This is a genomic window from Phytohabitans kaempferiae, assembly GCF_042433955.1.
GTDB classification, from domain to species: Bacteria; Actinomycetota; Actinomycetes; order Mycobacteriales; family Micromonosporaceae; genus Phytohabitans; species Phytohabitans kaempferiae.
Genome location: NZ_JBHLUH010000068.1, coordinates 1 through 57,515 on the forward strand (window position 1 = coordinate 1; position 57,515 = coordinate 57,515).

Annotated in this window: 49 protein-coding genes and 1 pseudogene; 22 read left to right on the top strand and 28 right to left on the bottom strand. The window is 70.3% G+C overall.

Annotation, left to right across the window (positions count from 1 at the left end):
* Positions 1–53 precede the first annotated feature (53 nt).
* Complete coding sequence (locus tag ACFFIA_RS31360; protein WP_377257751.1) at positions 54–713, bottom strand: ATP-binding cassette domain-containing protein; 660 nt, start codon at positions 711–713, stop codon at positions 54–56.
* A 45-nt stretch (positions 714–758) separates the two neighbouring features.
* Here ACFFIA_RS31360 and ACFFIA_RS31365 point away from each other — a divergent pair, with 45 nt between their 5' ends.
* Entirely contained in the window at positions 759–1,151 is a 393-nt protein-coding gene (locus tag ACFFIA_RS31365) for a DnaJ family domain-containing protein (protein WP_377257753.1), read from the top strand.
* Between the two features lie 152 nt (positions 1,152–1,303).
* Here the strand turns inward: ACFFIA_RS31365 and meaB are convergent, their stop codons facing one another.
* Both meaB and ACFFIA_RS31375 read right to left on the bottom strand, forming a co-directional pair.
* A complete protein-coding gene (gene meaB / locus ACFFIA_RS31370) occupies positions 1,304–2,260 on the bottom strand; it encodes a methylmalonyl Co-A mutase-associated GTPase MeaB (protein ID WP_377257755.1) in 957 nt (318 codons plus the stop codon).
* 37 nt (positions 2,261–2,297) lie between these two features.
* The gene (locus ACFFIA_RS31375; protein WP_377257757.1) at positions 2,298–3,479 is read right to left on the bottom strand and encodes an acetyl-CoA C-acetyltransferase; all 1,182 of its coding nucleotides are present in this window, start codon (positions 3,477–3,479) and stop codon (positions 2,298–2,300) included.
* Between the two features lie 50 nt (positions 3,480–3,529).
* Here ACFFIA_RS31375 and mce point away from each other — a divergent pair, with 50 nt between their 5' ends.
* Together mce and ACFFIA_RS31385 are read left to right on the top strand one after the other, a co-directional pair.
* The gene (gene mce / locus ACFFIA_RS31380; protein WP_377257759.1) at positions 3,530–4,003 is read left to right on the top strand and encodes a methylmalonyl-CoA epimerase; all 474 of its coding nucleotides are present in this window, start codon (positions 3,530–3,532) and stop codon (positions 4,001–4,003) included.
* A 13-nt stretch (positions 4,004–4,016) separates the two neighbouring features.
* Positions 4,017–4,263 (top strand): annotated as a pseudogene (locus ACFFIA_RS31385) (crotonyl-CoA carboxylase/reductase); the annotation flags it as partial.
* 75 nt (positions 4,264–4,338) lie between these two features.
* Here ACFFIA_RS31385 and ACFFIA_RS31390 read toward each other — a convergent pair.
* The gene (locus tag ACFFIA_RS31390) at positions 4,339–5,793 is read right to left on the bottom strand and encodes a right-handed parallel beta-helix repeat-containing protein (protein ID WP_377257761.1); all 1,455 of its coding nucleotides are present in this window, start codon (positions 5,791–5,793) and stop codon (positions 4,339–4,341) included.
* Positions 5,794–6,087: 294 nt separating this feature from the next.
* Between ACFFIA_RS31390 and ACFFIA_RS31395 the strand changes: the two genes are divergently transcribed.
* From ACFFIA_RS31395 to ACFFIA_RS31415, 5 genes are all read left to right on the top strand, one after another.
* A complete protein-coding gene (locus ACFFIA_RS31395; protein ID WP_377257763.1) occupies positions 6,088–7,338 on the top strand; it encodes a DivIVA domain-containing protein in 1,251 nt (416 codons plus the stop codon).
* Between the two features lie 338 nt (positions 7,339–7,676).
* On the top strand, positions 7,677–8,993 hold the full coding sequence (locus ACFFIA_RS31400; protein ID WP_377257765.1) for a coiled-coil domain-containing protein: 1,317 nt from the start codon (positions 7,677–7,679) through the stop codon (positions 8,991–8,993).
* 82 nt (positions 8,994–9,075) lie between these two features.
* On the top strand, positions 9,076–10,263 hold the full coding sequence (locus tag ACFFIA_RS31405) for an AI-2E family transporter (RefSeq protein WP_377257767.1): 1,188 nt from the start codon (positions 9,076–9,078) through the stop codon (positions 10,261–10,263).
* A gap of 403 nt (positions 10,264–10,666) precedes the next feature.
* Complete coding sequence (locus ACFFIA_RS31410) at positions 10,667–14,404, top strand: Ig-like domain-containing protein (protein WP_377257769.1); 3,738 nt, start codon at positions 10,667–10,669, stop codon at positions 14,402–14,404.
* Positions 14,405–14,533: 129 nt separating this feature from the next.
* A complete protein-coding gene (locus ACFFIA_RS31415) occupies positions 14,534–15,568 on the top strand; it encodes a hypothetical protein (RefSeq protein WP_377257771.1) in 1,035 nt (344 codons plus the stop codon).
* Between the two features lie 37 nt (positions 15,569–15,605).
* Here ACFFIA_RS31415 and ACFFIA_RS31420 read toward each other — a convergent pair whose 3' ends face one another.
* From ACFFIA_RS31420 to ACFFIA_RS31445, 6 genes are read right to left on the bottom strand one after another with little or no spacing between them, the layout of a single operon-like run.
* Positions 15,606–16,658 (bottom strand): hypothetical protein, encoded by a 1,053-nt coding sequence (locus ACFFIA_RS31420; RefSeq protein ID WP_377257773.1) that lies wholly within the window; start codon positions 16,656–16,658, stop codon positions 15,606–15,608.
* A 2-nt stretch (positions 16,659–16,660) separates the two neighbouring features.
* Positions 16,661–16,924 carry an acyl carrier protein gene (locus ACFFIA_RS31425; protein WP_377257775.1) on the bottom strand — a complete coding sequence of 88 codons (264 nt, stop codon included), beginning with the start codon at positions 16,922–16,924 and terminating at the stop codon, positions 16,661–16,663.
* Positions 16,925–16,937: 13 nt separating this feature from the next.
* The gene (locus tag ACFFIA_RS31430; RefSeq protein ID WP_377257777.1) at positions 16,938–18,164 is read right to left on the bottom strand and encodes a pyridoxal-dependent decarboxylase, exosortase A system-associated; all 1,227 of its coding nucleotides are present in this window, start codon (positions 18,162–18,164) and stop codon (positions 16,938–16,940) included.
* Complete coding sequence (locus ACFFIA_RS31435) at positions 18,161–19,720, bottom strand: acyl-CoA ligase (AMP-forming), exosortase A system-associated (RefSeq protein WP_377257779.1); 1,560 nt, start codon at positions 19,718–19,720, stop codon at positions 18,161–18,163. The genes ACFFIA_RS31430 and ACFFIA_RS31435 overlap by 4 nt, the downstream gene beginning before the upstream one ends.
* A gap of 25 nt (positions 19,721–19,745) precedes the next feature.
* A complete protein-coding gene (locus tag ACFFIA_RS31440) occupies positions 19,746–20,603 on the bottom strand; it encodes a hypothetical protein (protein WP_377257781.1) in 858 nt (285 codons plus the stop codon).
* A 5-nt stretch (positions 20,604–20,608) separates the two neighbouring features.
* On the bottom strand, positions 20,609–21,232 hold the full coding sequence (locus tag ACFFIA_RS31445) for an acyltransferase (RefSeq protein ID WP_377257783.1): 624 nt from the start codon (positions 21,230–21,232) through the stop codon (positions 20,609–20,611).
* 205 nt (positions 21,233–21,437) lie between these two features.
* On the opposite strand from ACFFIA_RS31445, the gene ACFFIA_RS31450 reads away from it, so the two are divergent.
* The 4 genes from ACFFIA_RS31450 to ACFFIA_RS31465 all read left to right on the top strand — a co-directional run bounded on the left by ACFFIA_RS31450 (position 21,438) and on the right by ACFFIA_RS31465 (position 25,813).
* Positions 21,438–22,508 (top strand): Gfo/Idh/MocA family protein, encoded by a 1,071-nt coding sequence (locus tag ACFFIA_RS31450; RefSeq protein ID WP_377257785.1) that lies wholly within the window; start codon positions 21,438–21,440, stop codon positions 22,506–22,508.
* 67 nt (positions 22,509–22,575) lie between these two features.
* Complete coding sequence (locus tag ACFFIA_RS31455; RefSeq protein WP_377257787.1) at positions 22,576–23,562, top strand: NAD-dependent epimerase/dehydratase family protein; 987 nt, start codon at positions 22,576–22,578, stop codon at positions 23,560–23,562.
* Complete coding sequence (locus tag ACFFIA_RS31460; protein WP_377257789.1) at positions 23,559–24,707, top strand: DegT/DnrJ/EryC1/StrS family aminotransferase; 1,149 nt, start codon at positions 23,559–23,561, stop codon at positions 24,705–24,707. Before ACFFIA_RS31455 ends, ACFFIA_RS31460 begins: the two co-directional genes overlap by 4 nt.
* Positions 24,704–25,813, top strand: coding sequence for a DegT/DnrJ/EryC1/StrS family aminotransferase (locus ACFFIA_RS31465; protein ID WP_377257791.1), 1,110 nt, complete (start codon positions 24,704–24,706; stop codon positions 25,811–25,813). Before ACFFIA_RS31460 ends, ACFFIA_RS31465 begins: the two co-directional genes overlap by 4 nt.
* Positions 25,814–25,869: 56 nt before the next feature.
* Here the strand turns inward: ACFFIA_RS31465 and ACFFIA_RS31470 are convergent, their stop codons facing one another.
* From ACFFIA_RS31470 to ACFFIA_RS31490, 5 genes are all read right to left on the bottom strand, one after another.
* The gene (locus ACFFIA_RS31470; RefSeq protein ID WP_377257793.1) at positions 25,870–27,066 is read right to left on the bottom strand and encodes a rhamnosyltransferase WsaF family glycosyltransferase; all 1,197 of its coding nucleotides are present in this window, start codon (positions 27,064–27,066) and stop codon (positions 25,870–25,872) included.
* Positions 27,063–28,559, bottom strand: coding sequence for an oligosaccharide flippase family protein (locus tag ACFFIA_RS31475; RefSeq protein ID WP_377257795.1), 1,497 nt, complete (start codon positions 28,557–28,559; stop codon positions 27,063–27,065). The genes ACFFIA_RS31470 and ACFFIA_RS31475 overlap by 4 nt, the downstream gene beginning before the upstream one ends.
* Before the next feature lie 24 nt (positions 28,560–28,583).
* Positions 28,584–29,630, bottom strand: coding sequence for a glycosyltransferase (locus tag ACFFIA_RS31480; RefSeq protein WP_377257797.1), 1,047 nt, complete (start codon positions 29,628–29,630; stop codon positions 28,584–28,586).
* A gap of 160 nt (positions 29,631–29,790) precedes the next feature.
* Entirely contained in the window at positions 29,791–31,170 is a 1,380-nt protein-coding gene (locus ACFFIA_RS31485) for an O-antigen ligase family protein (protein ID WP_377257799.1), read from the bottom strand.
* Between the two features lie 2 nt (positions 31,171–31,172).
* Positions 31,173–32,165 carry a YveK family protein gene (locus ACFFIA_RS31490; RefSeq protein WP_377257801.1) on the bottom strand — a complete coding sequence of 331 codons (993 nt, stop codon included), beginning with the start codon at positions 32,163–32,165 and terminating at the stop codon, positions 31,173–31,175.
* A 237-nt stretch (positions 32,166–32,402) separates the two neighbouring features.
* Between ACFFIA_RS31490 and ACFFIA_RS31495 the strand changes: the two genes are divergently transcribed.
* From ACFFIA_RS31495 to ACFFIA_RS31505, 3 genes are read left to right on the top strand one after another with little or no spacing between them, the layout of a single operon-like run.
* Complete coding sequence (locus tag ACFFIA_RS31495; protein WP_377257803.1) at positions 32,403–33,653, top strand: glycosyltransferase family 4 protein; 1,251 nt, start codon at positions 32,403–32,405, stop codon at positions 33,651–33,653.
* On the top strand, positions 33,650–34,534 hold the full coding sequence (locus tag ACFFIA_RS31500; RefSeq protein WP_377257805.1) for a glycosyltransferase: 885 nt from the start codon (positions 33,650–33,652) through the stop codon (positions 34,532–34,534). Before ACFFIA_RS31495 ends, ACFFIA_RS31500 begins: the two co-directional genes overlap by 4 nt.
* On the top strand, positions 34,527–35,195 hold the full coding sequence (locus ACFFIA_RS31505; protein WP_377257807.1) for a polysaccharide deacetylase family protein: 669 nt from the start codon (positions 34,527–34,529) through the stop codon (positions 35,193–35,195). The genes ACFFIA_RS31500 and ACFFIA_RS31505 overlap by 8 nt, the downstream gene beginning before the upstream one ends.
* On the opposite strand, the gene ACFFIA_RS31510 is transcribed toward ACFFIA_RS31505, so the two are convergent.
* The 7 genes from ACFFIA_RS31510 to ACFFIA_RS31540 form a co-directional block, all read right to left on the bottom strand.
* Positions 35,196–36,131: a glycosyltransferase gene (locus ACFFIA_RS31510; RefSeq protein ID WP_377257809.1), complete on the bottom strand. Its 936-nt coding sequence runs from the start codon at positions 36,129–36,131 to the stop codon at positions 35,196–35,198.
* Positions 36,132–36,184: 53 nt separating this feature from the next.
* Positions 36,185–37,003 carry an alpha/beta hydrolase gene (locus ACFFIA_RS31515; RefSeq protein ID WP_377257811.1) on the bottom strand — a complete coding sequence of 273 codons (819 nt, stop codon included), beginning with the start codon at positions 37,001–37,003 and terminating at the stop codon, positions 36,185–36,187.
* A gap of 62 nt (positions 37,004–37,065) precedes the next feature.
* Positions 37,066–37,347, bottom strand: coding sequence for an Rv1322 family protein (locus ACFFIA_RS31520; protein WP_377257813.1), 282 nt, complete (start codon positions 37,345–37,347; stop codon positions 37,066–37,068).
* 3 nt (positions 37,348–37,350) lie between these two features.
* On the bottom strand, positions 37,351–38,067 hold the full coding sequence (locus ACFFIA_RS31525) for an FkbM family methyltransferase (RefSeq protein ID WP_377258152.1): 717 nt from the start codon (positions 38,065–38,067) through the stop codon (positions 37,351–37,353).
* A 78-nt stretch (positions 38,068–38,145) separates the two neighbouring features.
* Positions 38,146–39,687, bottom strand: a complete 1,542-nt coding sequence (locus ACFFIA_RS31530; protein ID WP_377257815.1) for a glycosyltransferase family 39 protein — start codon at positions 39,685–39,687, stop codon at positions 38,146–38,148.
* A gap of 44 nt (positions 39,688–39,731) precedes the next feature.
* A complete protein-coding gene (locus ACFFIA_RS31535; RefSeq protein ID WP_377257817.1) occupies positions 39,732–40,751 on the bottom strand; it encodes a glycoside hydrolase family 26 protein in 1,020 nt (339 codons plus the stop codon).
* Entirely contained in the window at positions 40,748–42,286 is a 1,539-nt protein-coding gene (locus tag ACFFIA_RS31540; RefSeq protein WP_377257819.1) for a glycosyltransferase family 2 protein, read from the bottom strand. Before ACFFIA_RS31540 ends, ACFFIA_RS31535 begins: the two co-directional genes overlap by 4 nt.
* 443 nt (positions 42,287–42,729) lie before the next feature.
* On the opposite strand from ACFFIA_RS31540, the gene ACFFIA_RS31545 reads away from it, so the two are divergent.
* The gene (locus tag ACFFIA_RS31545) at positions 42,730–44,844 is read left to right on the top strand and encodes a galactose oxidase early set domain-containing protein (protein WP_377257821.1); all 2,115 of its coding nucleotides are present in this window, start codon (positions 42,730–42,732) and stop codon (positions 44,842–44,844) included.
* Positions 44,841–45,386: a type II secretion system protein M gene (locus tag ACFFIA_RS31550; RefSeq protein ID WP_377257823.1), complete on the top strand. Its 546-nt coding sequence runs from the start codon at positions 44,841–44,843 to the stop codon at positions 45,384–45,386. Before ACFFIA_RS31545 ends, ACFFIA_RS31550 begins: the two co-directional genes overlap by 4 nt.
* A gap of 37 nt (positions 45,387–45,423) precedes the next feature.
* Here ACFFIA_RS31550 and ACFFIA_RS31555 read toward each other — a convergent pair whose 3' ends face one another.
* Together ACFFIA_RS31555 and ACFFIA_RS31560 are read right to left on the bottom strand one after the other, a co-directional pair.
* Complete coding sequence (locus tag ACFFIA_RS31555) at positions 45,424–47,214, bottom strand: 3-hydroxyacyl-CoA dehydrogenase family protein (RefSeq protein ID WP_446686988.1); 1,791 nt, start codon at positions 47,212–47,214, stop codon at positions 45,424–45,426.
* Between the two features lie 113 nt (positions 47,215–47,327).
* The gene (locus tag ACFFIA_RS31560; protein ID WP_377257825.1) at positions 47,328–48,971 is read right to left on the bottom strand and encodes a protein kinase domain-containing protein; all 1,644 of its coding nucleotides are present in this window, start codon (positions 48,969–48,971) and stop codon (positions 47,328–47,330) included.
* A gap of 111 nt (positions 48,972–49,082) precedes the next feature.
* Here ACFFIA_RS31560 and ACFFIA_RS31565 point away from each other — a divergent pair, with 111 nt between their 5' ends.
* Positions 49,083–50,588 carry an aldehyde dehydrogenase family protein gene (locus ACFFIA_RS31565; RefSeq protein WP_377257827.1) on the top strand — a complete coding sequence of 502 codons (1,506 nt, stop codon included), beginning with the start codon at positions 49,083–49,085 and terminating at the stop codon, positions 50,586–50,588.
* A 111-nt stretch (positions 50,589–50,699) separates the two neighbouring features.
* On the opposite strand, the gene ACFFIA_RS31570 is transcribed toward ACFFIA_RS31565, so the two are convergent.
* From ACFFIA_RS31570 to ACFFIA_RS31580, 3 genes are read right to left on the bottom strand one after another with little or no spacing between them, the layout of a single operon-like run.
* On the bottom strand, positions 50,700–51,119 hold the full coding sequence (locus ACFFIA_RS31570) for a DUF5130 family protein (protein ID WP_377257829.1): 420 nt from the start codon (positions 51,117–51,119) through the stop codon (positions 50,700–50,702).
* Positions 51,106–51,435, bottom strand: a complete 330-nt coding sequence (gene ctaJ, locus ACFFIA_RS31575) for an aa3-type cytochrome oxidase subunit CtaJ (RefSeq protein WP_446686989.1) — start codon at positions 51,433–51,435, stop codon at positions 51,106–51,108. The genes ACFFIA_RS31570 and ctaJ overlap by 14 nt, the downstream gene beginning before the upstream one ends.
* 16 nt (positions 51,436–51,451) lie before the next feature.
* Positions 51,452–52,891, bottom strand: a complete 1,440-nt coding sequence (locus ACFFIA_RS31580; protein ID WP_377257831.1) for an amidase — start codon at positions 52,889–52,891, stop codon at positions 51,452–51,454.
* Between ACFFIA_RS31580 and kynU the strand changes: the two genes are divergently transcribed.
* Genes kynU through ACFFIA_RS31595 form a run of 3 tightly spaced genes read left to right on the top strand, consistent with a single transcriptional unit; the run spans position 52,890 to position 55,303 of the window.
* A complete protein-coding gene (gene kynU, locus ACFFIA_RS31585) occupies positions 52,890–54,161 on the top strand; it encodes a kynureninase (RefSeq protein ID WP_377257833.1) in 1,272 nt (423 codons plus the stop codon). The two genes, ACFFIA_RS31580 and kynU, sit on opposite strands and share 2 nt — an antisense overlap.
* Positions 54,162–54,205: 44 nt before the next feature.
* Complete coding sequence (locus tag ACFFIA_RS31590) at positions 54,206–54,691, top strand: GVDTG sorting domain-containing protein (protein ID WP_377257835.1); 486 nt, start codon at positions 54,206–54,208, stop codon at positions 54,689–54,691.
* A gap of 6 nt (positions 54,692–54,697) precedes the next feature.
* Positions 54,698–55,303, top strand: coding sequence for a class F sortase (locus ACFFIA_RS31595; protein ID WP_377257837.1), 606 nt, complete (start codon positions 54,698–54,700; stop codon positions 55,301–55,303).
* Positions 55,304–55,461: 158 nt separating this feature from the next.
* On the opposite strand, the gene ACFFIA_RS31600 is transcribed toward ACFFIA_RS31595, so the two are convergent.
* Positions 55,462–55,989, bottom strand: a complete 528-nt coding sequence (locus tag ACFFIA_RS31600) for an HNH endonuclease (RefSeq protein ID WP_377257839.1) — start codon at positions 55,987–55,989, stop codon at positions 55,462–55,464.
* A 232-nt stretch (positions 55,990–56,221) separates the two neighbouring features.
* Between ACFFIA_RS31600 and ACFFIA_RS31605 the strand changes: the two genes are divergently transcribed.
* Positions 56,222–57,298, top strand: coding sequence for a mechanosensitive ion channel family protein (locus tag ACFFIA_RS31605; RefSeq protein ID WP_377258161.1), 1,077 nt, complete (start codon positions 56,222–56,224; stop codon positions 57,296–57,298).
* The last annotated feature ends 217 nt before the right edge of the window (positions 57,299–57,515 follow it).

The following is a 57,515-nucleotide window of genomic DNA, read 5'->3' on the forward strand; positions in this document are numbered from 1 at the left end:
CCAACTCCCGCAACGCCAACCACGCGCCGGCTAACGATCATGACCAAGCACTACTAGCCGGCCCGGACCAGCTCCGCGCGGCCGTCGACCAGGTGCAACTCCGCGTCACACGCGGCCGCCGCCTCGGGGTCGTGCGTCGCGAACACGACCGCCGCGCCCCGCCCGGCCTCGTGGTGCAGCAGATCGAGTACGCGCTGCCGGTTGGCCGCGTCGAGCTCGCTGGTCACCTCGTCGGCGAGCAGCACGCCACCGCCCAGCGCCAGCCCTCGCGCGATGGCCGTGCGCTGCTGCTGCCCGCCGGAGAGCTCCTCGACGAGCTGGTCTGTCTGCCCGCTCAGCCCCAGCCGCTCCAACGCCTCGGCGGTCAGCCGCCGTGCCTCGGCGGGCGAGACTCCGGTGGCGATGAGCGCGACCTGGAGGTTTTCCCCGGCGGTGAGGATCGCGGCGAGCCCGTTGTCCTGCGGCACGAGCACCACGCCACGGGCCACGGCGTGGTCGCGGTCGCGCAGCGGCTCACCGTCGATGGTCACGCTGCCCGCCACGGCCGGGAGCACGCCGGCCATCGCCGAGAGCAGCGTGGTCTTGCCCGCGCCAGAGGGCCCGGTGACGGCGAGCACACGGCCCGGCTCGGCGGCCACGGAGACATCGCGCAGGACGGGCTCGCCTCGCCCGTACGCCACCGAGAGCCCATCGACCACCACCGTCGTACCCACGGGCGTGAGACTAGTCGTTTCCGCGGGAGTCGTTAGGGTCGAGTGATGAGCTACTCGCATCGGTTCGAGTCCCTCATCGAGGCGCAGATCCGGGCAGCCCGGGAAAATGGGGAGTTCGATAACCTCCCCGGCGCCGGCAAGCCCATCCCCGGCCGGGGCGAGCCGTACGACGAGAACTGGTGGCTCAAGGAGATGATGCGGCGTGAAGACCTGGGCGAGGTCACGCTGCCGCCGTCGCTCAAGCTGGCCCGCGACGCCGAGCACCTGCGCGAGCGGGTCCGCACGCTCAAGTCCGAACAGCGCGTACGCGAGGCGGTGGCCGAGGTCAACGAGCGGATCACGGCATACCGGCGCCGCCCCACCGAGCCGTACGTCTCGGTCCGCGAACTCGACCCCGACGACCTGGTCCGCGACTGGTTACGGCAGCGGCGCGCATAGCCGGTCTGCTTCAAGAGCCAGATCTGGGCTACGACACAGCGGCAGGCTAGCTCGAAGTCATCGCGAACCACAGCGACCGAGGGCGGCGTGCCGACGCCTCACAGCATGGCCGCGAAACCTCAACGCCGACTCAGAACGACCGCGCGAAGCGGTTACGGCAGCGACGAGAGAAGTGACGCGGCGGCGGCGTACGGGTCGGTCTCGCCGGCCGCCACGCGCACGGCGGCGTCGCGCAGTGCCGTACCCGATCGGATGGAGCCCAGCCGCTCGCGGAGCGTGCCCAGCGCGATCGCCTCGACCTCCGCCTCGGCCCTCGCCTCCCGGCGGCGGCGCAGCTCGCCGTGCTCGACCAGCCAGGCGCGGTGCTTGCCGATCGCGGTGAGGATGTCGTCGATGCCCTCGCTCCGGGCGGCGACCGCGCGCACGACCTGGGGGCGCCACTGGCCGGGCGCCCGCTCGCCGAGCCCGATCATGCCCTGGATGTCGTGGTACGTGGCGTCTGCCCCGTCGCGGTCGGCCTTGTTGACCACGAAGACGTCGGCGATCTCGAGGATGCCGGCCTTCACCGCCTGGATCGCGTCGCCCATGCCGGGGGCGAGCAGCACGACCGTGGTGTCGGCGAGCGAGGCGACCTCGACCTCGGCCTGCCCGACGCCGACGGTCTCGACGAGTACGACGTCGCAGCCGGCGCCTTCGAGCACGCGCACGGCCTGGGGCGTCGCCGCCGCCAGCCCGCCGAGGTGACCGCGGCTGGACATCGAGCGGATGTAGACGCCCGGGTCGGTGGCGTGGTCCTGCATCCGCACGCGGTCGCCCAGGATCGCCCCGCCGGTGAAAGGGCTGGACGGGTCGACCGCCAGCACTCCGACCCGGTGCCCCTCCGCGCGCAGCGCCCGTACCAGCTCGTTGGTGGTGGTCGACTTGCCCACCCCGGGCGAGCCGGTCAGGCCGATGACCTGTGCCCGGCCGGAGTGCGGCGCGAGCGCGGCGGCGATCTCCGGAAGCAGCTCGTCGCCGGACTCGACCAGCGTGATCAGCCGGGCCACCGCGCGGGGGTCACCCTCGCGCGCGGCGCCCACCAGCGCGGGTACGTCGCGACTTCGCCTCACAATGCCTCCTGGCCCCGGACGCCGCCGCGGCGCGCGATCACGGGACCTTGATGATAAGCGCGTCTCCCTGGCCGCCCCCGCCACACAGCGCCGCCGCACCGGTGCCGCCGCCGCGCCGCTTGAGCTCCAGGGCCAGCGTGAGTACGAGGCGCGCGCCGGACATGCCGATCGGGTGGCCGAGCGCGATCGCGCCGCCGTTGACGTTGACGATCTCGGGGCTGACCCCGAGGTCGCGGGTCGAGGCGATGCCGACCTGGGCGAACGCCTCGTTGATCTCGATGAGGTCGAGGTCGGACGCGCTCATGCCGGCCTTGCCGAGCGCGTGCGCGATCGCGTTGGCCGGCTGGGCGTGCAGCGAGTTGTCCGGGCCGGCCACGTTGCCGTGCGCGCCGATCTCGGCGAGCCAGCTCAGCCCCAGCTCCTCCGCCTTGGCCTTGCTCATCACCACGACCGCCGCGGCACCGTCGGAGATCGGCGAGGAACTGCCCGCGGTGATCGTGCCGTCCTTGCTGAACGCCGGTCGCAGCTTGGCCAGCGACTCGACGGTGGCGTCGGGGCGGATGCCCTCGTCCTCGGCGATCACGATCGGGTCGCCCTTGCGCTGCGGCACCTCGACCGGCACGATCTCGTCGGCGAACGCGCCGTTCTTCTGCGCCGCGGCCGCCCGCTGGTGGCTGGCCACCGAAAACGCGTCCTGCTCCGCACGCGTGATGCCGTACCGCGTGCCGTGCCGCTCGGTGGACTCGCCCATCGCGATCTGGTCCCACGTGTCGGTCAGCCCGTCGACGGCCATGTGGTCCTTGACCACCACGTCGCCGTACTTGTATCCCTGCCGCTGCCCCACGAGCAGGTGCGGCGCGTTGGTCATCGACTCCATGCCGCCGGCCACCACGACGTCGAACTCACCGGCCCGGATCAGCTGGTCCGCGAGGGCGATCGCGTCGAGCCCGGAGAGGCAGACCTTGTTGATCGTCAGCGCGGGTACGTTCATCGGGATGCCGGCGTTCACCGCGGCCTGGCGGGCGGGGATCTGGCCGGCGCCGGCCTGGAGCACCTGCCCCATGATCACGTATTGCACCTGCTCTGGCGCGACCCCGGCCCGCTCCAGCGCCCCCCGGATAGCGAAGCCACCGAGCGCCGTGGCCGGGAAGTCCTTGAGGTTGCCGAGCAGGCGGCCCATCGGCGTCCGCGCGCCACTCACGATCACGGAGCTGGTCATGTTGCTCACCTTCCCGTACTACTTAACGGTAGTTCGGTCAGACTAACGCCATGAGTGAGCACGACCATGGTGAGCCCGCTGCCGACTATGTCACAACAATCGGACTGCTGCGCATCGACCACGTAGGCGTGGCGGTGTCCAACCTCGACGAGGCGATCGGCTTCTACGCCCGCGTCTTCGGCATGCGCTGTGTACACCGCGAGACCAACGAGGAGCAGGGCGTCGAGGAGGCCATGCTCGCCGTCGGCCCGGACCCCTCCGGCGGGCAGGTGCAGCTCCTGGCACCGCTCTCCTCGTCGTCCACGATCGCCAAGTTCCTGGAGCGAAACGGGCCGGGCGTGCAGCAGGTGGCGTACACCGTGACGGACGTCGAGGAGGCCAGCGCGAAGCTGCGCGAGCGCGGCATGCGGCTGCTGTACGACAAGCCGCGGCGGGGCACGGCCGGCTCGCGGATCAACTTCGTGCACCCCAAGGACGCCGGCGGGATCCTCATCGAGCTGGTCGAGCCGCCCACCGGCCCGTGAGCCGGGGTGCGGCCACTTCGCCAACTACCGCGAGGCGTGGGAGGCCAACCGGCTCGTCGCGCTCGGCCGGATCCATCCGACCGTCTCGCGCACCTATCCGCTGGAGCAGACCGGCCAGGCGGCGTACGAAGTGCACCGCAACGCGCATCAGGGGCAAGGTGGGCGTGCGCTGCCTCTCGCCGGCCGACGGTCTGGGGGTCCGCGACCCGGAGCTGCGGGCACGCCACGAGGCTGAGATCAACCGCTTCCGCGGGCAGTGATCACATCCTCCGAACAGCCAGAAAGATCGGGAGCCGCCCGCGTGGTCGCGGACGGCTCCCGTCGGTACTGCCGGACTAGTTACACCGCAGGTCGCCGACCCGTGCGGTGATGCGGTAGTCGCCGTCGATCTCGACTATCGCGTTGTCGGACCAGTTGATACCACCGCAGTCGTTGTCGGCCGGCCCGTAGCCCCACGACCCGTTGACGATGCGGTTGCCGGTGAACGTGTATCCACTGCCGTACATCCGGGCGGTGTATCCGCCACCGGCCAACAGGTTGTCGACGATAGTGGCACCTTTCGATCCATCGGAGAAGAAGATGGGCGAGGTGCCATCGACGAGGTTGCGCTGGTCGATCGTGTTGTGCCGGACGACCACATTGGACCCGCCGCCGTAGCCTTGTACCCCATCCGAGTGAAAACCGCGCTCCGCACAGATGCGGGCGTACGAGTCCTCGATGAGGATATTGTTTCCGGAGTTGCGGAACGCGTCGCCGAAGTTGCGCACAAGCACTCGACTCGCCGTGTAGTCGCGATGGCCGACCGCATACTCCTGGTCACATCCACTCGGCGCACCAAGCGTGCTGTCCGAAATGGTGAACGAGTGCGAGCGCTCGTTGTGCGAACTGCCGGCGTAACGGATGCCGCCATAAATTTCGCTATTGCGCACGACGACGTTCGGAGCCGCGACGAGCAACCGGCCGGTGATTCGCTTACCACTCACGACCTCGCCGGCCTTGGTCGCCGTGTAGCTGCCGTTGATCGTGGTCAGGGCGGTCCCGGCCGGCACGCCGGTGCAGGCGGGGCTGGGGTACGCCGGCAGCGGGCACTTCCCGCCGCCCGACGGCGGTGGCGGTGGCGGAGCCGGCGTGGTCGGCGCGGGCGTGGCCGGGCTCGGGCTGGGCTTGGTCGGGCTCTTCGTCGGCGTGGGCGCGGGTCCGTCGGTCCGCCGGTTGTTGACGGTGAACGACGCCCAGGCGTTGACCTTCTCGCCCCCGGTCAGGGTGATCTCCGCGAACACGACGTGGTTGCCATTGGACACCTTTGTCGTGTCGAACGCGTTGGCCGAGCCGTCGGAAGCGTTACCCGCGAAATCGAACGGCCGCTCCCGCTCCACACGGTGCGGCCGGCGCGACGGATCGTCGAGCCAGAATGAGACGGCGGAAATGCCTTCACCCTCGGCAGTGACGTATATCTTTCCCTCGACTTCCCTCCGGTTGAGTGGGACCACATCCTGCCGGTCGCTGCTCTCTCTGACGTAGAGCCCCAGCGCCAACTGAGCCGCGTTGGTCTTCGGCTCCTGCGCGACCGACGCGCGCGCGACGCCCACCGTGACCAACGCCGCGAGCAACGCGGCCACCGGAAGAATCACGGTAACCGGGTTTCGACGGCGCCGATGCCTCGTTCTGCCCACCCGCAGCATCCTTTCGTGCGAATGTGAAACGCCTTGACGATTCACATTCAGTCCCCAACTCCGGCGACCCGCACAAAGCCGGTCGCCGCCCGACGGCGAGTCAACGCGGGCACGCATGGCGCTGTCAACCGAGACGCGACATCGCGGCATAAAACATTAAGAGCATTTTAAGGGCAGACAGAAGCGAATCTCGATGTACACCATTCGGAAAAGCAGACTAACGACGAGTAACCAGTCGCAGGCCGGTAATGATGTCCAGGCCCGGACCGACAGGACGCGATCGGACACTGTCAGCCACGAGGACCACAGCACATTTCGGTGCTTACTGGGTCAAGTTGACCTTGACAAGGCGGGCGACATGAGCCTCCACGCCCTTGCGAAGCCCCCCGGTCGGTCTGCCAGTATGTCCCAATGCCCCAGCAGCAGCAGTCAAACCTCGCGTTCTTCGAAAACGCGAACTCGCAACATGACTTCACCGTCGTCCTTCGGGGATACGACCGTGGGCAGGTCGACGACTTCGTCGGCCGGCTCAGCGCCGCGCTGACCCAGTCTGAGCAGGCCCGCGGCGAGGCCGAGCAGCGTATGAACGACGCGCAGCGCCGGCTCCGCCAGGCCGAGCAGCGCCTCGGTTCGCTCGAGCAGAAGCTCACCGACACCAACAAGCAGCTCGAGGAAAACAGCCGGCCGACGCTCTCCGGCCTGGGCACTCGGGTCGAGCAGATCCTGCGCCTCGCCGAAGAGCAGGCCAACGACCACCGCGGTGAGGCCAAGCGCGAGTCGGAGGGCATCCTCTCCGCCGCGCGCCTGGAGGCGCGCGAGATCACCGACAAGGCGCGGGCCGAGGCCGCCGCCATGAAGGCGACCGCCGAGCGCGAGGCCGGCCAGGTCCGCACCGCCTCCGAGCGCGAGGCCGCCGAGGTGCGGGTGCAGGCCCGCCGCGAGGCCGACACGCTCCGCGCCGACGCCGACCGCGAGACCAAGCAGCTGCGCACAGTCACCGCCCACGAGGTCGCCGAGCTCAAGTCCACCGTGGAGCGTGAGGTCGCCACGCTGCGCGCCACCGCCGAGCGGGAGATCACCCAGCTCCGCGCGAAGGCCGCCCGCGAGGCCGAGGAGAAGCGCGCCGAGGCGACCAAGCTGCTGACCGACGCGCGCGACAAGCGCGACAAGGACCTTCAGGCGCTGGCGCTGGAGCTGGCCGAGCGCCGGGAGAAGGCGGAGCGCGAGGAGTCCGAGCGCCACGCCGCCCAGGTGGCCCAGACGCAGAAGCTGGTCGCCGAGGCCGAGGAGCGGGCCCGCGCCGCGGAAGACCGCGCCAAGGAGATCGAGCAGCGCGCCGAGGCCCGCCGCGTCGAGTCCGAGCGCAACGCCAGCGAGACCATCGACAAGGCCAAGGCCCTCGCGGAGAAGACCCTCAACGAGGCCCGCGCCGAGTCGCACCGGCTGGTCACCGAGGCGCGCACCGAGGCCGAGCTCACCACGCAGGCCGCGCGGCGCGAGGTCGAAGACCTCACCCGCCAGAAGGACGCGGTCACCGCGCAGCTCGGCCAGATGCTCTCCGGTCTCGCGGGCATCGTGCCCACGGCACCGCAGGGCGCCAAGTCGGAGGAGAAGGCCGGCAAGGGCGACGGCGAGCGCGTCAACGCGGGCGCGGCGAGCTGAGGCCACAGCCCTGATCGCTGACGGCGGTCAGGGCGTCGTGGGGCAGACGCGATGACAGGCCGCACCGGTTCGCCGGTGCGGCCTGCATTGGCGTGCCCACCCAGGGTGAAGACCCCTGCGTGAAATCCGCCGAATGGTGTGTATCCAGGCGCCGTTCAGCCGAGCGTGTGAGGATGGAGGGCATGTCGCACGGCGGAGAGCTCTTTGGTCTGGGTGATGGTGTATCGACGGAGCCGACTTTCGAATCGGCGATGCGCGGCTATGACAAACGCCAGGTAGACCGCTATGTCGCTCGCGCCGAGGGAGAGATAGCCTCCCTCGCGACCGAGCGTGAGCAGTTGTACGCGCAAATCCAGAGCCTCGCCGGCCAGGTGGAGCAGTTGCAGGCCGAAGTGGTCAATGTCCGGCGCCAAGCGGCCACGATGGACAAGATCTCCTTCCGGCATCTCGGTCCGCGCGTGGAGCACATCCTCGCGCTCGCCGAGGAGCAGGCCGACGCGATCCGAGGCAACGCCGCGCAGGAGCTGGCCGAGCAGCGGGCCGAGGCGGAGCGGGCACTGGTCGAGGCGCGGGCACGCGCGGCCGACGCGGTGCGCGACTTCGAGATCGCGCTGGCGGCCCGCCGCTCCGATGAGGAGAAGGCGACCGCCGAGCGCCGGTCGGCGGCGGACGCGGCGGTGGCCCGGGCGCAGGAGCAGGCCGAGGCGATCCTCGCCAGCGCGCGGGAGCAGGCCACCAAGATGCGCACCGAGGCGGAGACCTCGCTGGACCAGGCCCGGCAGGAGGCGCAGCGGCTAAGCGTGGAGGCAAAGCAGCACGCGGAGCGGGCCCGGGCGGAGACCGAGTCCTACATCCAGTCCACGCGGAGCAACGCGCAGCACGAGCTGACCCAGTGGCGGGCGAGCGTCGAGCAGGAGATCAACCAGCGCCAGACCGCCGCCGACAAGGAGTTCGCGCAGCGGCGCGCGGCCGCCGAGCAGGAGTTCGCGCAGTGGCGGGCCGCCGCCGAGCAGCAGGTCGCCGCGCGGGGCGCCGAGGCCGAGCGATACGTGGCCGAGCTGCGGCGCCAGGCGGAGGAGCAGGCCGCTTCGGTGCGGCACGAGGCCGAGGAGTACGCCGCGGCGGTACGCCGGAAGACCGAGGAGCAGGCGGCGACCGCCCAGGGGCACCTCGCCAGTACCCAGCGGCACCTCGCCTCGACGCAGAAGGAGACGGCCGCCGCGGGGCAGCTCCTCGCCGACGTACAGCAGCAGGTCGCGCAGGCGCAGGAGGCGCTCGCCGAGGTCAAGCAGCAGACGGTGGCGAGCCGGCAGGAGGCCGACCAGTTCCGGCGCGCCCTCACCGAGGTGCAGAGCCAGCTCGCGACCGAGCGGCAGCGGCTCAACGAGGCACAGCGCACGGCCGAGGAGGCCGAGCGGAAGGTGGTCGAGGCCAAGGCGACCGTGAAGCGCGCCAGCGAGGCCGCCGCGGAGGCGGTGGAGTCGCCCGAGGCGACGCAGGTGGTCGACACCGGGTCGGCGGTGACCCAGGTCGTGAAGACCCCAGCCGCCGAGAATGGCGACGGCAAGCCATCTGGCAGACCGGCGAAGGCTGAGCCGACGCCGGAGGTCGAGGAGGCCGCCGAGCGCGCGGAGACGCCCCAGAAGGTGGGCTGACCCCCTGGTCGTCGATCCGGCACGCGCACCGCGCCGGCCACTTCGCCGCCCCGCCGCGCGGCCGTGACGCGCGGAGGGGCCAGTGGCAGCTGAGGGATCCAGCGACGAACCCGCCGAGGGGCGCCCGGCCGAGCCCGAGCCGGAGCGCCCCGCACGCCCCGACGACCACCGGGCGGACGACCGCACGGTCACGCCGGCGGATGCTCCCGTACCGCCGCCGACCGGAAAGTTCGGCCCGCCGGGCCAGCCGCTTCGGCGCAACGCGTTCCTCACCGGGTTCGTCGGCGGGCTGGGCGTACTGCTCGCCTACGCGGCCTACCTCGCGGTCCGCAACGCCGCGGGCATCCTCCTCCTGGTCTTCATCGCGCTCTTCCTCGCCATCGGCCTCAACCCGGCGGTCGTGCGGCTGCGCCGGTGGGGCTTCCCCCGAGCCGCCGCGGTCGCCACGGTCACGCTCGGCATCCTGCTGCTGCTCTGCGGCGGGCTCTTCGCGGTCGTACCTCCGGTAATCACCGAGACCGCCCAGGTGATCGAGAACCTTCCGGGGTACATCGACCAGCTCAACAACAATCCGACGATCCGCAACCTCAACCAGCGGTACGACATCATCGGGCGCGCATCGTCCGCGGTCACCGCGGCGAACATCTCCCACGCGCTCGGCGGCGTGCTCGGTGGCGCGTCGCTGGTCTTCGGCACGGTGTTCCGGGTGCTGACCGTGCTGGTGCTGACGATCTACTTCATGGCCGCCTTCGACCGGCTCAAGGAGGCCGCCTACCAGATCGTCCCCGCCTCCCGGCGGCAGCGCGTACGGCTGATCACCGACGAGATCCTGACCAAGGTCGGCGCGTACATCGTCGGCGCGCTCGCCATCGCGCTCCTGGCCGGCACCAGCACGTTCATCTTCCTGATCATCGTGGGCGTCTCGTACCCGCTCGCGCTGGCGGTGGTGGTCGCGATCTTCGACCTGATCCCGCAGATCGGTGCGACGCTGGGCGCGGTCGTGGTGAGCCTGGTCGGCTTCGCCCACTCGCTGACCGCCGGCGTCGCCTGCGTGGTGTTCTTCATCGTCTACCAGCAGATCGAAAACTATCTGATCTATCCGAAGGTGATGCGTCGGTCGGTCCAGGTCAGCGACGTCGCCGCGATCGTGGCGGCCCTGCTCGGCGCCGCCATCTTCGGCGTCATCGGCACGCTCGTCGCGATCCCGACGGTCGCCGCGCTCCAGCTGATCCTCCGCGAGATCGTGGTACCTCGACAGCAGGAACGCTGACCGCACGCACAAGCGCACTGGCTGTGCATCCGCCCTGGCCTGACCTGTTTGGGTAACGCGAGACCCCCAAAGGTTGAGCTGCCGAGTCTATTTGGTGACAAATCATGGACAGCGAAGGCCCGTTTGGGCGAAAGTCGCAGGTCTGGACTCAGCCACGGATGAGTATGCTCTGCGACTAAGCAATTTCACGGGGCCTGACTCACCCACGTCCCTGCCCTCGGAGAGCCCATAGATGCGTAAAGATGTATTGAGCCTCGCAGCCGCAATCACGGTGAGTGTCGCCGCGATTGCACTAGTGCCTGCGTCCTCCGCCTCAGCCGCGACGGGCACCATCGGAAATACTGCTGTCGGTAGTCAGGTCGACACCGACAACACCAACTACCTAAGCGGTTCGCGGTTCACCATGGGCAGCGCGGACGGCGCCGTGACCAGCATGAGCGTCTACGTCGACCAGATCAGCTCCGCGCCAAACAACCAATTCGAAGTCGGCATCTACACCGACTCGGCAAACAAGCCCGGCACGCTTGTCGCGAAAAGCGTCACCGGCACGCTGACGGCGAACTCGTGGAACACCGTCGCTATCACCGCCGACCTGACCGCCAATGATTCCTATTGGCTCATGTACAACACGAACGGTGCGGCCGGCAACCGCAACAATATGCGGTACGGCGGTGGGGGCACGAGCACATTCAGTTCTTCCAGCACTCCTTTCGGCACCTGGCCGACCACATTCGCCTCCGCGACTAACGGTGGCGCGAACTTCTCGATCTACGCCACGTTCACGACGGACGACCCGCCGCCGCCCCCGCCGTTGTCCAACTCTGGGCCGGGCGGTCCGGTGCTCGTGATCGGTAGTTCCGCCAACCTGTTCACGACCTATTACACCGAGATCCTCAAGGCCGAGGGCATCAACTACTACCGGCTGATGGACATCGCCAACGTCTCCGCGAGCACGCTCACGAGCTACGACGTGGTGATCCTCGGCGAGATGCCACTGACCGACCCGCAGGTCTCGATGCTCAGCACCTGGGTCGACGGCGGCGGCAACCTGATCGCGATGCGGCCGGACAAGAAGCTCGCCCCGCTGCTGGGCCTCACGGCCGGCACCGACACGCTCGCCGAGGCGTACCTGCAGATCGGTAACAGCGGCCCGGGCGCCGGCATCGTGAACAGCCCGATGCAGTACCACGGCACCGCTGACCGCTACACCCTCAACGGCGCAAGCGCGGTCGCGACCCTCTACAGCAACCCCACGACAGCCACGTCGAACCCCGCGGTGAGCCTGCGGTCGGTGGGTTCGCAGGGCGGCCAGGCGGCCGCGTTCACCTTCGATCTGGCCCGCTCGATCGTGCTGACCCGGCAGGGCAACGTCGCCTGGTCCGGTGAGGAGCGTGACGGCGTCGACGGCTACCAGGCGCACGAGATGTTCATCGGCGGACCCAGCGGCGTGCCCGACTGGAACACCGTCGAGCAGCGCCTCATCCCGATCGCCGACGAGCAGCAGCGACTTCTCGCCAACATGATTCTCCAGATGAACGCGGACAATAAGCCGCTGCCGCGATTCTGGTACTTCCCGCGCGACGAGAAGGCCGTCATCATCATGACCGGCGACGATCACGCCGCCAATGGTGCGACCGCGGCCCGGTTCGAGCAGTACCTGGCATACAGCCCGGCCAACTGCGACGTCGACGAGTGGGAGTGCATCCGCTCCAGTTCCTATGTCTACACCGACACGCCACTCACCAACGCGCAGGCGGTTTCGTACCACAACCAGGGTTTCGAAGTCGGCCTGCACCCCAACACGAACTGCCGGCCGTGGGGCAGCCCGTCCGCATTGGACACCATCTATGAGAACCAGCTCGCGACGTGGAAGGCGAAGTACTCAGGTATTCCCGACCCGGACAGCTCCCGGACGCACTGCGTCGAGTGGGACGACTGGGCCACGAACGCGAAGACGAAGCTCGCGCACGGCATTCGGCTCGACACCGACTACTACTACTACCCGACCACCTGGGTGCAGGACCGGCCCGGCTACTTCAACGGCACCGCGCAGATCATGCGCTTCGCCGACCTGGACGGGAAGCTGATCGACGTCTGGCAGGCCACCACGCAGATGACCGACGAGTCCGGGCAGTCGTACCCGTACACGGTCAACACTCTGCTGGACAAGGCGCTCGGCCCGGACGGCTTCTACTCGGCGCTCACCGCCAACATGCACACCGACTCGGCCACCTCGCCGGAATCGAACGCGGTGGTCCAGGCCGCTCTGGCGCGTGGCGTGCCGGTGGTCTCCGGCCGGCAGATGCTGACCTGGCTCGACGACCGGGACTCCTCCGCGTTCCAGTCGTTCAACTGGAACGGCAGCGCGCTCAGCTTCACCGTCACCGGTGGCGCCAACGGGCTGCGCGGCATGATCCCGCTGACCTCGACGGCGGGCACGCTGACCAGCATCACCCGCGGCGGCAGCCCGGTCTCGTTCACCACGCAGACCATCAAGGGCATCCAGTACGCCTTCTTCACCGCCACGCCGGGCAGCTACGTCGGCACGTACACCACCGGTGACAGCGCTCGGCCGACCGTGATCTCCACCACGCCGACCGACGGCGCCACGGGAGCCTCCGCGAGTGACCCGATCACCGTCCGGTTCAGCGAACCGATGGCGGCGGGCACCATCAACACCACCAATGTGGAGTTGCGTACCAGCGGAGGCGCGCTGGTGGGTCGCACGGTGACCTACGACGCCGGCACCGAATCGGCGGTCATCACGCCGAGCGCGGCCCTGACCGCCGGCACCGGCTACACCGTCACGGTCAAGGGCAACCCGGGGGTGACCGACGTCGCCGGCAACTCGTTGCTGTCCGACCACTCCTTCTCGTTCACGACCGCCGGTGCCAGCTCCAGCCTGCTCGGCTTCGACCAGATCGGGGCGCAGGTCGACTCCGGCTCGCAGAACCACATGAACGGGTCGCGCTTCACCACCGGGTCGGCGCCGCAGACCGTCAACACCATGGCGGTCTACATGACGAGCGTCCAGGCGTCGGCCAACCAGTTCCAGCTGGCCATCTACACCGACAACAACGGCCGCCCGGATGCGCTGGTCGCCTCAAGCACCTCGGGGACGCTGGTCGCCAACTCCTGGAACACCAGGCCGGTCAGCGCCACGCTCGCCGCCAACACGCCGTACTGGCTCATGTACAACACCAACGGCGACAACAACATGAGCTACGACGTCAGTAGCAACGGCTCGGGCATCTGGTCGAGTTCGACGCAGACGTTCGGCTCGTGGCCGAGCAACTACGGCAACTCGACGCAGTCGATCGCGAAGTACTCCATCTACGCCTTCGACGCCTCCGGCGTGGACCTGCCGCCCACGGTGCAGTCCAGCACACCGGCGCACGGCTCGACCACGGCTTCGACGACCGGTCCCATCACGGTGACCTTCAGCGAGCCGATGGCGGCGGCGACCATCAACACCACCAACGTCGAGCTGCGTACCAGCGGCGACACGCTGGTCAACCGCACGGTGACGTACGACGCCGGCACGAGTTCCGCGGTGATCACGCCGAGCGCGGCGCTCAGCGCGGGCGCGACCTACACGGTGATCGTGAAGGGCAACCCCGGGGTCACCGACACGGCCGGCAACACGATGGCCGCCAACCACACCTTCAGTTTCACCACCGACAACCCCAGCGGGCCGCTCCTGGGCCACAACCAGATCGGCGTGCAGGTCGACTCGGGATCCCAGAACCACATGAACGGGTCCAAGTTCGTCACGGGCTCCACCCCGATGCCGATCACCTCGATGTCGGTGTACATGACGAGCGTCCAGGCGTCGGCCAACCAGTTCCAACTGGCGATCTACACCGACAACAACGGCTCACCCGATACCCTGGTCGCCTCCAGCGCCTCGGGCACGCTGACGCCGAACTCCTGGAACAGCCGGCCCGTGACCACCACGCTGGCGGCCAACACGGCCTACTGGCTGATGTACAACACCAATGGCGACAACAACATGAGCTACGACACCGGTACGACCGGGCAGGGCGCCTGGTCGTCGGCGCACGTACAGTTCGGCGCCTGGCCGAACACGTACGGCAATTCCAATAAAACAACCGCGAAGTTCTCCATCTACGCAAGCTGACCGAAACGACGGTGGGCCGGCTGGTCAGGAGACCGGCCGGCCCACGGTCTTTCTTGACTTGGTCGGTGACGGGCTGCGACGCTGCGGCAGTTGTCGGCGCTGATCAGGAGACTGGTGAGGAGCGCGAAGGTGCGGATCACAGTCGCCGCTGCGGGCATGCTCGCAGTTGCCCTCGTCGCCGGCTCGGCCGCCTGTGGCGGATCCGGCGAGCCGGACACGACCGCTGAGCCCTCCGTCACGGCGCAGTCGGGCCCGCCGGAGACAGCCGCCGCTGCCTCGCCGTCGCCGTCGCCCCCACCGACGGGTACCGCCCGGATGGGGCGCGCACCGGCCAGCCCGACCCCCTCGAAGTCCTCCTCCGCGCCACCGTCGCGGCCGACCGGTAAGCCCGGCCCCGACAACACCGGTGTCCCCGCGGGCACGAAGCTGAAGGTGGTGACCGGCGACCAGACGTACAGCAAGAGCAACCAGGTGCTGAGCGGGCTCGACATCCGCGGCTACGTCCGGATCACCGGCAAGAACGTGACGCTGCGCAACTCGATCGTGCGGGGCGGCGCCGAGCGCTGCAACGCCTCCGCCGTCATCTCCGTCGAGGGCAGCGCCCGCATCGAGTACACCGAGATCCGGCCCAGCAATCCCAGCCCGTGCCTCGACGGCGTGCGCGGCAGCAACATCACCATGGTCGCGGTCGACATCCACGGCGTGGTCGACGGTGTCAAGGCCGGTGACAACGTGCTCATCGAGCACTCGTACATCCACGACCTCAGCTGGTTCGCCAGCGACCCCAACCAGGGCGGCGGGTCGACCCACAACGACGCGGTCCAGTCGTTCGGCGACCGCAACATCACGCTGCGCCACAACACACTGCTGGCCGGCCGCGACGGAAACGCCGCCTGGCAGGTCACTCAGGACGACGGCGGCACGGCCACCAACCTGCGCGTGGAGAACAACTGGCTCGACGGCGGTGGCTGCACTCTGAACTTCGCGCACAAGGGCGGCCCCACGCCGATGACCGGCATCCACGTGGTCAACAACCGCTTCGGGCGCGGGTCGAGCCACAACTGCCCGATCCTGATCAGTACGCAGACCCGGCTCAGCACCAACTCCGGCAATGTCTGGATGGACACCGGCGAGCCGATCCCCCGCCCGCAGCAGCACGACTGACGCGGCTCCTGGCGGGGCCCCGGCCCGGCCGGGTCGATCACAGCGCCGGCGGCACCGGGCTCCCGTCGTCCCACGTGTTGTCGCGCCACACGTTGCCCGGTTTGGACGAGTCGAACGACGTGATCGGCCCGTACGTGCCGCACTTGCCGTTCTTTCCACGCTGGAAGACGTTGTTGGTGAAGACGATGCCCTGCACCTGCGTGCCGTACGCCTTCTTGGGGTCGAGCCCGCCGTACGCGCAGTACGGAGTGTGCTCGGAGGCCACGAAGAGGTTGCGGTCGAAGGTGTAGTTGGAGTTTGCCGCGAAGTCTCCGAAGATGGCGGCGTTCGCACTGCATCCACCGCCGTTGGAGTTGCCCGGATGGTCGCAGGCGAGCGTGTTGTGGATGAGCTTGATGTTGCTGCCGCCGTTGGACAGGAACGCGTCCAGATGCCAGTCGACGCCGTCCGGCATGTACTGGGCGTGCAGCCACGAGTCTTCGATGTGGCAGTTGCGGCGGCAGTTCACGTTGGTCTGCCCGCCGCGGATCTCGCTCCGCAGCACCGTGATGTTCTGGTACGCGACCGTGTGCGTCTGGCCCCGCCCGCCGTCGATCTCGCTGTCTTCGACGCGCACCGAGCCGTTGCCCTCGGACACGATCTGGCCCGAGATCCGGCTCCTTTTGATCACGACGTCGGCCGCCTTGATGTGGATGTCGCAGTTGACGGTCTTGGCGTCGATGACCGTCTTGGCCTTCGTGATCGTGCAGGACCCTCGGTAGGCCGAAAGCGCCACACCGGCGGGCACACCGGTGTTGCTCGCGTTGGGAAACCCGCCCTTGGCCGGCGGCGCGGCCTTGCTGGCACTGGGGCTGGCCGACGGGCTCGGGCTGGCGCCGAGGCGACCGACCCCGGTCGGGGTCGGGCTCGGCGACGCGGACGGCGTGGCCGAGCCGGTGGGCGCGGCGGCGGTCGGCTCGAGCGTCGCGACGCTCACCGGATCCGGGTCGCTGGGACCGAACCCGGAGACCCCGAGCAGGATCATCACCACGGCGGCGGCGACGCCTGGAACGGCGACCAGACCGACCGCCAACCGCTTTCGGCCCGACACGATCAGCTGAGCTTGCCGTCGACGAACGCGGCGAGAGTGCCCAGCGTCTCGAACACCTCTGCGGTCACGTCGTCGTCGTCGATGGTGATGCCGAACCGCTGCTCGAGCGCCGCGACAACTTCGAGCACCGCCATCGAGTCGAGCTCGGGCAGGCTGCCCAGCAGCGGCGTCGCCCCGTCGAGGCTCTCCGCGCGCTCCTCGATGCCGAGGACTTCCACCAGGACCGCCTTGACGTCCGCGAGCGTGGTGGTAGAGGTCAGATCCATTGCGAAACCCTTGTCAGACGAGCACCTCAGCGGGTGCGGGATGGCTGAGAAACGCGGTCGGGCTGGCGGTGAGGCCGTAGGCACCGGCCTGGAATAGTACGACCAGGTCGCCGATCTCCGCGCGGGGCAGCGACACGTCGTTGCCGAGCAGGTCGAGCGGCGTGCAGAGGCAACCCACGACGGTCGCCGTCTCCTCGGCGTCCTGGTCGATGCGGTTGGCGATGGCCAAGGGGTAGTTGCGGCGGATGACCTGCCCGAAGTTACCCGACGCGGCGAGCTGGTGGTGCAGCCCGCCGTCCACCACGAGGAACGTCTTGCCGCGGGACTGCTTCCGGTCGACGATCCGCGTGACGTACACGCCGCACTCGCCGACGATGTAGCGCCCCAGCTCGATCACCACACGCGCATCGGGCAGACCGGGACGGATCGCCCCATCCAGCAGCTCGGCCAGATTGGCGGCGACCGCGCCGAGGTCGAGCGGCTCGTCCTTGTCGTGGTACGGGATGCCGAAGCCGCCGCCGAGGTTGAGGTAGCGGATCGGGCCAGGCGCGTCGGCGGCGAGGCGGAGCGCCAGCTCGACCGTGCGGCGCTGCGCCTCGCAGATGCTCTCCGCGCGCAGGTTCTGCGATCCGGCGAAGACGTGGAAGCCGAGCACGTCGAGATCGGCGGCGGCCAGGTCCTTCAGCACGGTGGGCACGCGCTCGGAGTCGATGCCGAACTGCTGCGGCCCGCCACCGAGGCGCATGCCGGAGCCCTTGACCTGGAAGTCCGGGTTTACCCGGATCGCGACGCGGGGCCGGATGCCCAGCCGCTCGCCGATGGCGGCGACGCGGTCGGCCTCGTTTTCCGACTCCATCTCGATGGTGACGCCGGCGGCCACGGCTTGGGTCAGCTCGGCCGAGGTCTTGCCCGGGCCGGCGAAGCTGACCCGGTTCGCCGGCATCGGCGTGTCCAGCGCGGTGCGCATCTCCAGCGCGGAGGCCACGTCGAACGAGTCGACCAGGCCGCTGAGGTGCTGCACGACGGCCGGCATCGGGTTGGCCTTGACCGCGTAGCTCAGGTCGATGCCGGACGGCAGCGTCGCGCGGAGCAGCTCGATCCGCCGGGTCAGCAGCCCGCGGTCGTACGCGAAGAACGGTGTGCTGCCGACCCGCTCGGCCAAGCGGTCGACCGGGATGCCGCCGACACTCAGCGAGCCGGCCTCCCGGGCGAAGGCGGTGATGGCGGAATGAGCGGTCACGACAACTCCTCGCGCAGCCGGTTGCGGTCGAACTTGCCGTTGGGCGAGCGCGGCAGCTCGGGGCGCACCACGATCCGTTTCGGCAGCATGTAGAGGGGAAGCTGGCGCTTGAGCTCGGCGAGGAGGCCGGCCTCGTCCACCTCCGCGACGCCCTCGACCGGGCTCACCGCGATCAGGATGTGCTGACCGAGGTCGGGGTCGTCGACCCCCATCGCGACCGCGTCCCGCACCAGGCCGGTCGCGTAGACGACCTCTTCGATCTCCGACGGGCTCACCCGGTAACCGGACGTCTTGATCATCTCGTCGGCCCGGCCGACGAAGTACAGGAAGCCCTCCTCGTCACGGGTGACGAGGTCGCCGGACCACACCGCCATCTCGGGGTACAGCGCGCCTTCCCGGCCCGGCGCCGGCTTGAACCGCTCGGCGGTGCGCTCGGGGTCGTTCCAGTACCCCATCGCGACCAGCGCGCCGCGGTGCACCAGCTCGCCCTGCTCCCCCGGGTCGGTGATCGAGCCGTCCTTGCGGACCACGAGGATCTCCGCGTTGGGGATGGCCTTGCCGATCGAGTCCGGCCGGCGGTCGACCTCCGCGGGGTCCAGGTACGTGGACCGGAACGCCTCGGTCAGCCCGTACATCAGGAAGGGCTTCGCCTGCGGGAAGAGCGACCGCAGTCGATCCAAAGTGGACTTGGGCATCCGTCCGCCGGTGTTGGCGAAGTACCGCAGGTGCTGGGTCGCCTCCGGCGGCCAGGTCTGCTCGGCGAGCTGGATCCACAGCGGCGGCACGCAGGTGAGGCCGGTGACGCTGTGCCTGGCGCAGAGCCGGACGACGTCGCGCGGCAGCAGATAGTTGACCAGCACGACGTGCGCGCCGACCGTGACCGCCGTGGTGAGCTGGCTGAAACCGGCGTCGAAGCTCAACGGCAGCGCGGCCAGGATGACGTCGTCGGCGGTGTTGCGCAGATAGCCGCTCACGCTGTCGGCCCCGGCGACGAGGTTTCGGTGCGACAGCACCACGCCCTTGGGCTTTCCGGTGCTGCCGGAGGTGTAGAGGATCGCCGCCATGTCGACGTCGATCGCCGCGCTGTCGCGCTCGGCCGGCGCGCCGCCCTCGACGTCGACCCATGGCGTGACCGTGTGCGACTCGGACGACCCGGGCTCGCCGCCGACCAGCACCACGTGCTCGATCGACGGGCACTGCGCCAGCTCGTCGCGGAGCAGGGCGTACCGCTCGGCGGAGGTGACCAGCACGCGTACGTCGCAGTCGGCCAGGATGTAGGCGACCTGCCGGGGCCGGAGCAGCGGGTTGACCGGGACGAAGACGCCACCGGCCGCCGAGGCGCCGAACACCGCGGTCACCGTCTCGAGCCGCTTTTCGAGGTAGATCCCAACCCGCTCGCCGCGCCGCAGCCCGAGCCGGCTCAGCCCGCCGGCCACGCGTGTGGACCGATCCCACAGCTGCGCGTACGTCAGGGTCGTGTCCTTGTACGTCAACGCGGGCGACTCACCCCACCGCGCGGCCGCCGCGCTCAGGATGTCGTGCAATCGCGTGTGCATGTGCCAGTTCCTCTCCACGGCCGTCTTACCAGGCGACACAGACGAGCTCGCTGTAGAGGTAGTCGATCTGGTCGGGCGTCAGGTGGTCGCTCTTGAACATCTTGCGTCGCGGGGAGCCGAGCAGCCGGGACAGCCGGGGCCGGTCGCCGACCACGCGCAGCTCGGCCAGGATGGCCAGGACGCCGTGACGGACGAGCAGATGCCGGCTCACCTGGCCGGCCATCGACCGGAACAGCTCGGGGTCGCTGACGTACAGGATCGAGGCGAAGAACGGCAGGCGTTTGCGGCGGTCCTTGCGGAACACGACGTAGCAGCGCCGGTTTCCCCGCACGAGGACGAGGTGCCGCGCGGCGGCCGTGTCGGCGTGGTCGCGGTAGCGCTCGAGGTCTTCGCCGTCGAGCGAGTCCTCGATGACCCGGGGGTCGGCGGAGACCCGACCGCGACCAAACCAGCCCAGCCGGGGCAGCGCCGGCACCAACGCCGTCGACGTGTCCAGGAACTCGAACTTGAGGCGCGTGTTGACGGGCAGCACGTTGCCGCTCGGCGAGAGGTCGGTGAACGTGTGGCCATCCTGCGCCAGCAGCGCCTTGAGCAGCCGCAGGCTGTGGAAGCGGTGCTCGGGCAGCACGCACCAGGCGCCCAGGTTGCAGAACCGCTCGCGCCGCCCGGCGATGGTGCGCTCGGAGTAGAAGGCGAGGTAGGCACCGACGACGGCACCGTCCTGGACGAGCATGAAGCCGTGGTTGGGAGCATCGACCTTCCACGGCACCTCTACGGCCCGGACCCACGCCTCCGCCGAGACCCGGCTGTTGAGGTGCTCGTGGAGGAACCTGGCGACGGCCGGCACATCCGGGCCGCTGATGGGCTTAACGGCGATCCCCATCGGGACTAGCTCTCCACTTCCGTCAGGAGCCCGGACGCCTCAGCGTACTCCGCGCCGGTGCGCGGACAGACGAAACGGCCATCGCCCTTGGCGACCAGCGGCACGCCAGCGCGCCCCACCCAGCCCACGCGGCGGGCGGGAACCCCTACGACGAGGGCGAAATCGGGCACGTCCTTGGTGACGACGGCGCCGGCGGCGACCAGCGCCCACCGCCCGATCGAGACCGGCGCGACGCACACCGCCCGCGCACCGATCGACGCCCCCTCGCCGACCGTGACGCCGATAGCGGTCCAATCCTCCGCGCCTTTCAGCGCACCGGACGGAGTGACCGCACGCGGATATTCGTCATTCGTCAGGACGGCGGCCGGACCGATGAAGACACCATTTCCGAGTTGTGCGGGTTCGTAGACCAGCGCGTAATTCTGCAGCTTGCAGTTATCACCAATACGAACGCCCGGGCCGATATAGGCCCCACGGCCGATGTTGCATCCCCGACCGACCGATGCCCCCTCCCTGATCTGGACAAGATGCCAGACTGATGTGCCGACCCCCAGGTCGGCGGAGGGATCCACATCCGCGCTCGCCTCGATCCGAACAGCATCGCGCGCGCGGTCGGTGGAATGCGTCACAACTGTCCTTCCGGCGGGCCCGAATGTGCCCGGCGACAATACCGCGCGGGCGCGCGCCGGGCCGAAGTGTGCCGGATTTCCGTCACTCCTAAGCGGAGATCATTTCAACCAGGTACTTTGCGTGGGCGGTCGTGGGCTTGGCGGATTACCGCGCCCACATGCCATCGCGACACTGAGTAAACAATCCCGAACAGAGCGAGGATCCGTGAGTTATCCCCGTGGGGCCGAGGATGCTGAGCCGATCGGCGTTGCCGTCGTCGGCGCCGGCTACTGGGGCCCGAACCTGGTCCGCAACTTCCAGTCCTCGGCCGACTTCCGGCTGTGGTGGCTTTGCGATCTCGACGCGTCCCGGGCCCGCCGAGTGCTCGGCGGCTACTCGACCGTCGAGGTGACGGACCGCCTCGACGAGGTCCTCGCCGACCCCCGCGTCTCGGCCGTGGCGATCGCCACACCGGCGGGCACTCACCTCGAAGTGGCGATGGCCGCCCTGCGGGCCGGCAAGCACGTGCTCGTGGAGAAGCCCCTCGCGGCCACGTACGAGGACGGGGCGAAGCTGGTGCGCGAGGCCGAGGAGCGCGGGCTCACGCTGATGTGCGACCACACCTTCTGCTACACGCCCGTGGTCAAGCGCATCCGTGAGGCACTGCACACCGAGGAGCTGGGCGAGGTTCACTACTTCGACTCGGTCCGGATCAACCTCGGCCTCGTACAGCGCGACATCGACGTGATCTGGGACCTGGCGCCGCACGACCTGTCGATCATCGACTTCGTGCTCCCGCTGGGCACGCAGCCGGTCGCCATCAGCGCGCACGGCGCCGACCCCATCGGCGCCGGCCGGGCCTGTGTCGGATTCGTCACGCTCCAGCTCAACACCGGGGCCATCGCCCACCTCCACGTGAACTGGATGTCGCCCATCAAGGTGCGCACCACTATCATCGGCGGCTCGAAGCGGACCCTCGTCTGGGACGACCTCAACCCGACCCAGCGACTGTCCATCTTCGACAGAGGCGTCGACGTGGCCGTTCCCGAGGAGCTCAGCGCCGAGGAGCGCCGAGACGTCTTCGTCTCCTACCGCACCGGCGACATGGTCGCCCCCGCGCTCGTAGAACGAGAGGCACTCAGCAGCATGATCCAGGAATTCGGGTCCGCCATCCGCACCGGCGCTCCCGCCTTGACCGATGGGCACTCGGGGCTGCGCGTGCTCGCCATGCTCGAAGCAGCCTCGCGCAGCCTCGCCAACGGCGGCGCCATGATTCCCTTGGAGGTCACGCGATGAGCGCGCGAACCATCAGGCACAGCGCGCGCGGAGCCTCGTGCGCGCCCGCAGCGAAGCGAGGACAGGCATGAGCGTCTCAGTCCCGATCCGCGGCGCCCGGGCACTCGTCACCGGCGGCGCCGGCACCATCGGATCCCATGTGGTCGACCTGCTCGTCAAGGGCGGCGCCAGCGAGATCGTGGTGCTGGACAACTTCGTCCGCGGGCGCCGGCAGAACCTCGCCTGGGCGAACGCCAACGGCGACGTGCGCGTCGTCGAAGGTGACATCCGCCACGCGGAGCTCCTGCACGACCTGTCCCGCGACAAGGACCTCGTCTTCCACCTCGCCGCGATCCGCATCACGCAGTGCGCCGAGGAGCCCCGGCTCGCCAACGAGGTGCTTGTCGACGGCACCTTCAACGTGCTGGAGGCTGCGCAGGCCTCCGGCGTACGCAAGGTGGTGGCCTCGTCCTCGGCGTCGGTCTACGGCCTCGCCGAGGAGTTCCCGACCACCGAGCGGCACCACCCGTACAACAACGACACCTTCTACGGCGCGGCCAAGGCGTTCAACGAGGGCACGCTGCGCAGCTTCCACAGCATGTACGGGCTCGACTACGTGGCGCTGCGCTACTTCAACGTGTACGGCCCCCGGATGGACGTCTTCGGCGTCTACACCGAGGTCCTGATCCGCTGGATGGAGCGGATCGAGGCGGGCACGCCGCCGCTGATCCTCGGCGACGGGAAGCAGACGATGGACTTCGTCCACGTCGCCGACATCGCCCGCGCCAACATCCTGGCCGCCGAGGCCGACGTCACCGACCAGGTCTTCAACATCGCGAGCGGCGAGGAGACCAGTCTCCTGGAGCTGGCCGGCGCGCTCAGCGAGGTGATGAAGTCCGACCTCGCGCCGGAGTTCGGGCCCGCCCGCAAGGTCAACTCGGTGACCCGCCGCCTCGCCGACACGAGCGCGGCGGCGGAGAAGCTCGGCTTCCGCACCGAGATCGATCTGCGCGACGGCCTGCGTGACCTCGTCGAGTGGTGGCGCGCCGCGAAGCTCGCGGGAGAAGACGCATGAAGCGGATCGCGGTGATGCTGCCGATGCTCGGCGAGGAGGAGGCCGAGGCGGCGACCGCGGCGATCCGCTCGGGCTGGGTCGCGCAGGGCCCGCGGGTCGCCGAGTTCGAGCGGAAGTTCGCCGCCGCGGTCGGCGCCGAGCACGGCATCGCGCTCAGCTCGTGCACGACGGCGCTGCACCTGGCCCTGATCGCCGTCGGCGCGGGGCCGGGCGACGAGGTGATCGTCCCCTCGCTCTCCTTCATCGCCACCGCCAACTCGGCCCGGTACGTCGGTGCGACCCCGGTCTTCGCCGACGTCGACATCGCGACCGGCAACCTCACCGTGGAGACCATCGACGCGGTGCGCACCGAGCGCACGCGGGCGATCGTCGTCGTGCACCAGGGCGGTACGCCGGCCGACGTGCGGGCGCTGCGCGAGGCGGCCGACCGGTGGGGCATCGCCCTGATCGAAGACGCCGCCTGCGCCGCGGGCGCCACCGCGTACGGCAGGCCGGTTGGCGCCGGCTCGCTGATCTCGGCGTGGTCGTTCCACCCCCGCAAGGTGATCACCACCGGCGAGGGCGGCATGCTCACCACCGACAACGCCGAGTGGGCCACACGGCTGCGCCGCCTCCGCGAGCACGGCATGAACATGTCCGCCGCCGACCGCGAGGCCAGCACGCAGCCGGTGCTGGAGGCATACCTGGAGACCGGCTTCAACTACCGGATGACCGACATCCAGGCGGCGATCGGGCTCGTGCAGCTCGACCGGCTCGCCGGGCTCGTGGCACAGCGGCGCGAGCTGGCCGCGCGATACCACGAGCTGCTCGCCGACCTCGACGGCGCGACACCAGTCCGCGACCCCGCGTACGGCCAGAGCAACTTCCAGTCCTTCTGGGTCCTGCTCGACAGCGACTTCGGTGTCGAGCGCAACGAGGTGCTGAGCGTGCTGGCCGACAACGGCGTCTCGGCGCGCCGGGGCATCATGGCCGCGCACCTCGAGCCCGCGTACACAGGGCCGGCGTACGTCGACGCCCCCGCCGCGCCGCTGCCGGTGACCGAGCGGCTCACCCGCGACTCGCTCATCCTGCCGCTGCACCACGCGCTCACCGAGGCTGACCAGGACCACGTGGTGGCCGTACTCCGAAAGGCAGCCGGGCGTTGATCCCACTCGTCGATCTGCAAGCCGCGCACGTCGAGGTCGCCGAGGAGGTGGCGGTCGGCTTCAAGCGCATCCTCGCCAACACGGCGTTCATCGGTGGCGAGGAGGTGGCCGCCTTCGAGCGCGAGTACGCCGCGTTCTGCGGGCTGCCGCACTGCGTCGGCGTGGCAAACGGCACCGACGCACTGGAGCTGGCCCTGCGGGCGGCCGGTGTCGGCCCCGGCGACGAGGTCATCGTGCCGGCCAACACGTTCATCGCCACGGCGGAGGCGGTCGCCCGCGCCGGGGCCAGCGTGGCGCTGGTCGACGCCGACCCGGACACCTACCTGATCGATGTCGACGCGGCCCTCACGGCCGTCACGCCCGCCACTCGCGCGGTCGTGCCGGTGCACCTCTACGGCCAGCTCGCGCCCGTGGAGGAGCTGCGCGCCGCGCTGCCGCCCGAGGTGGTGATCGTCGAGGACGCGGCGCAGTGCCAGGGCGCCACGCGGCACGGGCGTCCGGCCGGCTTCGAGGGGATCGCCTCGACCAGCTTCTACCCCGGCAAAAACCTCGGCGCGTACGGCGACGCCGGTGCTGTCGTGTCCGCCTCCGCGGAGGTCGCCACGGCCGTACGCCGGCTCGGCAGCCACGGTGGCCTCACGAAGTACATCCACGACGTCATCGGCGTCAACAGCCGCCTCGACGGCCTCCAGGCGGTGGTCCTGCGGGCGAAGCTGGCCCGCCTGGCCGCGTGGAACGAGGCGCGGCGGGCCGCGGCCGCCCGCTACGACGCGCTGCTGGCCGATGTCGACGTCGTCCGCCCGGTCACGCTCGACGGCAACGCCCACGTCTGGCACCTCTACGTCGTGCGCGTGCCCGGCGACGGCACGCCGAGCCGGCGCGACGCGGTCGTGAGCGCGTTGAACGCCGCTGGCGTCGGCGCGGGGATCCACTATCCCGTGCCGGTGCACCTCACCCCGGCGTTCGCCGACGTCGCGCGCCGCGCCGGCAGCCTGGCGCACAGCGAGGCCGCGGCGCACGAGATCCTTTCCCTGCCCGTCTACCCGCAGATCACGGCGGACCAGCAGGCACAGGTCGTCGAGGCGCTGCGCGCCGCCCTGGCGTAGCCGGTACACCGAAAGGGCGTCCCTCGGCTCGGGGGACGCCCTTCGCGTGTGCGGGGCTATCCGCCGTAGACCTCGTTTTCGATCACGTCGAGCGTGACCCGCTGGGCCAGCCCCCACGGCGTGGCGCGGATGCTCCCCGCCACCTCCGCCGGCGAGGGCGCCTCGGGGCGCACGGCCTCGCTCAGCGCGTCGGCGATGCCGAACGGCGTGGGCGACGCCCAGCGGATGTACGCGTTGTCGATGCTCGCCTCGGAGTAATCGGACTTGCCGACCACCGGCAGCATCCCGCAGGCCAGCATCTCGTCCGGCACCAGCGAAAGGTTGGTGAAGGACAGGGCGATGCCGGTGGCGCACGAGTTGTAGAGCTCGGCCAGCGCCTGCGGGCGCAGCACGCCGTGGTTGGTGGCCGGGAAGGGGACCTGCACGTTCGGGTCGCCGAAGAGGTGGATCTCGTGCTCGGGATGCCGGCGGTGGAACTCGCGCAGCGCCAGCGCGCCCAGCTCGAAGCCGCGCCGCGCGGTCTCCCGCCTGGCGTAGAAGACCACGCCGGTGCGCCGCTGTGGGTTGGTGAGCCGGTACACCTCGGTGTCGCAGCCGAACTCCGCGATGGCCGCCTGTACGCCGTACCGGTCGCGCAGCAGGTCGGCCAGCATCGGCCCGACCGTGATGGCCCGGAAGCCGAAGCGGTACGTGTCCTCCGCCAGCACGTAGTGCGACCCCTGTGGGTAGAACCACGGCTCGAAGTCCTGGATGAAGTACAGGCGCCGGGTCGGGACGGACGACGACGCCAGCACGTGGGCGGTCTCCCAGCCGGATGCCACGTACGCGTCGAGCGGCGCGAGCCCGTCGGCCACCGAGCGCACCTCGGCCCGCACCTTCGGCCAGAACCGCCGCATCACCTGCTCGTGCCGACCCAGGTCGCCGCGGTACCGGTCGTACAGGTAGAGGACGCAGCGGTGGCCGGCCTCCTCAAGGCCCTCCACCATCCGGAAGAGCGTGGTGTGGCCGCCGGAGCCGGGCGACGGCGGCGTGGTGACCCAGCCGATCGTGAGCGGCGTGCCCCTGCTCGGACGCCGGTCGGGCACGGCGAGCTTGAGGCCACGCGAGTCGGTGATGTTGTCGAAGTCCAGCGGGTCTTCGAGGTCGGCGGCGCCGGTGCGGCGGTATGCCACCCGCGCCGCCCGCTGCGCCAGCCCACGCGCGCCGTCGCGGCGCAGCACATCGAGCACCTCACGGGACCGGGGCTTGCTCATGGTGCCACCTCCACGAGTCGTTCATCGCGCACTGTCGACGGTGCGGATTCCTCGGTCGCGTACTCCTTCATCGCCACCAGTTGCGCCAGCCAGCGCCGGAACGGCAGGTACATCAGCACCGCGTAGATGGCGGTGGCCGCCGAGCCGCCCAGCGCGCAGGCGAGCAGGAGGTTGTCGACGAGCCCGGAGAGGTAGATCCCGGCCGCCGCCGCGGGCGCCCCCGCGAGCAGCGACAGCAGCAGGCGCGTTGTGATCGGGGTGACGCGGACCCGGTAGCGGCGGGCGAGCACCAGGTAGGCCGGCACGATCACCAGCCCGGCGACCGCCGCGTTGGCCCAGCCCGCGCCGGCGAGTCCGGCCCACTCGATGCCCAGTGCCATCGCCGGTACGAGCGTCGCGATCCAGACGATCTGCGCCACCAGCTGGCGACGGGTCGCCCCGACGGCCACCAGGAAGTTGCCCATCAGCTCGACCACGATGCGGATGGCGCCGAACACCGCGAGGCCGGCGAGCGCCTCGGCGGCGGGCTGCCACTTGGCGCCGTAGAGCAACGGCACCACGCTCGCCGCCAGCGCCGAGAGCAGGAGGCCGGCCAGGACCGACCACGCCACGGTCACCGCGACGGCGGCACCGAAGCCCTCGGCCTTGCGGTCGGGGTCGTTGAGCCGCGCGAAGCCGGGCAGGGCGACCGCGCGTACGGCCGCCCCCAGCGCGTTCAACGGCCAGGACGAGATGTTGAAGGCGAGCAGGAAGAAGCCGAGCGCGACGGAGCCCATCATCGAACCGACCATGAGGTTGGGAACGCTCACGATCGCCATGTAGACCAGGTTGGCCGCGGCCAGCGGGATACCGAACCGGACCAGCCCGCGGGCGATCTCGCGGTTCCAGCCGAAGCGGGGCCGCATCCGGACCATCCAGAACTGCACGGCGGTGGTGACCGACTGCGTGATCACGCGGGAGATGGCCAGCGCCATCGCGCCGAGGCCGAGCAGCACCAGGCTCACGGTGATGACCAGGTCGAGCACCAGCGCGATGAGGCCGAGCGCGGTCTGCTCCGGCTGGCGGAAGTCGCGCTGCATGATGGCGTACGGCACGCAGGACATCCCGGCCAGGATCAGCGTCAGCGAGATGACCTGCACGACCCCGGCCGCGTCCGGGCTGCCCATCGCGCCCGCGAACGGCGCCGCCGTCAGGATCATCACGAGGGCGAACACGGCACCGCTGGCGGTGGTCAGCGTGGTCGCCGTAGCCGCCCGCCGCTCGATGTCACCGCTGCGGATGAGGTCGGCGCTGAGCCCGAGGTCGGCCAAGGCCAGCAGGACGTTCTGCAGGGTCAGCGCGACCGCGAAGGCGCCGAAGTCTTCCGGTGCGAGCAGCCGGGCCAGGATGATGCCCAGACCGAGGTTGCCGAAGCGCAGCAGCAGGTTGTTGATCGTGCTCCAGACCAATGCCTTCTTGACCTTGGAGACCAGATCGGGCGAGCCCTCAGGCATGGGGCGCCGCTCCCGGGACAGACGTCATCCCGCCTTCACCGCGCTCTCCACACCGGACCGCCGCCAGCGCCGCCACTCAAGGTGCGTACGGACCTTGCGGCGCGCCGCCCGGACCCGCGCCGGCACGACCGGCCCCTTGCCCGCCTCGGCGCGCTCGGCGTTGCGGTGCAGCGCCCGCATGAGCCGGCAGTCGGCGGCGGCGGGGGCGAGCTGCACCGCCAGATCGGCCAGCTCCTTGGCGAGCTGCCGGTTGGCCGCCTCCGGCCCGTCTTCGTAGCAGCCGAGAGCGGCGGCGAGCGCCTCCTGCGACAGTGCCCAGCGGGCCGCGTCTCGCAGCTCCACGGCGCGCGGGAGGTCTTTGCCGTCCTCTTCGAAGAAGATCTCGTACGCGTGGTGACGCTGGCTGATGTCGGTGATCGCGCCGCCGTACTGCTCGGTGTGCATGTTGTCCCCGTGCACGCGGTAGTACGCCTGGTCGACCCCGTTGAGCCGGCCGATCGAGCCGTGCGCCGCCGCGCGCAGCCACATCAGGAAGTCGCACGCGTGCGGGACCCGCGCGTCGTAGCCGACCAGGTCGCGCATGGTGCTCATCCGCATCATGACCTCAGGGGTGGCGACCGGATTGCCGCCGGCGCGGCACACGCGGGTCAGCCACTCCTCGCCGGGCCAGATGGTCCAGGAGCGCAGGTCGCTCCGCGGTGGCGGCGGCACGTCGGCGAAGGTCAACGCGAACCCGTGCACCATCCCGACTTCCGGGTATGCCTGCAACAGCGCCGCCGACCGGGCCAGGGAGCCCGGCGCGAGCAGGTCGTCCGCGGAGAGCAGCACGACGAACTCGCCGTCGACGCCGTCAAGGCCCTCGTTGAACGTCTTGATGTGCCCGACGTTCTGCTTGCGGGCGATGGCGCGTACGCGAGGGTCTGAAGCGGCCAGCTTCTCCGCCACCTCACCGCTGCCGTCGGGTGAGGCGTCGTCGACGATCAGCACGTCGACGTCGACGCCCTCCTGGTCCAGCACGGTCTGCACGCAGTCGGGAAGGAAGTGGCCATAGTTGTAACAGGGGATCGCCACGGACACCTTCGGCCGGCCGCGAAGCGGCTGCGGTCGTACCCGCATCACCATGGTCTCTCCCTCGCTTTTCCTCCGGACAGCGCCCAATCATGAGCCACGTCGGGACCGCCTCGCGGTCCGATACCCGACATCGGCCGGGCCTCTCGGGCGAACGGCCACGTCACGCGCCCCAGCGGTTGACCGTGGATGTCCGGACGGTGCGGGCGGGGTGGGTGAACCGCCACACCGCACCACACAGGCCGGACATGAGGGCGAGCGTGAAGGTGTACGTGGTGAAGCTCAGCGAGTCGAACGTGAAGCCCACCAGGATGCCCACGACCTGAGCCGAGATCAGCGCCGCGCACAGGTGGCGGTCTTCGACCCGCTCCGACCGGCGGAGCGCGATCGTCGCCAGCGAGATGCACGTGATGTGCAACGCGGCCAGCGCGGCGACGCCGACGAGCCCCGCGGTCACCAGCGTCATCAGCCACTGGTTGTCGAGGATGATGTAGAGGTCCGGGATCAGCGTGCCGGGACCGCGTCCGAGCCAGGGCCGCTCGGCGAACCAGGCCGCGATGTAGACGTAGTCCTGCGTGCGCCCCTCGATGCTCGGGTCCTCACCGGCCCACAGGAACATCGCCTTGAGCGTGCCGAGCAGTCCGGGCCGGAGGATGACCAGCGCGCCGACCACGGCCGCGCCGACGAACATCATGTTGTAGCGGGTCCGCCAGTCCCACGCGGCGACGAACATGACCAGGAGGGCCGCCGCCAGCGCCACGACACCGGTGCGGGAGATGGCCATCGGCAGCGCGGCCGCCATGAGGAGGGTGACGAACCCGAACGCGTACCGGGTGAGGCGATGCCCGGCGAACCTGGCGAAGTGGAGTCCAAACGGGATGCACATCGCCATGACGGTGCTGAACTCGATGTAGTGGGTGGCCGTGCCGGCTATCCGGAAGTGCCCGCTGTCGCCACGCATCTGGAAGTCGGCCAGATCCGACTTCAGCTCCAGGCCCGGCAGCGTGAGGTACTGCGCGATGTCGAACGCGGTGAGGGACTGGACCAGGCCGACGACGGCCATGAACCCGCCGGACCACACCAGGACGCGGACCACACCGCTCAGGCGCTGCCAGTTGGGGATCCCGTCCGCGGCCATCAGCACGACGCCGAGGAACTCGGCGGTGATGAGCATCTGGAAGTTCTGCGCGTTGGCTTCGAGGGTCGGCAGCCCACGCAGCAGGCCGGCCAGGTAGGCCAGCATGATGGAGAGCATGTAGAACAGGCACGCCCAGCGCAGCGGCTGCGGCCCCACCAGGGTCAGCCAAGGGCTGATCCGGGCCAGGATCCACCATGCGAAGAGCACCAGCCCCACGATGAGGGCGGGACGTCCGGCAAAGGTGAGGCCCGGCACGATCAGCGTCGCCGGCAGCGTGTAGAGCAGGAACACCATGAGGCTGACCAAAGCGGCCGCGTCGAAACGCACCCGCAACCGGCGCGTGGTGTAGGTACGCGGCGCGATCAGCGACGGTTCGAGATCAACCGGGTGAACCGCGGCGGTCAAGGTCAGGGCTTCTTTTCTTTGCGCCAGGACACGTGCGACAGGGGCAGGACGATGGTCGCGTCAGCGCCCACCGGTGGGAAGTCGGAGCTGTCCTGCGGCTTCGCTTCCCGCCCCGGCATGTCGTCAGGCATGGACGCGGCGTTGACCGACTTGTACTCCACCGGCTTGACGCCCTGCTTCTTCGGCTCGCCCTGGCCCGGAACGGCGGGAATCACACCGGTGGGCTGCTCGGACGCGCTCACCGTGCGGGCCGCGAGCGGGCGGCGCCTGAGCTTCGCGGGGTCGTGGCCGTTGGTCCCGCTCCCGTTGCTGGACGGCGGCACCGCCACGGACCGCGAGGTCACCGGCCCACCGTCGGCCGGCTCCTGGTCGGCCAGGCGCCGGGCACGGCGCCGCAGCAACGAATCCAGGGCGATGGTGCCCGCGATTGTCATCAGCATGCCGATGCCGGCCGCGACAACCAGCACTCGCATCACCTTGGAGCGCACGACCTCCGGCGTGGAGCCGTCGTTGAGTGTAAGTGTGCTGATCGTGTCCTCGGGCAGTACGCCGTACTGCGCCTGCTTTTCGGCGATGTCTTCGGCGAGCAGCCGGATGACCTCTTTGACGGTGCTGGTGGCCTGAGCCGGGGTCGTGCCGATGGCCTCGATCTCAAGCAGGACCGTGTTGTTGTCCATCGTCACCGTCACGCTGTCGGTGAAGCCGCGGTCGGCCAGGTTCTTAAGCACAGCCTGGTCGGTGACGGCGAGCGCCGACGCGTTGGCGAGTGCCTCGTATCCAAGGTCGAACCACGGGTTGGTGGGCCGCGGCTTCGCCGTGGGGTCGACCGCCTTGCCCGCACTCGGCGCCGGGATGATCTGCACGTGACCCTTCGCGCTGTAGTCCGGACCGACCGTCACCGCAACGAAGATCACCATCGCCGCCGAAAGGAGGAGCATCGGCGCGGCTACGTACCACCGCCGAAACAGCAGTTTGGTGAGATCCCAGAGATCCACGGTGTCCTCTCGGGCATAGCGAGCGATGGGCTGCCGCGACTGCAGCGGCTCAAGTCTCCACGCTGGTTGCAACCCTTGGCAAGCGGGGCCAAGGCCCATACTGGTACTTCTCTACAGCTCGGCCAGACTTTGTAAGATACCCGACACGCTTGCGTCCACCCGGCCACTTGTTCTTTTTGGCGACGGTCCAGCACCGTTCTAACGGTGCCTGCCTAACGACGGGGAAGTGATCTCACCATGCCCAAGCGACCACAGATCGCCATCCTGGTCGCCAACCTTCCCGCGGAGCGTGATCGCCGGGTCATCCGAGAGTGTTTGACCTTGGAGGAAAACGGCTTTGACGTCACTGTCATCGCACCGCGTGGCGACAAACAGCTACGAATCCTGCCCGGCAGTCGCGGCACACGACTCAAGCCCTATCCGGTGTTCGTCTATGGCAGCGGCGTGCTGTCGTTCGCGTTCGAGTTCGTCTGGTCGTTCCTCTGCATCGCCGTGCGCCTCTTCGGCGAGCTGTTCCGCGGCCGCGCGCACGCGGTGCAGGTGTGCAACCCGCCGGACATCTACTGGCCGCTCGCCCTGGTGTGGCGCGCACTCGGCCGCCCCTGGGTCTTCGACCACCACGACCTCTGCCCGGAGATCTACGCCGCACGCGCGGGGGATGCGGCAAACAAGTTCGCACTAAGGACGCTCGTCGCAATGGAACGGTTGACGCTCCGTACCGCTACTGCGGTTATCGCGACGAATGAATCATTCCGGGAAAACGCGCACAACAGGGGCGTATCACCAGAGAAGGTCACGGTGGTTCGCAACGGTCCAGCCTCCACCGAAATCTCGTCCGAAACCGCCGATTCGGTTGGCAGGCATTCGGCGAACGTGCCGCACCAGATCGTCTATCTGGGCGTATTCGGGCCGCAGGACAACGTGGAAGTGGCGATTCTCACCGCTGAGGAACTCGTGCGGCGGCGCGGACGCGGCGGCTGGCGGTTGGTCCTCGCCGGCGACGGCGAATGCATGCCGGCACTCACCAAACTCGTTTCGGACAAGGGCCTGAGCGACATTGTGGAGTTCACCGGCTGGCTGGGGGCCACCGAGGTGGACGCGTTGCTGCGCACCGCCACCGTGGCGATCCAGCCCGACCTGCCGACCCGGATGAACCATCTGTCCACAATGGCCAAGACGGTGGAGTACCTCGGCCGGGGCGTGCCGGTCGTGGCCGTCGACCTGGTGGAGACCCGGCGCAGCGCCGAGGAGGCCGGCCTGTACGTGCCGACCGGCTCGCCGACCGAGTTCGCCTACGCCATCGACGCGCTGCTCGACGACCCGGCCCGCCGGGAGAACATGCGGACCCTCGGCCTGGCGCGGTTCCGCGGGATGCTGTCGTGGGAGCACCAAGCGGTCGCGTACGCGGCACTGTGGCGCCAGCTCCTGGCCCCGCGGCTCGCGAAGTCCGGTTCCGCCGTCGAAGCTCGGGACCAGGTGGAGGTATGACGAGCGTCGTCATCGCGGCGCACAACGAAGCCGCGGTCATCGGACGGTGCCTGGACACGCTTCTGGCGGACGCGAAGCCCGGAGAGTTCGACATCACGGTCGTGGCAAACGGATGTAGCGACCAGACCGCCGCCGTGGCCGCGAGCCGCCCGGGCGTCCGAGTGCTCGACCTCGCGACGCCCGGCAAGCCCGGCGCGCTCAACGCGGGCGACGAGGTGGCGGTCGGCTTCCCCCGGGTCTACCTCGACGCCGACATCGTGCTCACCACCGCGGGGCTGCGCCTCGTCGCCGCCGCGGTGGCGGATCAGGCGCCCGGCGCGCCGCTTGCCGCCGTACCGCGACGCGAGCTCGACCTGACCGGACGGCCGATGCTCGTGCGCGGCTACTTCGCCATCAACAAACGCCTGCCGGTCTTCCAGGACGGGCTGTTCGGGCGAGGAGTGATCGCCCTGTCGGCGGCGGCACGGGCCCGGTTCGACCGGTTCCCCGATCTCGTCGCCGACGACCTGTTCCTCGATTCGCAGTACAGCAAGGCGGAGAAGCGGCAGGTCGACACCGTGACCGCACGGATCGCCACGCCAAGGCGCACGCGCGACCTGATCCGCCGGCTGACCCGGGTCCGGCGCGGCAACGCGGCCATGCGGGCCGCCTCGGGCACCACGGTCGTGCCGGTCGCCGTACGTCCCGCCGCCCGGACCTCGTGGCTGCGCGACGTCGTCCTGCCCCGGCCGTGGCTCGCGCCGGCGGCGGTCTGCTACGTCGCCATCACCGTGCTCGCGGCGTTCTCGGCCCGCCGAGCCGGCCAGGCCACGGCGTGGGAACGCGACGACTCATCCCGGCAGGAAGAACTCCAGACACCGTCAGGGCGGCACAGTGCCTAGCAACCGCGTCATCAACATCTGCTTTCACGGCGTCGGCAAGCCGCGGCGCGAGCTGGAGCCGGGCGAGGCGCCGTACTGGGTGGAAGAGGACCAGTTTCTCGCCATCCTCGACGAGATCGCGACGTGGCCGTCGGTACGCATCAGCTTCGACGACGGCAATGCCTCCGATGTCGACATCGCACTGCCGGCCCTGGTCGAGCGGGGTCTGACCGCAGACTTCTTCGTCCTGGCCGGCCGCCTCGACTCGGCCGGCAGCCTCGGCGAAGATGACGTCCGCGAGCTGCGCCGGCGCGGCATGACCGTGGGCAGCCACGGCATGTGGCACCGCCCCTGGCGCGGCATGGACCCGGGCACGAGCAACGACGAGTTGGTGGAGGCCCGGACCCGGCTCGCCGGCGTCATCGGCGAACCGATCGAGACGGCCGCCTGCCCGCTCGGCCGGTACGACCGCCGCCTGCTGACCGAGATGCGCCGGCTCGGCTACAAGCGGGTCTTCACCAGCGACCGGCGTGCCGCGCGACGCGACGCCTGGCTGCAACCGCGGTTCAGCGTGTGCGCGCCGGACACGCCGCGGTCGATCCGGGCCCAGGCCCTGGTGCCGCCCAGCCTGGTCCGCCGTTCGAAGCTCTCGGCGGTCGGCGTCGTCAAGCGCCTGCGCTGATCACGACGCCGGCGGATGCACCGTGTGCGGCCCCGGCGTCTCGCGCAGCTTGCTCGGGCTGAGCAGCGCCCGGGCGGCCATCTGGCTGGGGCTCTTGCCGATCGCGGCACGGCTCCCCTCGCGCAGCAGCAAGGCGGTCCAGAACGCGGCGGTGGCCAGCCGGCCGTGCCGGCGACGGTACAGCCGCACGCGGTTGAGCGTGAGCAGCGTCCACAACCGAGGCGAGATCCGGGAGTCTCCCTCGAGGTGGACGGCCTCGGCGGTCGGCGTGAACCGGGCGGCGAAGCCCGCGTCGCGGGCCCGCAGCGCGAAGTCGGTCTCCTCCGAGTAGAGGAAGAACGACTCGTCCCACGGCGCGCAGCGCGCCCAGCACTCGGCACTGATCAGGACCGTCGAGCCCTCGGCCCAGTCGGTCACGCTCTCCGCGCCGTAGCGGGACTCGTCGGTGACCACCTCGCCGAGTGCCGCGTATCGCCCGGCGCGCCCCGCGCCGAGGAACGCGTCGCCCAGGATCCGCAACACGCTGGGCTCGCGGCGCATCGTGTGGATCAGGTCGCCGTCGCCGTCACGCAGCAGCGGCACCGCGATGCCCGTGCCGGGCGTGCGCAGCACGGTCAGGAGCTTGCTCACACATCCCGGCCCCAGCCGCACGTCCGGATTGAGCACCAGCACCGCCGTGTGCGGCCCGGCGGCGGCGACCGCGGCGTTGATGCCCGCCGCGTATCCGGCGTTACGCCCCATCTCGACGACCGTGGCCTCTGGAGCATGCTCCTTGAGCGCGGCGATCGTGCCGTCTGCCGACGCGTTGTCGGCGACCGTCAGATGCCACCGGTGCCCAGCCAGGCCGGGCGCCAACGACGCCACGAGATCGGCGATCAACGCCTCGCTGTTGTACGTGACGACGACTACGGCCACCGTCTCATCAGTGCTGGTCACGCCGCTACATCTTGCCGCTAGGGAGGGCACGGCGGAAGGGAGCGGTCTGTCGGCTACCCGTCAACATCGGCCCTCCTCTGTCGCGGTCCGGCGACCGGGATGTCGGCGAAGGCGGCGACGGTGCGGTCCGCGTACGCACTCCCGTCGCCCACCTCCATTGGACCCTCCCATGTGGACGGAAGTGGGGTCGGCACGCCGGGCGCGACCCGCGAGACGATCTCGTCCAGCACACGCTCGGAGTCACCGACCCACAGGTGCTTGGCGCCGTCGATGCCCACCACCTCGGCCTGCGGGATGGGGGTGAAGCGCAGGCGGGCCTCCTCCGGCCGCAGGTAGTCGTCGTGCTCGGGCACCAGCGCGGTGACCGGCTTGCCCGACTCCGCCCACACCGCCAGGTCGTCGTCGGTGGCGAAGCGCAGCGGCGGGGAGAGCAGGATCGCGCCAACCACGGCGGGGTCGCAACCATACTTCAGCACCAGGTCGGTGCCGAACGACCAGCCGAGCAGCCACACGTTCGGCAGTCCGGCGAACTCGGCGTACTCGATCGCGGCGGCCACGTCGAAGCGCTCCCCCACCGCGGCGTCGAACGCGCCCTCGCTGGTGCCGCGCACGCTGCTCGTCCCGCGCGTGTTGAAGCGCAGCACCGCGAGCCCGGCCAGCGCGGGCAGCCGCCACGCCGCCTTGCGGAAGATGTGGCTGTCCATCATGCCGCCGTGGGTCGGCAGTGGATGTACGCACACCAGCGCGGCGACCGGGTCGCGGTCGGCCGGGAGCGCCAGCTCACCGACCAGCGTGAGGCCGTCGGCGGTGTGCAGCTCTATGTCCTCCCGGCGCCCGGGAAGGATCGAGTTGGCACGGATCTTTTCGCTCACGGAGCAAGTCTTTCACCGTCGAGGCTGGCCGGTGCGGCGAGTCGCGCGCTCGGTGGCGCCTTTCACCGTCGCCGCTCCCGCGCGCTCCAGCAACCGGCGTGCCAGTGCCGCCGGTCACTCTCGTCGCCGCGGCCGTCCACGGGCCAGGCCACCACGTGCGGGGTCCCGGGGCGGATCTCCTGGTTGCAGCCGGGACAGCGGTAGGTCTTGGTGGAGGCGCCGCCGGGGATCGTGCGGACCGCCCAGTCGCCGTCACTCCACCGCTGCACGCGCTGTATGCCCTGCCGGGCACGTTCGAGATCGAGCGGCGGGATCTCCTCCCGCTCGGGCTTGCGGCGCGGCACGGCTCAGGACAGGCGGGCGTACACGTCACCCGACCGGCCCGTCGGCCGGAGCCGCTCCAGCAGTGCCACCAGGCCCGGCATGTCGAGCCACTCGTCGCCGACCATGCGCGCGGTCTCGGCGAGCGAGTAGTTGTACCGGTAGCCGCCCGCGGTCGCCCCGAGCCGGTCGACCATGTCGAGCATCGCCATCGAGGCGTCGTGCGCCGACGGCACGTACTCCACCGAGAGGGCGCGCACGGGGCGGGAGAGGCCGGCGAGCACCTGCGCCTCGAAGCCCTCCACGTCGATCTTGCAGAACGCCGGCTCGCCGTGGCGGGCGATGAGGTCGTCGAGCGTCATGACCTCTACCTCGACCGCGCGGTCCCACCGCACGCGCTGGAAGGACTTGTCGGTCGAGACCGAGTCCATCCAGTCGCGGGACATCGAGGAGACCGTCGGGTTGGTCGTGGAGAGCGCCAGCGAGGCCCGCCCGGACTGCTCACCGAGCGCGGTGGGCACGAGCGTGACCCCCCGGTCGCGCCCGAAGAGCAGTCGCAGGACGCGGACGCAGTCTGGCTGCGGCTCGACGGCGACGACCCGCGCGCCCAGCCTGCGCCACGCGCGGACCCGGCTGCCCACGTGCGCACCGATGTCGAAGCCCAGATCGCCGGGGCCGAGAAACTGCGCGTAGAGCCGCCGCATCCGCCGGTGCTTGGCGGGCTGGCCGTGGTAGATGACCATGGACCGGGCGATACCCCAGGCGCGGTCGAGCATGGTGCGACCGTACCCTGTCGCGGTGACGGTGGTACATCGTCGGGCCTATCGGCGGGCGAGGAGCACCACCCGCACGCCTTCGAAGTCTCCCTGGGGGGTGACGCGGTAGGGCCGCAGGATCTCGCGCCGCTCGGCTGAGAGCCCGGAGAGCGGATCCGAGTCGTAGGTCGTGCTGATCAGCCAGATCCGCTCGATGTCGATCTCCGCGCACTCGGGCATGCCGTCGTCGCCGCACTCGCGTGCCGAGTAGGAGCCCCGTGCCACCGATGTCGCCGCCACGAAGACGTCCGTCGGCCGCGGGTCGTCGCGCATCTCGTAGTCGACCGCCTCCCGCGCGAGGTCGGAGAGCTGGCCGAAGACGTCGTTGTAGGCGAGGCCGTCGCCAGGCCGCGCGTTGGCCCGGATCACGTCGATCGCGCCCTTGTAGTCGGGCTGTCCGGTGACCGGGCTCGACCGGACCTCCCGCTGGTCGGGCAGCACCAGGTAGCTGACCAACGGCAGGACAAGCACGGCGCCCAGTGCCCGGGCCCAGGTGGCGTTCCGGCGGGTGACGATCTCACCGAGCCCGCAGATGCCGACGGCGGCCAGCAGCGCCCAGGCCGGCAGCACGTACAGCACGTAGCGGGCGAGGAACATATGCAGCACTGGATACGTGACGTAGATGAAGATGACGGGAAGGACCGCCCAGACGACAACGGCAGGCGCGACCTCCCGCTGCCGGCGCCACATCAGGAACCCGCCGACGACTCCCGCGGCGACGACGATCCCCGCCGCCGGCCAGGAGAGAAACAGCTCGTGCGGGAAACCCCGGACCGCGTCGAGGTCCGCCTTGATCCAGGAGATCGACGCGGACTGACCGGACGCGAACGACAGCAACGGAATGACCCCGAGGCTCGCGAAGCCCACCGTGCCGGCCCATCGGTACCGACGGGCGTCATCTCCGTCGGTCATCCGGACGACGAGGAACAGATGGGCGGCCAGGACGACCAGCGACGCGAAATGCAGCAGCCCGGCGGCGACGACACTCGCCCCGTAGAGGACCCAGCGCCGCCCCACGGGCCGGTCCATCGCACGCACCAGCAGCAGCGTCGACACCACCACCATCATGGTGACCAGCGCGTACGACCGCGACTCCTGGGCGTACCTACTGACCGCGGGGATGAGGACGAAGAGCAACCCGGCCACGACCCCGACGGCCGCGCCCACGAGCCGCCGCCCGAGCAACGCCAGGCAGCCAGCTGCCACCGCCATCGCGAACAAGGACGGGGTCCGCATCGCCAGCGGCGAGTCGCCCGCCACGGCGATCCAGCCCTTGATGACCAGGATGTACACGGTGTGGACCAGGTCCGTGTTGGACAGCAGGTGGGCCAAATCGCGGAACGAAAGTGTGGCGGCGTGCCAGGTGGCGTACTCGTTGTTCCACATCTGGCGGCTGTCCGCGCCGATCCAGCCGACGACGAGCGCGACGAGGAACGGCACGATCGCCAGGGCGGCGGTGGGGTGGCTCTTCGGAGGCTCCGGCTCCGCGCCCGGTGCGCGCTCGCCCTCCGGCACGGCCACCGCCGAGCGGTCAGGAGCAAGCACCATCGCCGGGAATCCCTTCGCTATTCGACACGGAAGCTACCCGGAAACTACTTCACCTGGAACCCGTACACCGGGCTCTTGGCCTCGCTGCGGAAGCGGCGGAGGGCAGCGGCGTCCTGGTCGATGTTCCACTTCCCGGATCCGTCGTTGTTGAACCAGATGAACCCGAGCATGTCGGACCGGTCGGCCACGCCCTCGAAGAGATTTGAGATGTGGTCCGGCCGCGCCGAGCCCGGCTCGGCGGCCGTCTCCACGATCAGGAACGGCCTCTGCGTGAACTCACGGATCTGGTCCAGCGTGGGCTCGAAGAGCGACCGGAAGGTCTTCTTGCCCTTGCGGGTGTAGTAGCCGTCGATGCCGACCCAGTGCACGTACTGATCGCCTGGGTAGTACGGCTTGAGCTTTACGCTGGGCATCGGGTTGATGACGTTTGGCGTCCAGGCCCAGATGACGTTCGTGGCCTCGGCGCGGACGAACAGCCCGTGGATGTGCCGCCAAGCCGCGACGAACTCGGCCGGTTTGTTCCGCTGCCGCCCCCAGGGGTACCAGTCGCCGTTCATCTCGTGCGCGAACGTCAGCACGATTGGCAGGTTGAGCAGGCGGACGGCGGTCGCGAACTCCAGGATGTACTCATCCTGCTTCCCCGCCGCGATGTCGGCCAGCGTCGGCTTGAACGGCTCCCAGCGGATGACCGGCAGCGCGCCGTACTGGTAAGCCTTCCGGACTTCGGAGACCGCGAACTTGTCGTCGAAGCTCTCGTAGATGGCGATCAGATTGGGCTGCTTACCGATGCTGCTGGCAAACTTCTCGATCTTGGTCATGTCGGTCGGGGCGCCGTTGATCGCCACACCGAGGAACTTCTTCTCCGGCCGCAGCAGGGGCGTGATGTCGAACGGCGGCGGGGTGGGACTCGGGGTCGCCTGGGGCCCGGCGGACGCGGCCACCGCCACCTGGACGCCGGCGGCCGACCTCAGCGCCTTGGAGATGTTGACCTGGCTGACGACGGCGTACTCCGTGACGGCGAGAGCGACGATCAGGAGCGCGACGAGTATGTGCCTGCTCCTCACATCACGACCTCGACATCCTTGCGCGGGTCGACCAGCAGCACCTGGGACACGATGGCGAGGAAGAAGACACCGCTAAGCATCGCGGGGGCGAATGCCAACGCGTCGCCGGACAGCATCCGGAAGCCGGCGATGCCCACCCACGCCAGCCCGACACCGGCTGTCCAGTACCGGAGACCGACCCAGAGCCGCCGCGTGCGGCTCTTCTGGCCCTTGCCGCCGGTCGGCTGCCAGCCCATCTGCCGGCCGCGCAGGATGTCGTAGATGGCGAACAGGTGCGCCCAGCCGTACAGCAGCTTGACCGTCCACGCCTCCAAGCCGTACCTGGCTTTGTGCCACAGCGGGAAGAGCACCAGGTTGTAGATGACGCTGGGGACGATGAGCAGATAGTTCGCCAGCGCCATCTCCTCCGGAAAGAAGACCAGCATGACGAGCGGGATGACCGGACCGGCGAAGGTGAAGACTCCCGTGTGCAGGTAGTAGCAGAAACCCGAGATGTAGCTGAGCCGGGCGCGCAGGCGCAGCTTGGTCGCCCAGAACTTCCGCGCGCCGAGCAGGCTCATCGAGCCGGCGCACCAGCGGTACTGCTGGGTGAAGAACGAGTCGACGTCGCCGGGGCAGAGCCCGGCCGCGAGAGCGACCGGGATGTACTTCAGGTGCCAGCCCTTCATCCGCAGGTCGAAGCCCGTGTGCACGTCTTCGGAGTGCTCGATCAGCGTCGAGCCACCGATGTCGTCCAGCGCGGCCCGCCGGTAGACCGCGCAACTGCCCACGCAGATCGCCGCGCCGTGGTGCTGGCGGGAGACCTGCACCGACCGGTAGAACAACTCCTGTACGGCACCGGCGCCGCGCTCGACCCAGCCTTGTCCTTTGTGGACGCGGAAGAACTGGGGTGACTGCACGATGCCGAGCGTAGGGTCGGCGTCGAAGTACGGCAGCATCTCGTCGAGCATGTCGTGGCGCGGTGAGAAGTCCGCGTCCAGCACGAGGATGAAATCGCCGAGGGTCCGCTCGAAGGCGTACCGCATGTTGCCCGCCTTCTTGTACCAGCCTCGGTTGGGGCGGCGCTGGTAGACGAAGTGGAACGCGAGCGCCATCCGCTCCATGTCCTCGGTGGGCGAGTCGTCCAGCACGTACACCGTCACGTTGCCGCGGTAGTACGTGGCCATCTGGCGGACGTACTCCCAGGTGTTGGCGAGCACGTGCGGCGGCTCACCACATACCGGCAGGAAGATGTCGACCGGCGGGTACCGCTTCGGCTTCCAGTCGGCGACGATCCGCTGGTGCGCCTTCATGTCGAAGCCCGGCGTCAGGAAGTTGACCACGACGGAGATGACGTAGTAAGCCATCGTGAACAGCAGCAGCGGAGTCAGCACCAACAGGGCCGGGGCGAGCCGGAGGAAGAGGACCTGGCTCACGACGAGCGAGCCGAAGCTGACGAACGAAAAGAGCATGAGAGGGGCGAGCCGCCGCTGGCGGTAGAGGACCTTCTCGTCGTCGGTCGGCGGCAAGGGCACCGGCGCGTACGCCGGGCGCATCGGGCGAGCGGCTCTCTTGTCGCCTCGCTGGCTCGGCACCCTGATAGTGGCCGGCACCCGAAACTCTGCGGTGGCGTCTGGTGGCAGCGTGGCGTCGGTACGGGCCGGCGAACCCACGGCGAGCTTCTCCTCCGCGATTCAAGGGGCGACCAAGTCAAGGGCGACCAAGGCAGTTAACTTCAGGACCCAGGCCGAGAACAAGTCCTGTGCTTCGAAGCACAGCAAATGCCACGAAAGCGGCCCCACATGCTCCACGAAATAGACAAGACCCCACAACCTACGAAGCCAAGACGCGTAGGGCAATCGCCCGTTCGGCCAAGCGAACAAGGCCAGGCCACCGGCTGCCGAGCCGTGACCGGACGGCCCTACGGGCACGCCGGCGCCTACCGGTAGGCTGCCGGACGGCCAGGATAGACGCTCTCAACTGGACGAGGAGACGCAAGGTGGCTGATGTTGGATTCGCGCGTCCCCCACAGCCGACGCCGATGTGGAGCCCGGAGCTCCGTCGGGGGCTGAGCCGGATCCTCGTGCTCACCGCTCTGCTCGTGACTGGGCTGGCCGCGGCCGCACCGGCCCGCGCGGCAGACAATCTGGTGCAAAACGCCAGTCTTGAGTCGCTCACATCCGGTTTTCCGACCTGTTGGGAGAAGAACGGATACGGCGAGCACACCTTCTCCATCGGCACGACCACCGACGCCCGCACCGGCGGCGTCGCCAGCAAGATAACCATCAGCGGATACACGTCTGGTGACCGCAAGGTGATGATGCAGCGGAGCACGTCCTGTGCTCCGAAGGTGACCCAGGGTCGTCAGTACGACCTCTCCGTCTGGTACAAGTCCACGACGGTCGCGGCGGCGCTCACCCTGTTCCGCTACCAGGCGAGCACCGGCTGGCAGTACTGGACCGACCTGGCGACGCTCGCCGCGACCGACACGTACAAGCAGAAGACCGTGCGCACCCCGCCGCTGCCGACCGGCACCGAGCAGATCACCTGGGGCGTCAGCCTGTACGGGCCGGGCACGCTGATCACCGATGACTACTCCATGGTGGACGCGACCTCCCTGCCGCCGACGCCCGTGTGCACGGACGGCGTCGCCTGCACCAAGGGCCGGTGGCAGGTCATGCCGTACCAGTCGGCGGTCCGCGGCATCCACGCGGTCGTCCTGCACAACGGGAAGGTGCTGCTCGTCGCCGGCTCGGGCAACAGCACGTCCGAGTTCCGGGCCGGTAGCTTCCGCACCGCCGTGTACGACCCGAACAACGGCTCGTTCACCACGGTGAACACGCCCGAAGACCTCTTCTGCGCCGGGCACGTCCAGTTGAAGGACGGGCGCGTGCTGGTCATGGGCGGCAACAAGGACTATCCGACGCCGGACGGCAGCGTCGGCTTCAAGGGCCTGCGCAGCTCGTACATCTTCGACCCGGCGACCAACAAGTACACCAAGACCAACAACATGCAGGCCGGTCACTGGTACCCGTCGGCGACCGTACTTGGCAACGGCGACGTCATCTCCCTCGGCGGGCTCGGTGAAGACGCCAAGGGCACCGCCTTCACCGAGTACTTCAAGTCCTCCGAAAACCGCTGGCTGGCCTGGAACGAGGTCAAGCAGAGCTGGAAGTGGTGGGGTCTGTACCCGGCGATGGTCCTGATGCAGGACGGGCGGCTCTTCTACACCGGCAGCCACACGTTCGGCGCCGGCCTGCCGGGCACTGGCGCCTCGATCTACGACTACGCCAGCGCCACGATCACCGACGTGCCCGGCCTGCAAGACAAGGACTACCGCGACCAGTCGATGAGCGTGCTGCTGCCGCCTGCACAGGACCAGCGCGTGATGACGATCGGTGGCGGCAACGGTCACACCAACGTCGACGCCGGCCGGCTGACCGACATCATCGACCTCAAGGCCGCCAGCCCCAAGTACACGCCGGGGCCGCTGATCCCGCACGGCACTCTCACCGGCGGAGTCACGCAGACCGGCCCCCAGGGCAAGATGTACGTCTCCGCCGTGCTGCTGCCGGACGGCACCGTCTTCGAGACCGGCGGTGCACTCCACAACCGGGCCGACCCGGTGTTCGAGGCGTCCATCTTCGACCCGATCTCCAACACCTTCCGCCCGCGGATGGCTACCGACCCGGTGCCGCGGACCTACCACTCCTCCGCCTTCCTGCTGCCCGACGGGCGGGTCATGGCGATCGGTGAAAACCCGGGCAACGGCACGTTCGACAACCGCATCTCGGTCTACTCGCCGCCGTACCTCTTCCAGGGCGCCCGGCCCCAGATCTCCTCGGTGGCCGCGACCAACTGGACGTACGGCAGCACGCAGCAGATTACGGTGAACGCGCCGGTGGTGCGGGCGTCGCTGATCCGCCCGGCGGCGGTGACCCACTCGTCCGACCCCAACCAGCGGTTCGTGGAGCTCCCGATGACGGTCAACGGAAACACCATCGGGCTCAACGTGACGAGCAACCCCAACATCGCCCCGCCCGGCTGGTACATGCTCTTCGTCCACGGTGCCAACGGCGTGCCGTCCGTCGCCAAGTGGGTCAAGCTCGGATGAGCCAGCGGTTCCAAGCCGTCATCGCCTGGCTGAGGTCCCGCGACCGGCGCCAGCGGTGGATCGTCGGTGGCGCGCTGGCGGCGGTCCTGCTCGCGACTGGCGGTTGGCTCGTCGTGGGCGGCGGCGCCGACGGCAGCCCGGTCTGGTTCGGCGGCAGGCCGGAACAGACCACCACCGAGCCTGACAGCGACGCCGCAGGCGATCAGACGGTCCCAGACCGGGTGGCCGGTGGCAAGCAGGATCAGGCGGGTTCCGCCGCGTCGGCACCACCCCGGATCCACCAGTTCGCCGACAAGCCCGGCGCGCCGCAGCGTCCGCTGCCCTCGCCGACCGCACCGATCGAGATCGACGAGGGTAACGAGGGCTGCGACTACGCCTACGGGGATCGCACCGTCTGCGTGCCCTGGGAGTTTCCGGAGGGCGTGACGGACGGTTGTGCCTGGCTTCGGGAGCGAGGCTACGAGCCGCTGAAGGTCAACGGTCGCGACCGGCACAACCTCGACCGCAACGGCGACGGCACCGCCTGCGGCGACGGCGACTGACGGACCGGGGCGACCGGCGGGGAGCTGGTCGCCCCGGCTACCGGGCGGTGTGATCGCGGAAGCCCCGCCCCGCCTCACGCCCCAGGTAGCCGGCGGTGACCAGGTGCTCAAGCAGCGGCGCGGGCGCCAAGCCGGGCTCGCGCACCTCCCGGTACAGCTCCCGCTGGCTCGCCAGCGCCACGTCCAGCCCCACGGCGTCGAGCAGCTCGAACGGCCCCATCGGGTAGCCGCACCCCAGCTTCATCGCGTGGTCGATGTCGTCCACTGTCGAGTACGAGGCTTCGAGCATGCGCACCGCGTCGTTGAGGTACGGGAACAGCAGCGCGTTGACCACGAACCCGGCCCGGTCGGCACAGACCACGCCGGTCCTGCCGAGCGCCGCGACGACCGCGCGGGCGGTGGCGAGCGCCTCCGGCGACGTACGGATCGTATGCACCACCTCGACCAGCGGCATGGCCGGCGCCGGGTTGAAGAAGTGCAGCCCCACCACGTCGGCCGGGCGCTGGGTCGCCATGGCGCACTTGATGACCGGCAGCGAGGAGGTCGTGGTCGCCAGCAGCACGCCGGGCTTGCAGATCTCGTCGAGCGTGGCGAAGAGGTCCTGCTTCACGCTCAGCTCCTCGGCCACCGCCTCCACCACGAGGTCGACGTCGGCGAGGTGCTCAAGCGTCGCCGACCAGTTGACCCGGTCGAGGGTCGCGTCCCGCTCCGCCTCGGTCAGCTCGCCCCGCACCACGGCCTTGTCGAGCGACCCCTTGACCGCCTCGCGCACGTGCTCCGGCTTCTCCGCGTCGCGGGTCACCGACACCACCTCGTACCCGGCCTTCGCGAAGACCTCGATGATGCCGGTGGCCATGGTCCCGGACCCCACGACGCCGACCTTCGCGATCCCCCGCGCGCCGTCGGCGGCCGCCGGCACCGTCGCGTTCGGCGTGTGCTCATCGGGTACGAGCGCCGGCGAACCCGGTTTCGCATAGGTGTAGAAGCCGCGGCCGGACTTACGCCCGAGCAGCCCGGCGGTGACCATCTGCTTGATCAGCGGCGCGGGCGCGTGCCGGCGGTCCCGCCCACCGCGGCGGTACATGGTGTCGAGGACCTCGTAGGCGGTGTCCAGCCCGATGAGGTCCAGCAGCGCGAGCGGCCCCATCGGCAGCCCGCAGCCGAGTTTCATCGCGGCGTCGATGTCCTCCCGGCTGGCGTACCGGGCCTCGTACATCGTCACCGCCTGGTTGAGGTATCCGAACAGCAGCGCGTTGGCGATGAACCCGGCCCGGTCGTTGATGGTCACGTCGACCTTGCCCAGCCGCCCGCAGAGCGCCTCGACGCCGGCGACCACCTCGGGCGCGGTGACGACCGTACGCACCACCTCGACCAGCTTCATCACCGGCGCGGGATTGAAGAAGTGGATGCCGATGACCTGGTCGGGCCGCTGCGTGGCGACCGAGATGTCGGTGACGCTGAGCGACGAGGTGTTGGTGGCGAGGATCGCCGAGGGCTTGCAGACCCGGTCCAGCTCGGCGAAGAGCCGCTGCTTGAGGTCGAGGCGCTCGGGCACCGCCTCCACCACCAGGTCGACGTCGCGCAACGCCGCCAGCCCGACCTCGAACGAGACCCGCCCGAGCAGCGCGTCCCGGTCGGCCGGCGCCAGCTTGCCCTTGGCGACGGCCCGGTCGGTCGATCCGACGAGGACGGCCCGCCCCCGCTCCAGCGCCGCGTCGCTGATCTCGACCGCCAGGACGTCGATGCCGTTGCGGGCGAAGACCTCCACGATCCCCGCGCCCATCGTGCCCAGCCCGACCACGCCCACGGTATTGATCTCGCGCGCCACGGCGATCCCCTAACGTTCGCTATGGTTATTCGCGCGAGTCTGCCACGTTACGGGCGTTCGGCCCCGATGCGTGGTCCATCTCACCCATCGGCCAGCCGCCCGTCTGAGGCGCGCTAGCTGACCTGTATCGAGGCTTTGGGAAGGCCGGACGCACAGGTCACCGTGACCCGTACGGTCAGCAGGAGCGCCTTGAGCACGACCCCCACCTCGGCGCCGGGTCCTCGGTCGACGTCCAGGATGCCGAAGCTGGCGAGCGGCGACACCGACACGATCGACGCGGTGGAGCCGACGCATCGCACGACGACCGTGCCGCCGGCGGTGACGAGGGTCTTGAGCTGCTCCACCGGCGCGGTCGAGGGCGAGCGCGGCTCGGGCGCGGGCTCGGGATCCGGCCCCGGCGCGGGCGGCGGTGTCCTCTCCGGTGGTGCGGGCGACTCGGTGCCGCCGCCGGGGCGCTGGCCGCCTCCGCTCGGCGCGTCGCGACCCGCTTCGGACCCAAGGTTTGCGGCCGCGCCGCCGCCGATCGGGCCGCGGAGGGCGGCGGTCGTCCGTGGTGCCTCGCCGGTGGTCCCGCCCGGCTCCTCGATCGGGGGCGCGGCCCCGGTGCCAGCGCCCCGGTCGGGCGGCGGTACGGCAGGCGCCGTCTCGACCGCCTCCGGCCGCTGCCGGTGGCCCATCCCGTCGGGCAGTCCCCATCCGGCGACCAGGCCCATCATGGCGAGAACCGCTGCGGCCGTGAACCGCGTGGCCCTCCTGCCCCACGCGTTGCCGGCGCGACGGCGGCCCGGCCCGGTCGGGGCCCGGTGACTGGCGACCGTCATCGGCAGGGTCCGGGCCGTGCGCAGCCGGCGGCGCACCTGGCCGACCGCGGGTCGCGGCGCGAGACCCTTGGCGAGGACGACTCCACCGTCGGCGGCCGGCACGACTCGCCAGCCGCCGGCCGCGCCCAGGATCACGGCCAGCTCGTGGGCGGTGGGCCGCTCCGCCGGCTCCTTCGCCAGGCACCGCAGGCAGGTGGCGGCCACCTCCGCCGACACCGGCACGGTCGCCGGCAGCGGCTCCGGCGGCAGCGTGGCGTGCGCCGCCAGTCTGTCCACGATGGACTGTGCGGGCCACGGCGGCACGCCGGCCAGCAGGCGGTAGAGCACCAGGCCGAGGGCGTACACGTCGGCGGCCGGTGACACCTCGCCGCGAGTGAAGCGCTCCGGCGCCAGGTACGCCGGTGTGCCCACCACGACGCCGTCGTCGCCCGGCCCGCCGCGGTTGCCCGCGGCGGCGGCGATCCCGAAGTCGAGCACCTTCACGCCAGTCGGGGTGAGCATGACGTTGGCGGGCTTGATGTCGCAGTGCACCAGGGCGTGCACGTGCGCCGTGGCCACCGCGGTCGCCACCTCCGCCGTGATCCGCAGCGCCTCGCCCGGCGGCACCGCGCCGCTCGCCATCCGCTGCGCCAGGGTCTGCCCGGTCAGCAGCTCCATCACCACGTACGGGACGCGCTCGCCGGACCCGTCCGTCGACTCCCCGTAGTCGTGCACCGCGGTCACGTGTGGATGTGACAGGCGGGCCGCCGCCCGCGCCTCCTGGCGAAACCGCTCCGGCGGCCAGAGCCCGTCAGTGTGCCCGGTGGCCAGGACCTTCACCGCCACGTAGCGGTCCAGAATCTCGTCGTGCGCCCGCCAGACGACGGACATGCCGCCGCTCCCCAGCCACTCGATCAGCCGGTAGCGGCCGTTGAGCACCTGCTGCGTCTCCCCCACGATCTTTATCCCCCAGATCGTCGCCGGCCCAGTAACCTACTCGAACCAACGCGCGAATCGGGCTCAGCGCACGACCTTACCGGTGGGTAGGTTTGGGGCTAGACTCCCGGCATGACCGCTGTGCACACGCCCGGTGCTCCCTGGGTCGAAGACGGCGAGCTCGTCTCCACCAATCCAGCGACCGGGGCGGAGGCGGGGCGCTTCCGCGTGGCCAGCGCTGATGACGTGGCGCGAGCCGTCGAGCGGGGTCGGGAGGCCGGGCTGTGGTGGGCCGGTCTCGGCTTCGAACGGCGCAAGGAGCGGCTGCTGCGCTGGCGCGCCCTCCTCGCCCAGCAGATCACCGAGCTGGCCGAGCTGGTCAACCGCGAGTCCGGCAAGCCGGTCGCCGAGGCGATCGTCGAGGCGGTCGCGGCCATCGAGCACGTCGACTGGTCCGCCCGCAACGCGCGCCGCGTGCTCGGGCCGCGCAAGGTGCGCACCCGGCTGGTCCTCGCCGAGTTCTCGGCCCATCTCGAATACCAGCCGTTCGGCGTGGTCGGGGTCATCGGCCCGTGGAACTACCCGGTCGTGACGCCGCTCGGCTCGATCGCCTACGCGCTCGCGGCCGGCAACGCGGTGGTCTACAAGCCCAGTGAGTACACGCCGGCGGTCGGCCAGTGGCTGGTCGACTCGTTCGCCCGCGTGGTGCCGGAGCATCCGGTGTTCCAGATCGTGCACGGGCTCGGTGACGTGGGGGCGGCGCTGTGCCGTTCCGGCGTTGGCAAGGTGGCCTTCACCGGCTCGACCGCCACCGCGCGCAAGGTGATGGGCGCCTGCGCGGAGTCGCTCACGCCGGTGCTGATGGAGGCCGGCGGCAAAGACGCGATGATCGTCGACAGCGACGCCGACCTCGACGGCGCGGCCGAGGCGGCGGTCTGGGGCGGGCTCACCAACGCCGGCCAGACCTGCATCGGCATCGAGCGTGTCTACGCGGTCGAGCCGGTCTACGACGCGTTCGTCGCCAAGGTGGTCGAGCGCGCCGGGAAGCTCACCGTGGGCCCGGGCGGCGGGGCGGACATCGGCCCGATCACGATGCCCGCGCAGGTCGACATCATCCGCCGTCACATCGACGACGCGCTCGCCCGGGGCGGGCGGGCCGTGCTGGGCGGGCCCGAGGCGGTCCAGCCGCCGTACGTGAAGCCGACCGTCCTCGTCGACGTACCAGAAGACTCGGCGGCCGTGCGGGAGGAGACCTTCGGCCCGACGCTCACCATCCGGCGCGTGCGTGACGCCGAGGAGGCGGTCGAACTGGCCAACGCCGTGCCGTACGGGCTGGGCAGCTCGGTCTTCGGCAAGCGGCGCGCGGTGGCCATCGCCCGGCGGCTGCGCTCTGGCATGAGCGCGATCAACTCGGCGCTCACCTTCGTGGGCATGTCCACGCTGCCATTCGGCGGGGTCGGCGAGTCCGGCTTCGGGCGGATCCACGGCGACGACGGGCTGCGCGAGTTCGGCCGGGCCAAGGCGATCACCCGGCGGCGTGGCCCGTCGGTGCTGCCGGCGCAGACGTTCGAGCGCACGCCCAATGACGTCGCCCGCATCGTCAAGGTGGTCAAGCTGCTCTACGGCCGCACCAGGTAGCGGGAACGCACCACCATCCACCGCCGCCGAAGGAGCCATGAGACGTGCGGCTGTGATTCTGGCGGCGATGGCGATGGCCGGCTGGCCGGCCATGCCTTTATGAAACGGGCTTCAGTCGCGAGGGCGGCCGGCGTGGGTCGCCAGCTGGTCGAGGCCGCTGATGATGCCGCCGGCCAGGTCGCCACCGCCAAACGCGGCGACCATCGACAGCGCGGCCAGCTTGGCGTCGCGGTCGAGGATGCGCTTGCGGGCCACCGCGCCGGTGATGATCTCCAGCGCGCGCTGGTTGGGCGACACGGCGATCAGCACCGAGCGGTCCGGGTCGGCGAGCTGGGCGTGCAGCTTCTCCGCGTGGCCGCGCACCGGCTCGTCGAGGTCTCCGATGTAGACGCTGAAGGTCAGCCCCGTGGAGCGGTCGGCCACTCGCAGCGCGTCGTCGAGGCGGAGCAGCTGCCGCGTGTTGAACGGGCCGTCGAGCACCCCGTGCCGCACCGTCGTGCCGCCTCCGGCCGGCTTGTCACCACCGGTCACTTGCGCCTCCCGTCGCGCCGACCCGGGTCGGCGCCGCTACGAGCTCGCCGCCCTTTTCCGCCGAAGGCCCGGCCGGCAGCGCCGCGTGCGACGGCTCGGCGGGCAGCTCCCCTTGCGGAACGTGAGAGCCAGAAATCTGGGCACCGGCCAGCTGCTCCGGGGCGGCGAGGAACCACACCGGGGCGAAGTCGAACGGCCGGCCCGGGCGGTAGCGCTTGGCGCCGTGGCCGCCACCGAGGGCGGCCAGCCCGGAGATCACGAGCACGATCGCCAGCGGTATGCCGGCGAAGACCAGCACCGTCTCGGTTACAGACACGGACAACACTCCTGACTCAGACGCCGTTCACGGTAGCGGAGGGCCTCTCCCGCCAGATCTCGGGGTGCCGATCACCCCATCCGAGGGCCGCCTCCAGCTCGGCGGCAACCGCCAGCAGGAGCCCGTCTTCGCCTGGGCGGCCGGTCAGGAGCGCGCCCACGGGCATCCCGTCGACCAGGGTGACCGGGAGCGAGACCGAGGGCTGGCCAGTGACATTGAACACCGCGCAGTACGGCGACAGGCGCCGCTGCATGTCGAAGTCGAGTGCCGGGTCACCGGCCTCGGTGAACGAGCCGACCCGGGCCTGCGGCGTGGCCAGCGTGGGGCAGAGCAGCAGGTCGTAGCCCTTGGTGGCGCGCATCCCCCAGCGCACCTGCGCCTGGAGCTCGGAGAGCGTGGTCATGAGCTGGGACACGGTCACCGCCGCGCCGCGCTCGCGCATCAGCCGGGTCAGCGGCAGCAGGTCGCCCTCACGCTCAGCCGGTACGGGGGCGAGCGCCAGCACGTACCAGAGGGTCTCGAAGAGCGGCCAGACCTCGGGGCCGAGTGGCGCCGCGACCTCGTCCACCTCGTGGCCGGCCGCGGCCAGCGCGGCGGCTGCGGCATCGACGGCGCCGACGCACGCGGGGTCGACCGGCTGGTCGCCGGCGAGCATCGGCGTGGTGAAGCGGCCGACCCGCAGCCGCGCCCCGGGGCGACGGGCCGCGGCCAGGTAGCCGCCATCGGGCGGTGGCGGGGCGAGGTAGGGCTCGCCGGGGAGGTAGCCGGCCATCGCGTCGAGCATGGCCGCGGCGTCGGTCACTGTGCGGGCCAGCGGGCCGTGCGTGGGCAGGCCGAACGCGCCCGAGCCGATCGGGCCGCCGGAGACCACGCCCCGGCTGGGCTTGAAGCCGACCAGCCCGCACATCGCGGACGGGATGCGCACCGAGCCGCCGCCGTCGGAGCCTTGCGCGAGCGGCACCAGCCCGGCCGCCACCGCCGCGGCCGCGCCGCCGCTGGAGCCGCCGGCGGTGTACTCAAGCCCCCAGGGGTTGCGCGCGGGCGGGGCGACCGCTCCCTCGGAGTAGAGCGAGGCGCCCAGCTCGGAGGTGGTGGTCTTGCCGAGGCTGACCGTGCCGGCGGCGCGAAGCAGGGCCACCACGTCGGCGTCGAGCGGAGGCACGAAGTCGGCGAACACGGCCGAGCCGAACGTCGTACGCACGCCGGCCGTCATCGTCAGGTCTTTGATCGCCGTGGGCACGCCGTGCAACGGCCCCCGCCCCTCGAACTGCGCCTCGTCGGCCGCCTTCGCCTGGTCGCGGGCCAGGTCGGCGGTCACGGTGACGAACGCCCCCACCGTGTCGCCGTGCGCCTCGATCCGGGCCAAATAGTGCTCGACCAGCTCGACGCTGGACAGCTCGCGCCGGCGGATCGCTTCGGCCTGCTCAAGGGCGGTGAGGTCGTGCGGTTCAGCCATGACCCCTAGTTTGTATCGCGTGGCCGACTTTCTCGCCCAGGCGCGCGAACTCGACGCCGCCGACCCGCTGGCCGCCTTCCGCGATCGGTTCGTCATCCCCGACGAGCGCCTCGTGTACCTCGACGGCAACTCACTGGGCCGGCTTCCCACGTCCACAAGGGAGCGGCTACACCGGGCGATCGACGAGTGGGGCGCCGACCTGATCCGCGGCTGGGACCGGTGGATCACGCTGGCCCGCGAGGTCGGCGACGTGCTCGCGACCGGCGTGCTGGAGGCGGCGCCGGGCGAGGTGGTGCTCTCCGACTCCACCAGCGTCAACCTGTACAAGCTCGCCGACGCGGCCTGCGCCGCTCGCCCCGGTCGCCGCGTGATCGTCACCGACGACGACAACTTCCCCACCGACCGGTACATCCTGCAAGGGCTGGCCGAGGCGCGCGGGCTGGAGCTGCGCGTCGTGAAGACCGACATCGACCTGGGCGTCTCGGTCGAGTCGGTGCGCGAAGCGCTGGACGAGGATGTGGCGCTCGTCTCGCTCTCCCACGTCGCCTACCGCTCCGGCGCGGTCGCCGACATGGCCGCGGTCACGGCCGCCGCCCACGCGGTGGGCGCGCTCACGCTCTGGGACCTCAGCCACTCGGCCGGCGCGGTCCGCGTGCCGTTGCGCTCCGCCGGGGTCGATCTCGCCACCGGATGTACGTACAAGCACCTCAACGCCGGGCCCGGTGCGCCCGCCTTCCTGTTCGTACGGGCCGGCCTCCAGCGCGAGCTGCGCCAGCCGATCTGGGGGTGGTTCGGGCAGCGGGAGCAGTTCGACATGGGCGCCGCCTACGACCCGGTGGAGACGCTCGACCGCTTCCAGGTGGGTACGCCGCCGGTGCTGGGGGCGTACGCGGCGCTGGAGGGCGCGCGACTCACGGCCGAGGCGGGCATCGGGGCGGTGGCGGAGAAGGGGGCGGCGCTCGGGGCGTACGCGATCGAGGTGTGCGACGCGTGGCTGGCGCCGTACGGCTTCGCGCTCGCCTCGCCACGCTCGGGTACGCGCCGCGGCGGTCACGTGACGCTCCACCATCCGCGGGCGTGGCAGTTCAGCCAGGCGTTGCGGGCCGCCGGCGTCGTACCGGACTTCCGCACGCCCGACCGGCTGCGGCTCGGCTTCGGCACGCTGTACACGCGCTTCGCCGACGTGTACGCCGGGCTCGCCTGCCTGCGCGACATCGCCGCGAGTGGTTCACACCGGGAATTTCCCGAGCAGCACGCAAGGGTAACTTGACCGTTTTTCTCTAATTTGTCGCGACCGAGTGCGAAGATCATCTCATGAGGGCTTTCACTGTGGGCCGCTCCGCCGCGGCCCTGGGCATGGCAGCCATGGCCGGCCTGGTCCTGCCCACCCCCGCCTACGCCGACGGCGCCTGGGTCGAGGTCAACCCGAGCAGCATCCAGGCCGGCTACCGGATCGGCCTCCGCGGCAGCTGCCAGGAGAACCTGAACAACGCGGTCGCGAAGTCGAAGGCGTTCGGCGAGGTCAGGATGGCGCCCGAGCACGGGTTCGTGGTCGCCGCGGTCACGATCCCCAGCGGGACCAAGCCGGGCGACTACGAGGTCAAGCTCTCCTGCGCCAACGGCAGCACGGCGACCACCACCATGTACGTCCTCGGCATGCAGCACCCCACCAAGGGCCCGGCAACGGGCGGCGGCGGTACGGCCGGCGGCGCGAGCACCCCCCTGGTGCTCACCGGCGGCGGCCTGGCCGCCCTGGTGGCCGGGGTGGGCCTGCTCGCGTACCGCCGCCGCCGCGCCTGACCTCGCGTGCCCGGGGGCACGCGCCTCCTGGCCGGGGTGCTGGTGCTGGTCGGGGCCTTCGCGGTGGGGCTCGGGCTGGGTCAGATCGAGCTGCCCTCGTGGTGGGGGCCGGAGGGCAAGCCGCCACCGCGGGAGTTTCCGGTGCTGGAGCCGAGCCGGCCGACCCGCATCGCGATCCCGTCGATCCGGCTGCGCGCGCCCGTACACGGCGTGGGGCTGGCCGATGACGGGACGATCGCCGTACCCGCGGCGACCCGGCGGCACGAGGCCGGCTGGTACGACGAGAGCCCCACGCCGGGACAGTTCGGTCCGGCGATCATCGTGGGACACGTGGACTCGCGTACCGGGCCGGCGGTCTTCCACGACCTGCGGCGCCTCCGCCCCGGCGCGACGATCGAGGTCACCCGGCGGGACCGATCGGTGGCGGTCTTCGAAGTCAACACGGTGGAGCGCTTCGGCAAGACCGACCTGCCGATGCAACGCCTGTACGCCGATTTCACCCGGCCCGGACTCCGCCTGATCACCTGCGGCGGGCGATGGGTGGGCGGCGAGACGGGGTACGAGGACAACGTCGTGGTCTTCGCCTCACTGGTACGGGCCCGGGAAGCGTGAGGCTCGCCACGCCGTGAGGGGCCGCTTCGCGGACCTGCGCCCGCGCGAAGCACGACTGCCAAGGCGTCGGCCCTGCGCGAAGCGCGAAGCCCTGCGCGAAGCGCGAAGCCCTGCGGGGGTCGCGCCCCGCACGGCCCCAGAGACGACAAAAGCGGCGTCTACGCCGCTTCAGGGAGGTCGAGCCAGTCGGCCCAGCGTGGGTCTGGCGCGCGGTGTCCGAGCACGCGCCAGGCCATCCCTTTCGGCGCCGCGGGCAGCGCGTGCAACCGCCAACCGAGCTCCGCCGGCGTGCGGTCGCCTTTGGTGTGGTTGCACTTGGCGCAGGCGGCCACGACGTTTTCCCAGGCGTGCCGCCCGCCGCGGCTGCGCGGGAAGACGTGGTCGATGGTCTCGGCCGGCCCCCGGCAGTAGGCGCAGCGCCAGCCGTCACGGGCGAAGATGGCCCGCCGGGAGAGCCCGACGTGACTGCGGTAGGGCACGCGGACGTATCGGGTCAGCCGCACCACCGATGGCACCGGCAGATCATGGCGGGCGCTGTGCAGGATGCCCTCACCGTCGGCGACGCAGACCGCCTTCGCGGACAGGACGAGGATCGCGGCTCTTCGCACTGACACGACACACAGCGGCTCGTAAGTGGCATTGAGGACTAATGCTCCCGAGCCCACCGAGGGTCGTATGTCAGGCATCGCGTTCACCTCTCCAGGTCCTGCAGACCAGCTCCCTGTCAGCCCAGCCCGCCGCGGGCCGTCGGTGACCGCGGCCGACGCCGGCAGATCACCGGCGTCCGTGCGCCAATAGTCCCCGATGGGTAGGAGAAATGCACGTACTATTCGGGGCCTACCTCGTGAAGCTTAGGTTTCCCATGGCAAGATGACCGGTTTATCCGGTGAGAAGGTCCGCACCCCGGCCGACCCCGAGATGCCTCCACGCCCGCAGTACGGTACGAAGGCACACGTGATTGCCGCCCTGGATGCCGAGCCGAGCCCGGAGACGTCACCGACCGTAGGCGTCGACTGCAGCGAAGACCCGCTGTGCCAGCAGATGCTCGACTGGACCGGCAACGGATGGCTGGCCGAGAGCAGCTTCTGGCTCATCGTCAAGCCGTTCCGCATCCTCCTGATCCTGCTGGTCGCGCTGCTCATCCGGTGGGCCGTGCACCGCATGATCAAGCGGCTGGTCCGCACGTCGACGCACACCTCCGTGCCGACCATCCTCAAGCCCCTGCGCGAGCGGATCCCGAACGCCCCGACCGACCCGACCGCGGTTGTGCCGGAGCGGCGCCGCCAGCGGGCCGAGGCGATCGGCTCGGTGCTGCGCAGCGCGGTCACCGCGGTCGTCTTCTCGATCGCCGTACTCCTCGTCCTCTCCGAGCTCAACTTCAACCTGGCGCCGCTCCTCGCCAGCGCGGGCATCGCCGGCGTCGCGCTCGGCTTCGGCGCCCAGTCGCTGGTGAAGGACGTCCTCTCCGGCGTCTTCATGCTGCTCGAAGACCAGTACGGCGTCGGCGACACCGTCGACCTGGGCGAGGCGACCGGCGTCGTGGAGGCGGTGGGGCTGCGCATCACCACGGTCCGGGACGGGCGGGGCGTGCTCTGGTACATCCGCAACGGCGAGATCATCCGGGTCGGCAACAAGAGCCAGGGCTGGGCGATGGTGATCGTGGACATGCCGATCGGCTTCGCCGGCGTCGAGGAGGCCACCGCGGTCATGCGCGCCGCCGCCGCCGAGGTCGCCGCCGACCCCGACCTCGCGGCGCACTTCGTCGAGCCGCCGGACGTACTGGGCGTGGAGCAGATCACTGTGGACGGTGCGGTGATCCGTACGGTCGCGAAGACCACCTCGGACGGGCAGTTCGACGTGGGGCGCGAGCTACGCCGCCGGCTGTCCGAGGCACTGGACACCTCCGGCATCACCGCCCGGATCGCCGCCGGACGCATGTTCCCCCGCCCGGCGGCCGGCAACGGCGAGGCCGACAACCGGGGCGGCGCCACCTAGGGACTGGTCCGAGCCGAGGCGGCGCACCGTGCCGCCAGCCGCCGTCCGGGCCCGTCGCAGGCCAGCGATGCTTTGTGAAACGGGCCCTCGTTCGAAGCGCACAGCACGGACGAGGGAACCGTGGTGCACGGGTCGCGCGCCAGGTGGAGGGTCAGGTATCGTCCGTTCGTTCAGTCGTCGAGGCGACCGACTACCCGTTCGCCCTAGCGAGTTGTCA

Excerpts from the sequence above, each read along its gene's own strand:
- ACFFIA_RS31530 (WP_377257815.1), bottom strand. The coding sequence starts at position 39,687 with ATGGTGCTTGCTCCTGACCGCTCGGCGGTGGCCGTGCCGGAGGGCGAG.
- ACFFIA_RS31600 (WP_377257839.1), bottom strand. The coding sequence starts at position 55,989 with ATGCCTGACATACGACCCTCGGTGGGCTCGGGAGCATTAGTCCTCAAT.
- ACFFIA_RS31605 (WP_377258161.1), top strand. The coding sequence starts at position 56,222 with ATGCCTCCACGCCCGCAGTACGGTACGAAGGCACACGTGATTGCCGCC.
- ACFFIA_RS31375 (WP_377257757.1), bottom strand. The coding sequence starts at position 3,479 with ATGACCAGCTCCGTGATCGTGAGTGGCGCGCGGACGCCGATGGGCCGC.
- ACFFIA_RS31495 (WP_377257803.1), top strand. The coding sequence starts at position 32,403 with ATGCCCAAGCGACCACAGATCGCCATCCTGGTCGCCAACCTTCCCGCG.
- ACFFIA_RS31435 (WP_377257779.1), bottom strand. The coding sequence starts at position 19,720 with ATGCACACGCGATTGCACGACATCCTGAGCGCGGCGGCCGCGCGGTGG.
- ACFFIA_RS31565 (WP_377257827.1), top strand. The coding sequence starts at position 49,083 with ATGACCGCTGTGCACACGCCCGGTGCTCCCTGGGTCGAAGACGGCGAG.
- ACFFIA_RS31500 (WP_377257805.1), top strand. The coding sequence starts at position 33,650 with ATGACGAGCGTCGTCATCGCGGCGCACAACGAAGCCGCGGTCATCGGA.
- ACFFIA_RS31475 (WP_377257795.1), bottom strand. The coding sequence starts at position 28,559 with ATGCCTGAGGGCTCGCCCGATCTGGTCTCCAAGGTCAAGAAGGCATTG.
- kynU (WP_377257833.1), top strand. The coding sequence starts at position 52,890 with ATGACCCCTAGTTTGTATCGCGTGGCCGACTTTCTCGCCCAGGCGCGC.
- ACFFIA_RS31440 (WP_377257781.1), bottom strand. The coding sequence starts at position 20,603 with ATGGGGATCGCCGTTAAGCCCATCAGCGGCCCGGATGTGCCGGCCGTC.
- ACFFIA_RS31540 (WP_377257819.1), bottom strand. The coding sequence starts at position 42,286 with ATGCGCCCGGCGTACGCGCCGGTGCCCTTGCCGCCGACCGACGACGAG.
- ACFFIA_RS31410 (WP_377257769.1), top strand. The coding sequence starts at position 10,667 with ATGGGCAGCGCGGACGGCGCCGTGACCAGCATGAGCGTCTACGTCGAC.
- ACFFIA_RS31390 (WP_377257761.1), bottom strand. The coding sequence starts at position 5,793 with ATGCGTGCCCGCGTTGACTCGCCGTCGGGCGGCGACCGGCTTTGTGCG.
- ACFFIA_RS31455 (WP_377257787.1), top strand. The coding sequence starts at position 22,576 with ATGAGCGTCTCAGTCCCGATCCGCGGCGCCCGGGCACTCGTCACCGGC.
- ACFFIA_RS31470 (WP_377257793.1), bottom strand. The coding sequence starts at position 27,066 with ATGAGCAAGCCCCGGTCCCGTGAGGTGCTCGATGTGCTGCGCCGCGAC.
- ACFFIA_RS31550 (WP_377257823.1), top strand. The coding sequence starts at position 44,841 with ATGAGCCAGCGGTTCCAAGCCGTCATCGCCTGGCTGAGGTCCCGCGAC.
- ACFFIA_RS31395 (WP_377257763.1), top strand. The coding sequence starts at position 6,088 with ATGCCCCAGCAGCAGCAGTCAAACCTCGCGTTCTTCGAAAACGCGAAC.
- ACFFIA_RS31590 (WP_377257835.1), top strand. The coding sequence starts at position 54,206 with ATGAGGGCTTTCACTGTGGGCCGCTCCGCCGCGGCCCTGGGCATGGCA.
- mce (WP_377257759.1), top strand. The coding sequence starts at position 3,530 with ATGAGTGAGCACGACCATGGTGAGCCCGCTGCCGACTATGTCACAACA.
- ACFFIA_RS31425 (WP_377257775.1), bottom strand. The coding sequence starts at position 16,924 with ATGGATCTGACCTCTACCACCACGCTCGCGGACGTCAAGGCGGTCCTG.
- ACFFIA_RS31580 (WP_377257831.1), bottom strand. The coding sequence starts at position 52,891 with ATGGCTGAACCGCACGACCTCACCGCCCTTGAGCAGGCCGAAGCGATC.
- ACFFIA_RS31525 (WP_377258152.1), bottom strand. The coding sequence starts at position 38,067 with ATGGTCATCTACCACGGCCAGCCCGCCAAGCACCGGCGGATGCGGCGG.
- ACFFIA_RS31365 (WP_377257753.1), top strand. The coding sequence starts at position 759 with ATGAGCTACTCGCATCGGTTCGAGTCCCTCATCGAGGCGCAGATCCGG.
- ACFFIA_RS31460 (WP_377257789.1), top strand. The coding sequence starts at position 23,559 with ATGAAGCGGATCGCGGTGATGCTGCCGATGCTCGGCGAGGAGGAGGCC.